This window comes from Lutibacter sp. (genome assembly GCF_013041805.1).
Lineage (GTDB): Bacteria > Bacteroidota > Bacteroidia > Flavobacteriales > Flavobacteriaceae > Lutibacter.
The window spans coordinates 1-57671 of sequence record NZ_JABDRI010000035.1; the positions used below are offsets into that span (position 1 = coordinate 1).

Consider the following 57671-nt stretch of genomic DNA (forward strand, 5'->3'; position numbering starts at 1 on the left):
AACATATGCTGCACACCATTTTAAGAAATTTAGTAACAAATGCGTTAAAATTTACACATCCAGAAGGAACCGTTAAAATAGCAATTAAAAATACTCAAAATGAAGTTCTATTTGTAGTATCTGATACTGGAATAGGAATACCAACAAAATATTTAAACAATCTTTTTTCAATTGATTGCGAACTTTCAAATAACGGTACTGCCAACGAAAAAGGAACTGGTTTAGGGTTGATTTTATGCAAAGAATTTGTTGAGCAACAAAACGGGAAAATTTGGGTTGAAAGCAAAGTTGGAGAAGGAAGTAGTTTTAAATTTTTATTGCCTAGTGCAAAAAAAGAATAAAACCTTTGAACAGTATTTCAAAAATCATTTGAATTTAAAAATATATACTTAATTTTATCAGAAATAAATTTGGAAAGAAAAACTATTTAATAAACCAAAAAATCATTTCAAATTTTCAGATTGTAAAATTAGAAACAAAAACAATTTTCTTTATTAGAATTAACGTAAACGAATGATAAAATTCTTTAGAAAAATTAGACAGCAACTTCTAACTGAAAACAAATTCAGTAAATATTTGATATATGCCATAGGTGAAATTATACTTGTAGTTATTGGAATTTTGATTGCACTTCAAATTAATAATGCGAATGAGAATCGAAAGTCTAATATACAAGAGAATTTATATTTGAAACGCTTGCTTACTGAGAACAAAGAAGATATCAATACTTTTAAAACTAATATTTTAAATTTAGAAAAAGGAATTGAAACTATTAAAAATCTTTCATTGGTTTTAAACTCTAACAACGTATCAGATAAGAAAATTGTTACAGCTACAAACCAATATTTTAAATATGGCAGCATCTACCCTATTTTTACATCTTCCACCTCAACTTTTGACGACCTTTCTAGCACAGGTAATTTAAAAGACATTAGAAATACAAAACTTCGTGATGAATTGGTAAAACATTATGCTAAACATAAACAAGCTGCAGAATGGATTAGAATTGGGACGGAATGGGCACTTCCAATTGATGCACCATTTTCATACAACAATAATATTATGAAATTTGAACCCGTATCTTCCTTTTTATTTGGAGAACAATCTTTAACAAATCAAGCCAACCATTTAAGAGCTAAAAAAGAGGAATATATAAACAATGCAGCAGTTCACTTTTGGATTAACAAAGATGCCTTAGATAAACTAGATAGTTTGCTTAACGACACTTCCAAAATAATTATTTTGATTGAAAAGGAATTAGAAAAGTAATAAAACTTCAACAATAGCTATAACATAGTAGTTGGTATTTTCCTTTCACTTTTCTTATATTGGTAATTTAAATGTGTAAGGTGGTTTTCTAGTGTTGTTGAAAATTCTTTTTCGTTTCATTTTTTGAATTACTTTACATAACAACTAATTTATATCTATGTCAACATCAATAAGTACGCTAAAAGTAGCGCTAGCCCAAATTTCTCCGGTTTGGCTGAATAAAGAAAAAACAATAGAAAAAGTAATAGCATCAATAAAAGATGCTGGGAAACAAAATTGTGAACTGATAGTTTTTGGAGAAGCATTACTCCCTGGTTACCCATTTTGGATATCTTTAACGAATGGAGCTGATTGGAATTCTAACGTACAAAAAGAATTACACGCACATTACATTAGAAACTCAATTATCATTGAAAAAGGAGAATTGGATGCTATCTGTAAACTAGCAAAAGAATACAATATTGCAATATATTTAGGGATTATTGAAAGAGCAACTAATCGCGGTGGTCATAGTCTTTATTGCTCGCTGGTATACATTTCGCAACTTGGTGAAATTAAATCGGTACATAGAAAATTACAACCAACTTACGATGAACGATTAACTTGGGCCCCAGGCGATGGAAATGGGTTACAAGTACATTCTCTGAAAAATTTTACTGTTGGAGGATTAAACTGTTGGGAAAATTGGATGCCATTAGCCAGAACCGCTTTATATGGCTTAGGGGAAGATCTTCATATAGCAGTTTGGCCTGGAAGTGAAAGAAATACCATTGATATTACACGATTTATTGCATTAGAAGCAAGATCATTTGTGATATCAGTTTCTAGTCTTATGAGAAAAGAAGATTTTCCTGATGACACTCCACACCTAGAAAAAATATTAGAAAATGCACCAAATTTTTTAACTGATGGAGGCTCTTGTATTGCTGGTCCTGATGGGAAATGGATTGTAGAACCAGTAATTAATAAGGAAGAATTAATTATTGAAACAATTGATTTTAATAGGGTGTTGGAGGAACGCCAGAATTTTGATTCAGTTGGACATTACTCTCGCCCTGATGTCACTAAATTAAGCATTAATAGAGAGAGGCAATCAATACTTAACTTGGAGAACGAATAAACTTTATAAATTTAATTATCCGTGCAATAACCCCACTAAAAAACTAAAATAGCATTTTTAAAATTTCATTAAAATAACAAATTAATGATAAAATTCTTTGTGAAAATTAGACAACAATTATTAATTAAAAATAAATTTACCCCTTTTAAAAATAGATAATTTGCTGTAGTATTCATATAAATTCCTAACAACTAAAAGGTTTAACATAAGTTTTTAGAAATATGATAACCGTAATTTTTCAATATGTTAAATGTTAATTTTTTCCCAACAAATTGTTTTTGTCTAACTTTATAGTACTTTTGTTAAACAGTTTAACTAAAATATCATTATGAAGTACATTTTTTCATCAAAATTAGTTTACACTTTTTTAAGTATATTTCTATTTTCAGTTGCTATTACAGCGCAAGATTTTCAAGGAAAGGCTTATTATTTTTCTAAATCAACTATGCAACTTGGTAGTTGGGGAGCTAGATTAAGTGAGGCTCAAAAAAAACAAATCCAAGCCAATCTAAAAAACAGGTTAGAAAAAACGTATGTATTAACGTTTAATAAGGAAGAATCTATTTTTGAAGAAGATGAAAAGCTTGATGCTATGTCTGGAGCTACAGATTCTTGGGGAAAGAACTTTTCACCAGGTAATCAATATAAAAATGTAAAAACAAATTCCTTTGTTCAAAACCAGGAATTTTATGGAAAACAATTTTTAGTTAAAGATAATTTGCAAAAAATTGATTGGAGAATGGAAAGTGAAACCAAACAGATTGGAAATTACACATGTTTTAAAGCAACTGCCTCTATTCCAACTTCTGAACTTAATTGGTATAACTTTTCTTGGAATGACATAAGACAAAGTGCTTCAACTGAAGAAAATGAAGAAAAAGAAATTGAAATGACTGAAGTTGTAGCTTGGTATTCACCACAAATTCCAGTGAGCCAAGGTCCATCCGAATTTTGGGGACTTCCAGGATTAATTTTAGAAGTAAATATTGGTAATACAACTATGCTTTGTTCAAAAATAGTTATGAATCCTGAGCAAAAAACTAAAATTGAAGCTCCTGAAAAAGGAAAACTTGTTGCTAAGATGGAGTATAAAGAAATCATCACAGGAAAGATGAAAGAAATGAGAGATAACCGAGGCAGATCAAGAGCTAGAAGGTAATATAGTTTCTAATATTTCTCATTTAATTACATAATATTCCTTCATATGAAAAATCTATTTTTTGCATTATTCTTTATTGTTGCAAATACAGCAATAGCTCAAATTAAATTTCAAGGTACTGTAAAAGATAGCATTGGTAACGCGTTAGAATTAGCAAATGTTATTGCTATAAACCAAGAAACAAAAGCCTTGGAATCCTATGCTATTACCAATGAGAAAGGATATTTTGCCCTTTCTTTAGGTAAAAATAATAGATACAAAGTTCAAATTAGCTACATTGGATTGAAAAATGTTGATGCAATTATAACTGTCAATGAAGAAAATATCTCGCGAGATTTTACATTAACATCTGACAATACTTTAGATACCATAGAATTAACCTACGAAATGCCTGTTAGGGTAAAGGGAGATACCCTTGTATACAATGCAGATTCTTTTAAAAATGGCTCGGAACGAAAATTGGAAGATGTACTTGAAAAACTTCCCGGAGTAGAAATAAATGAAGAAGGGCAAGTAGAGGTTGAAGGGAAAGTTGTAAATAAATTAATGGTAAATGGTAAAGATTTTTTTGATGGTGACACCAAAATAGCTACAAAAAATATACCTTCAAATGCTGTTGATAAGATTCAGGTTTTAAGAAACTATTCAGAAGTTGGTCAATTAAGCAGAGTAACAAATAATCAAGATAATTTTGCATTAAATATTCAACTAAAAAAAGGAAAAGAAAATTTTTGGTTTGGTAATGTTACCGTTGGAGCAGGATCTTCACCAGAAGAGGAATTATATTTAGCACAACCAAAATTGTTTTATTACAGCCCTAAATTTAGCCTTAACTTATTAGGTGATTTAAATAATACTGGAGAGGTAGGTCTTTCTCGAAGAGATTTAAGAAACTTTGGCGGTGGATTTGGAGCGAGGGCACCAAGCAGAAGTAGTGGAACAAATATTAATCTAGGAAATAACAGTCTCGGTTTTTTAACAAATCAAAATAATGCACTAAAAGTTGAGAACAAATTAGGTGCTACAAATTTTAGTTATTCACCGAATAGAGATTTAGATATTAGTGGATTTGCAATATATAATAGTAGCCGTATAGCTTCGAGACAAATAAGTTTTAGAGAATTTACAGATTCAGATTTAGGAATTCCAGATGAACAAACAGAACAAACAAGCGATGAACGATCTGATCAAGGTTTACTGAAACTAAGTGCATCGTTTAAACCGAATGTAAACAATCAATTAGACTATGATATTTTGGGTAGAATTTCAAAAGACACCCAAGATCAACTTTTTTCATCTTCAGTTTTAGGAAACACAAATCAAATTGATGAAACAACTCCATTTAGCATCAACCAAAATCTTAATTATTACTATACCTTAGATGAAAAAAATATTTTTGCTTTTGAGGCACAACATGTAATAAAAGATGAAGATCCTTTTTACAATGCTTTATTGGTTAATAATCCTGATAATAATGATGAACTTGAACCTGATGATAGAGATGCTTTTGATACAACTGCAGATGCCTTAGGATTGAATGGAAATTTAAATAATTATAATTTAGGACAAAATAGGCGCATAAAATCGAACCAACTTGATGCCAAACTTGACTATTATTACATCATAAATGCTACGAGCAATTTAAATTTAACTTTAGGAACAATTTTAAGCCGTCAAGAGTTTAACTCGAATATATTTCAATTTTTAGAGGATGGTTCAACATTTGATCCTACCCCAACTTTTAACAATGGACGAGCGGTTAATGATACTGAGTATAACTTTAGCGATTTATATTTAGGTGTTCATTATCGAGTAAAAACAGGGAAATTTACTATAACTCCAGGTTTTTCTCTTCATGAATACGGAAATAAAAACAGTCAATTTGGAGAAGAATATAACGATAATTTTGTTAGAATTTTACCTGATTTTGAAGCCAGAATTCAACTTAAGAAAAGTGAAAGTTTGACGTTTAGATATAACATGCAAAATCAGTTTACAGATGTCACTAGACTTGCACAAGGATTAGTTTTAAATAACTTTAACAGTATTCAATTTGGAGAACCTGAACTTCAAAATGCCTTGTCACACAATCTAAATTTATTATATTCAAGCTTTAATTTATTTAATTACACCAATGTATTTGCTCGTTTAGCCTATGCTAAAAACATTGACCAAATTAGAGGGTTAACAAATTTTGAAAACGTAATTACAACTAGTACCTTTTTTAATTCTAGCTTTGCAGATGAAAATTTTTCAGCCTTTGGAAGAGTTCAACGAACTTTTGGAAAAGTACGTGCTACTCTTAATGCTAATTTCAACTACAGTAAATTAAATCAGTTTATACAGAACAGACAATCTGTTAATGAACGATTTACACAAAGCTATACTCCAGGATTACGTACTAATTTTAAAATAGCTCCAAATGTTAGTGTTAATTATAGATACAGCATATCTACAAATAATCAAGGAACTAATAAAACCATATTTTATACCAATGCTCCTTCTATAGATTTTGACGCATATATCTGGAATTCAGTCACTTTTAGAACAGATTATACGTATAATAATCAAAGAATAGAAAATGGAGATAGTGATTCATTTGAAACTTGGAATGCATCATTGTCATATAGAAAAGATAGAGATGCTAAATGGGAATATGAAATTAGAGCTACAAATTTATTAAATATAGATTCTCGTCTAAATAATAATGCAAATAATCTGTTTGTTGAATCCTCTGAAACATTTATTCAGCCTCGATTTATTACATTTAGATTAAGATATGTAATCTAACCTTATGAAATAACTTGAAATTAAATTATTATCTTATTTGTCATCATCATCTAAGTCAACATCATCAATATCTTTCAAATCAACTTCTTCAGGAATTTCAGAATTGATAAGATCATCGTCATCATCATCATCGTGATTTTCCATACTATCTACTAATTCATCACTAATTTTAACTAAATACATGGTATCATCGGTAGATACTTCAACGGCTTCAACATATTTCCCTTTATGATTTGTAAATTTTACAATATCTCTAATTCCATAACCATCAGGGAATTTTTCTACTAATAGATTAAGTATTTCTGTTGTTAATTTTTTGTAATCGACAATTATTCTCTTCAAAACAATTCTATTAATTATGAATTAAAATTTTAGTTCATTCAAATTTTATATGAACTCAAATATAAAAAAATAATTCTATCATCAAATAAAATTAACAAGAACAAATATTTTTTATTTCTATCAAAATTATAAAAAAGAAAAACCAAGATATATCTTGGTTTTTCTAAAGTATTTTATAATTAAAAGAACTTATAGCATCATTAAATTACTAACCTCTAACTCTGTTAAATGCCTCCAATGTCCTCGCGGTAAATCTTTTTTTGTCAAGCCCGCAAAAATTACACGATCTAGTTTTACAACACTATAATCAAAATGCTCGAATATTCGTCTTACAATTCTATTTCTACCAGAATGAATTTTAACGCCAACCTCACTTTTTGGTTGATTTTGTATATATGAAATTTCATCAACCAACACTCTTTTTTCATCTAAGATAAAACCTTCTGCAATTTTTTGCAAATCTCTCATTGCTAATTTCTTATCTAAAGAAGCATGGTATAATTTCTGGATATTGTGCTTCGGATGTGTTAACTTTTTTGCCAATTCACCATCATTTGTAAATAACAATAGACCAGTAGTGTTCCTATCTAATCTACCAACAGGATAAATTCGTTCTTTTGAGGCAGTTGCAATTAATTCCATAACTGTCTTACGTCCTCTATCATCATCCATTGTTGTGATAAAATTCTTTGGCTTATTTAGTAATACATATCTTTTCTTCTCAGGACTAATTGTAGAGCCATCAAATTTAACAACATCTGTTGGCATTACTTTGTAGCCCATTTCAGTAATTAATTTACCATTTACTGAAGCACTTCCTGCTTTAATATAAACATCAGCCTCTCTACGAGAACAAATACCAGAATTAGAAATGTATTTATTTAAACGAATACCTTCATTACCTTCTGTTGTTTTAGTTTGTTTTGCTCCAGAAGCTTCACTAGTAGAAGTAGATTTACTTCTTTTTAAAATTGGTTTAGGTCTGTAGTTTTTCGCAAATTTCTTTTTGCTATCTAAACCTGGTTTTGAAGTATTTTGTGTATTTTTTTTACTCTGGTGTCGTCCTCTCGACGAGTTTTTATTTGAATTCATTCTTTGTATTTTTTGCAAAAGTAATTTATTCTAATGATAAATTACCTAACAATTACTTTATTTCATCAATATTTTATTTATAATTACATTATAATCAATTAAAGCTAAACTAAATACTCCTGCAATAATTAATAGCTTCAATATTAAATGTAGCCTTACATAATTGCGCTGGCTTTTACTTTTCCACAAAGCAATTACAAAACTTATAAGTACGAAAATACTTACATAAAAGAAGTATTTCATCCCTCCTATTTCGGGGTATTTAAGCAAAAAATAAATTGGGTTTAATGTTAAAATTGTTAAAAATGAAATTAATATTTTCGTGAAATGTTCTCCATACTTTACAGCTATTGTTTGATAGTTTTGAATAAAATCACCTTTAATTCTTTCCAAATCTTTAATTAATTCTCTAATTAAGAGTATAAAAAATAAAAATGCCGCGTGTGTAAAAATTATTTCCGAGAAGTTTTTAAAATATACAAAAACTGCAAAAAATGGTAAAATTGCTAAAATTGCTGCTGAGAATAAACCCGCTAAAGGATACTTTTTTAACTTATGAGAATAAAACCAAATTAAAAATATATATACTGCAAAAAATAAGGAGGCTCTCCAAGAAACTAGTAAGGCAATAGCCACCCCAATAAAATTTAATAAAAAATAAAATTGAAGTTTAATTCTTTGACTTACAATAGAATCGATTTTAGATTTTATAGGCTTATTAATTTTATCGGTTTCTGAATCATAAAAATTATTGATAATATATCCAGCTGCAATAACACAAATAGTTGATAGTACTATGAAATACAATTGTATGTCGAGCAGTACGTATTTTAAAGATTTCTCAGGGGAAAAGATAAAAATAGAAGCTAAATATTGAGCTATGACGATTAATACAATATTATATCCTCTAATCACTGAGAACAGGCTCAACAATTTAATATATAATGGAATATTTTTTTTAGTATTTTTTTTGGAAATTTCTAATAAATCCATTCGTAAGAAAAATAATTAAATGTAAACCGTATGATACAAGTTTACGGGTAAATTAAAATCTATAAACTAATTCTAACTTATAATCTTTTAAAATTCTTTTCGTTTTTGCAAAGTCTTCGGTGAAACCTAAAATATATCCTCCACCTCCTGAACCACATAATTTCAAATAGTAGTCGTTAGAATCTATTCCTTTTTGCCAAATTTTATGAAAAGGTTGTGGAATCATTGGTTTAAAATTATCAAACACTACTTTCGATAATTCTTTTACATTTCCAAATAAGGATTTTATGTTTCCATGTAAAAAATCATCAATACAAGCATCCGTATGCTTAACAAAATCTTCGTTCAGCATTTTTCTAAAGCCCTCATTCTTCATTTTATTCATAAAAATGTTCACCATTGGCTCAGTTTCACCAATTATTTCAGAGTCTAATAAGAAAACAGCTCCTTTCCCTTCTTTTTGAGATGGAATTCCGGTTGCTTCTAAATTGTCTTTTGAATTGATTAAAATAGGGATACTTAAATAAGAGTTTAAAGGATCTAATCCTGAACTTTTTCCGTGAAAAAAAGATTCCATAAGTGAAAAGATTCCTTTCAGCTTTAAAAGTTTATCTCTTGTTAAATTTTCAAGAACTGTAATTTTATCATTGGCATACTTATCATAAATTGATGCTACTAACGCACCAGAACTTCCAACACCGTAACCTTGTGGTATACTTGAATCAAAATACATGCCTTCGTCTAAATCTGCCCTAAATTCAGTAAGTCTAAAACTAACTAACTTATTACTTTCAAGAGTTAAAAGATACTCGTAAAATTTTTCTAAATTTTCATTAGATTTTTTTTCAAGGTCAGAAATTTCATCTGATTTTTTCAAAGCTCCTTGATAACTATTATAAGGAATTGCAAGGCCTTTGGAATCTTTTATAATTCCATATTCTCCAAACAATAATATTTTGGCGTAAAAAAGTGGTCCTTTCATATGTTTAATTATTGGATAACCATTTGGCCCCATTTCCAATTCTATCGCAAATATAATGATTTTCTTGACAATACTTAAGTAACTCTTTAGTTATAAAATTGTTAACAATTTCTTTTTCTTGCTCAGGAAATAATATATGAACATTTGCTCCAGCATCTAACGTAAAGCAAATATTAGAATTGGTCTTTGCCCTAAATTCCCAAATTTTATTAATAATCTTCAATGTATTGGGTTTCATTAAGATAAAATAAGGGTTACTTGTCATCATCATTGCATGTAAACTCAAAGCTTCACTCTCAACAACTGCAACAAACTCTTTTAAATTACCATTTTGAAGCACTTTTGAAATTTTTGAAATATTTTCATTTGCTTGTTCAAATCGTTGTTTCGCAAACGGGTGGTTGTACATTAACTGATGACCAACCGTACTTGAAACTTGCTTTTCACCTTCATCAACCAATAATATAGTATCATGATAGTTTTTAAAGTTAGAATGAACTTTATGAGGAAACTTTACTCCATATAAATTAGAACTCCCTTCAATGTTATCATGTTTTCCCCAAACAATTAATTCTCCTTCTATACTTCTGCAAGCACTTCCAGATCCTAAACGCGCTAAAAATGATGTTTTTTTATTGAAATATTCTTCAGAAATTGTTGGGTTTAATTCTTTCTCCAAACTCATAATACACAAAGCCAAAGCACTCATTCCACTTGCTGAAGATGCAATTCCACTGCTATGCGGAAAAGAATTTCTAGATTTAATTACAAAATCAAACTCTTTTATAAACGGAATATATTGTTCTATTCTTTCAAAGAATTTTTGAATTTTTGGTTTAAAATCTTCCTTTTTTTCTCCTTCAAAATAAATATCAAAACTAAAATTATTTGTATTGTTTTCCTTTTTTACATATTCTAATGTAGTTATCGTAAAACAAGCGTCTAATGTAAAGCTAATCGAAGTATTTTCAGGTATTTGAGGTTCTTGTTTCCCCCAATATTTTACTAATGCAATATTACTAGGAGTTTTCCAAGTTACACTTCCATTTGAAGCTTTTGTACTATCGAAATTTGATAAAATGAAATCGGATTCAGTCAAAACAAAAATTTTTGTAAATATACTAGTTTTCACTAAACATTTTCTAACCTTAACAGTACATCTTTTTTATAACTTCTACTAATTGGAATTGCCTTTGAGCCCACCTCAATAAATTCATTGGTAAACGAATCAATTTTAGTAATAGCAATAATATAAGATCTATGAACCCTCATAAAAATATTCTTTGGTAATTTAGCTTCAATGTTAGAAATAGTTTCTCTAGTAACAATTACTTTGTCAATCAAATTAATTTTTACATAATCACTTAAACTTTCCACGTAATTTATTTCTGAAAAATCTATTTTAACCATTTTCCGGTCGGCTCGTACAAAAATAAAGTCATTTTTTTCGGGTGTAATTTCTGGCGTATTACTAACTTCAACTACATTATTTTCACCTAAATATTTATTTACGGCTTGCAACAATCGTTCAAACGAAATTGGCTTCAACAAATAATCTACTACTTGCAAATTAAATCCGTCAATGGCATACTCTCTATAAGCGGTTGTGAAAATTACCTTGATATTTTTATTGATTGATTTTGCAAAAGAAAGCCCTGAAATTTCAGGCATATTAATATCTAAAAAAATTAAATCTATTTTATTTAAATTAATTTGATTAAACGCTTCAACAGCATTTTTACAAGATGCCACCACATGAACTGCATCAACTTTTTGTAAATGGCTTTCCAAAATTTCCCGCGCCATTGGCTCATCATCAACAATAATGCAGTTACAGATTTTGTTCATTATTCAATATGTTTAAATTACGAATTGTCAACTTAACTGTAAAGCTATTTTCACGTTGCTCAATTTCAATATTGTGTGCATTTGGGTAGAGCATTTCTAATCTTTTTTTAATATTTTCAAGACCAATTCCTTTTTCAAAATTAGTATCTTTTATTGACGTATTCATAATTTCAAAAAATAATTTATCACCCTTCGTTTTAAGCAACATAGTTACTCTTAATTTTCCTTTAACAATTGCACCATGTTTAAACGCATTTTCAACAAATGGAATTAATATCATAGGAGTAATCTGTGAGTTTTCATTTTCAATTTCTCTCTCAATTTTTACTTCCAGCGTATCATGAAAACGCATTTTCTCAAGAGATACATAATCTAATAAATGATTAACTTCATCTTGAAGCAAAACACTTGGTTTTTCGACTTGATATAAAATATAATCTAATAAATTAGATAATTTTAAAATCATTTCTGGTGCTTCATCGCCTTTCTTTAAAGCAAAACCATAAATAGTATTTAACGAATTAAACAAAAAATGAGGATGAATCTGCATTTTTAAAAACTTTAACTCTTGTTCTTTGAGCTCTAGTTGCGCATTTAAAATTTTATTATTTAAATTTTCATTTTTAACAATAGAATTATAGTTATGCACAATTAAACTTAAAGAAACTACAATTAACACCACAAAATAAACACCTAATATTATAAACGGTAATGTTTTAGTAAGTGGAGCTGTACCAACCTCTTTATAAGCTTCAGAATAAATCAATCCATATAAAATGGATAAAATAATCACATATACTGAAAGTATAAAAGCATAAACACTATATAAAATAAAATATTTATACTTTTTCGTAAGTAAGTAATTTGGAATTAAATAATAAATTAAAAAATAACTAATTAATATGGTAACGGGCATTAGAAAGCCCGAAAATAAATTCACATATGCGACATTTGAGCTTCCATATCCTAAAAAATATGCATAAAAATAATAAATAGCAATCCAAAATATTGAATGGCTAATTATGGTAATTATATACTTAAGTAAAGTATCTTTAGAAATCATAACGTGCAAATTGCAAATAAATTAAAAAGATAATTTAATTTAGCGATAGATACAGAAAAAGGTACGGTTTTTTACAAGTTTTTAGCTTCTTTTTGCAAAATACAGTTTAAATCTGTCAAATACGGTGACTATATTGTTGTTAATCGCAATTATATATTTCTGTTTAGATAAATAAATACATTTGAATTATTAATTTTAAAAATATTATTATGTTATTAGTTTTACAAAACTTTATTTCACTTTCTGGAAACCCTTTTATTGATAGATTAAATGAGGGCGGACCACTTTTTATGTACACAACACTTTTTATTTTAATTGTAATTATTGCATTACTAATAAGAGGTTTTATAAAACCAACAACAAGAAATAAAACTGTTACTTTGGTTAGTTCAATTAGTTTATTTGTTTTAGTTTGGGGCTTTTTAGGACAAATGATTGGGTTTATTGAAGCTTTTGATGCTATTAGTGTAGCTGGCGATATTTCTCCTGCCATGTTAGCAGGTGGAATTAAAGTTTCTATACTTTCTCCATTATTTGGAATGGTTGCTTTCTTAATTGCTAGAATAGGAATCATTATTTTGAATATATTAAATAAGTAAAATCATAAACTTATCAGCCTTTTTAGTTATTTTGCACACTAAAAAGGCTTTTTGTTATAAGTATTTATGTCTATTCCAACTATAAATTTACGACTCAAAAACAATTCGTTCTTACTAACTTTAAAAACATTAAAATGAAAAACTACTTTCTTTATAACTCAATAGTATTTCTATTTATTACAAGTTTCCAAATTATTAGTTCTCAAAACAACGAAATCAAACTAAGTATTACTGATAGTATTTATTCTGAAACTTTAAATGAATCAAAAAATATTTGGGTACAATTACCCGAAAATTACAATCCAGAAAGTAACGAAATGTATCCTGTTGTTTATTTACTAGATGGTTTTTCCTTGAGAAATAATTTGGAAACCGTCTATAACAATTATCTAGGACATTATTTACCAGATATGATTCTTATAGGAGTTTCAAACAGCAAAAATAGAATGAGAGATTTAACCACTTCACAAATTAAAATGAGGCGTGGCGCTGAAATGAATAAAGCTACTGGAGGTGCTGATAAATTTACGCAGTTTATTGAAAAAGAACTAATTCCATATGTTGACTCCAAATTTCATACAACTCCCTACAGAACACTAATTGGCCATTCCTATGGTGGATTATTTACAGTTAATATATTGATCAATCATGCTCATTTATTTAATAATTATATCGCAATTGATCCTAGTTTAGATTGGGATAATCAAAAATTATTAAAGCAAGCTAAAACTAAATTATCAACAGAAAGTTTTAAAGGAAAATCGCTTTTTGTTTCATTAGCTGCAGAACAGTTACATATGTGGAATGAAAAAGTGACTATTGATAATATAATGGAAGACACCTCAGAATTTAGTCTGTTTGGTCGCTCAATTATTGAATTTTCAAATTTTGCAGCAGCTCAAAAACAAAATGGATTGAATTTTTCTTGGAAAGTGTATCCTGAAGATTTACACGGAACGGTTCCTTTGCCTTCTATGATGGATGGAATGGTTTTTCTTTTTAATTGGTTCCAATTTAAAAACCCTCCAAAATATAACAATCCTGAAACATCAGTCGAAGAATTGGAAAAACTTCTAAATGAACAAGAGAAAATATATACTGAAAATTTTGGCTATGCATTTCCCCCAATGATTGAAGAACTATTTATAGGTTATGGTTATATGAACATGCAAATGGGTGATAACAAAAAGGCTAAACTATTTTTTGAAAAAGGTGTAAAATACTACCCGAACAGCCCAAATTCTTATGAGTCAATGGCAGATTATTATGAATCTCTAGAAGAATATGATAAAGCTTTAAAATATGCAAACAAAGCTTTTGAAATAAGTGGTAGTGATTATCACAAAGAACGAATAGAAACTTTCAAAGCTAAAAACTAAAAACACTCTATTTTTTCTAATTTAATTAAATAATGTTCTTTTTTGCTATTTTTGTGATCTATGAAAACGAAAAAGGCATTTATTTTACTGAATGGTTCAAAACCTACAAGTTTACCAGATTTATCACAATACGATATTGTTTGTGCTATTGATGGTGCATATAACTATTTTGAAGCGAATAATATCATTCCAGATCTAGTAACAGGAGATTTTGATTCTATAAATAGAATCCCAACTTCTGTTGAAGTTATAAACACTCCCAATCAAGACTTTACTGATTTTGAAAAAGCATTACAAATTTTAAAATATCGCGGATTTTATACTATTGATGTGTATGGTGGCAGCGGAAAAGAACATGACCATTTTTTAGGAAATATTAGTACCGCATTGCAATGGAAGATTGGCTTAAACATTACTTTTTTTGATGACTTTGGTAAATACTTTTTTATAGAAGAAAGCATCTATTTAACGAATATAATTGGGAAAAACGTCTCATTAATTCCACTTCCAACGGCTAGCGGAATTGTCACAGAAGGATTGCTATACCCTCTTAAAAATGAAACACTTACCTTTGGAGAACGCATTGGAACTAGAAATAAAGCCTCTAAAAATGAAGTTGAAATTTTTGTTGAAAAAGGTGATTTACTTATTTATATTAGTCACAATTAATACCTAAAAATTGAATAGAAAACTAAAACTTATATGGGATTTTAAAGGTCCCGTTTCACAAAAAACAGCCGAACATCATTGCATTCATTTAAAGGAATTTGCAACTATTGAAAAACTTCATTTTTATGAAATTAATTTCACTGTTTTATCTGAAATGCATACAATTGCATTTATCATAGTTGATGAAATTGATATGAAAACTTACAGAGATGCATTAAAACCTCATCGAGGGCAACTGGCTTAATTTTCTATAGAATTAGCCACAACCCATCCTCCGGTCCAAGCGTTCTGAAAATTAAATCCACCAGTAATAGCATCAATATTTAAAACTTCGCCCGCAAAAAATAAATTTTTATAAAGTTTACTTTCGTAGCGTTTAAAATTAATTTCCTTTAAATTAACACCTCCAGCTGTTACGAACTCTTCTTTAAATGTACTTTTTCCTGAAACTTTAAACTTATTTTTTGATAACTGAGTTGTTAAATTTTCTAAATCTTTATTACTGAGCTGTGCCCATTGAGCATTAGATGATATTTGAGCCGCAATTACAAACTGCTCCCAAAGTCGCTTTGGCATTTCAGCAAAAACTGAACGAACAATGACCTGTTTCTTTGATTGCTCTTTTTTTATAGATTTTAAAATATTCAATACAGTCTCGGGATTTGTAGACAACCAATTTACTTCAATTTCAAAACTGTACCCTTTTTGATACAACTCTAAAGCTCCCCAAGCAGACAATTTAAGAATTGAAGGCCCACTCAATCCCCAATGTGTTATCAACAACGGCCCTTGTGCTTCTAATTTAGAGTTTAGCACTTTTACCGTAGCTTTTGGTACTGAAATACCAGGTATCTCTTTAATTCTATTATCAAAAATATTAAAAGTAAATAACGAAGGTACAGGTTCAATAACTGAATGGCCCAAGCCTTCAATCATATTCCATACTTTGGAATTACTTCCCGAAGCCACCAACAAATAATCGGCTATAAATTCTTCTGAACTTGTCTTTACAACAAAGTTTTCTTCACTTTTCGCAATAGACTCAACACGAGTACTTGTTTGTACTTTTACTCCTGCATTTTTTGCACTATCTAAAAAGCAATCTACAATAGTTTGAGAAGAATTTGATTCAGGAAAAACTCTATTATCATCTTCAATTTTCAAAGAAACACCTCTATTCTCAAACCATTCCATGGTATCGCCAGTCATAAATTGATGAAAAGGCCCAAGTAATTCTTTTTTTCCTCTTGGATAAAATTCAACCAGTTCATTTGGTGTAAAACAGGCATGAGTTACATTACAACGCCCACCTCCACTAACTTTTACTTTTTGAAGAACGTTATTGCTTCCTTCTAAAATTATAACTTCTAATTCTGGATTCATTTCTGCTGCATTTATTGCTGCAAAAAAACCTGCTGCGCCACCTCCAATTATTACAAACTTTTTCTTCATTATAAAATTAAATCTTGATAAGGAATTACTGTTTCAAATCCTTTTTTGTTAAAATAATTGATGGTATCGTCATTACCAGTCGCTAAAATAAAATCACCGCCCCAAGCACCTAAACTCTTTGTTTGTCCAAAATAATCTAAAAAATGCAATTCTTGAACAGGTTGTAGTTTAATGGTTTTTGAAACTATTTGTTCATGTTCTTTTAGTAGTCTTTCAAAATTTTTCAAATTGTCACAATCTAAAAATGCATCTGTTAAATTCGAAATTTGAGCTATTTCTGATGTTAAATTCCCTTTTAACTTATTAAATCTACTAATTCCCTCTCTACTATTCTGCTTTTTGTTTAAATAAATAAAATACAATTGATTTTTAAAACCCGGATTAAAATCAACTTGCTCAATAATTGGCTCAATGCTACTTTTAGTATATAAAATAGCGGTATTATTTTGAGCGCAAGCAATATCGTAACCGCTTCCTCCAAATGTGTTTTCTAATAATTGATACGGATTTATTTCTGCCCAATTTGCTATATTATTAATTAAAGTTGAGGAAGTTCCTAAACCCCAATTTTTTGGAAAAGTTAAATTTGTATTTATCCTAAACCCTTTTTCTGAACTCAAAAAAGAAGGATTCAAACCTTGAGCTTGTATTAGAATTTCTCTTAAATTTTCAGCTAGCTTATCTGATCCGCCATCTTTTTCAGAATCAAAAGTTGCACTTACTAAACGTAGTTTAGGCAAATCAAAAATTGCTTCTAACCAACATTCACCTTCATTTGTAAAGCTATTCCAAATTAATTGGGATTCATTTATTGGTTCAATCACCAAATCTTGACCACAACTAGTTGGTACAGCCAAAGATTTTGCTCCATCTAATACAAAATATTCACCCGTTAATAATAGTTTCCCGTTGCTGTAAAATTCTTTCATTATTTATCCTGAACTAACTTATTATATGCTTCAACAACTGCATTATGTGTAACTGTTTTATTTTCAAAATAATTAATTAAAAACGACTTTTCTTCTTCACTTGCACCTAATTGCTTAATTATATTTGTTAGGTGCATTTTCATATGTCCTTTTTGAATTCCAGTAGTAGTTAATGCTCTTAGCGCTGCAAAATTTTGAGCTAATCCTGCTACTGCTATAATTTCCATAAGTTCTTTTGCTGAAGGGTTTCCTAACAATTTTAATGACAATTTTGATAGTGGATGTAACGATGTTAAGCCTCCAACGGTTCCTAATGCCAATGGAATTTCAATCCAAAATTTAAAAATTCCATTTTCTATGGTTGCATTTGTCAAACTTTTATATTTTCCACTTCTTGATGCATAGGCGTGAGCACCTGCTTCAATAGCTCTAAAATCATTTCCGGTTGCAATTACCACCGCATCAATTCCATTCATAATCCCTTTGTTATGAGTTACAGCTCTATGAGGCTCAGCATTCGCAATTTGAATTGCTTGAATAAATTTTTGCGCTAATATTTCAGAATTTTCTGCGTATAAATCATTTACATTGCAGCTTACTTCGGCGTGCACTAAACATTCTGGAACATAATTAGACAATATACACATGACTATTTGTATATCTTCTTTTTTAAACTCACCCGCTATAGCTTCTAAACAAGAATTTATAAAATTAGCACCCATACTATCAACAGTATCAAAAGTTACGTGCAGTTGATAGTAATTATCTAATTCAGCTGTTTTATTGCGCAATTCAATATTTAAAATTCCACCTCCTCGCTTCCGCATATTTTTTGTTATAGCAGTTGTAACGCGAAACAAATCTTCTTTTTTTGAGGCAAAATAATTTTTAAGTTCAACTTCATCGCCTTCATACATAAAATGTATTTGACCAATTTTTGTAGTTGAAATTACTTCTGCTTTAAAACCTCCTCTGGTACTCCAAAATTTAGCTACCAGTGATGCTGCAGCAACAACTGAGCTTTCTTCAATAGTCATAGGTATTGTATACTCCTTGCCATTTATTACAAAATTTGGAGCGACAGCAAAGGGCAAATAAAAATTGGAAATTGTATTTTCTATAAAATCGTCATGTAAATCTTGCAGTACTTCATTTTTATTCCAATATTGCTTTAAAATATCTTTCACATTTTCATCATTATAAAAAAAAGATGATACTAACCAGTTTATCTTTTCTAACTTATTAAATTTTGAAAATCCGCTTATTGTTTTTGGCATTTTTTAGGTAAAATTTAGTCAAGTCACAAAGATAAATTAATAATATTTAAATTCTACATATTAGCGTATTGTTAATTTTATGACATATTTCATCTTTCAATTGCGAAATTTTCCTTAAACTTGACACTCATTTTAAGAAATCTCAAATAATGAAGAAAATACTCATTTTTTTTATAGCTATTACATCTTTAGCCAGCGCACAAAAAAAAACAATTGCATTAGAAGAAATTTGGAATGGAACATTTAGAACAGAGCGCATGAACTCTCTGAATTCTATGAATGGTGACTTCTATACCTTACAAAACTTTAATAGAGAAACTGGAAGTACTACAGTAGATAAATTTAGTTATGCAACTTTAGAAAAAGTTGAAACCATTGTTGACAGTAAAGATTTAGAAGATTTAAAATATTTTGAGAGTTATTCATTTAATAATAATGAGACTAAATTAATTTTAGGCGTAGATACAGAACCAATTTATAGAAGATCTAGTTTAGGAATTTTCTATGTATATGATATTGCTTCAAAATCACTAAAGCTAATTGATGAAGACAAAATACAAGAACCAACTTTTTCGCCAGATAGTAAGAAGGTTGCATACGCGAAAGACAATAATTTGTTTATTAAAAATTTAGAAACAAATGAAGTGATTCAAATAACCAATGATGGCTTAAAGAATAATATTATCAATGGTATTTGCGATTGGGTTTATGAGGAAGAATTTGGTTTTGTGAAAGCTTTTGAATGGAGTAATGACAGCTCAACTATCGCTTTTTTACGTTTTGACGAATCTGAAGTTCCTACCTATTCAATGGATATTACTGGAAAAGAATTATATCCAACACAACAGGTTTTTAAATATCCAAAAGCAGGGGAAAAAAATGCTGTAGTAACACTTCATCTATTCAATGTAGATAAAAAATCAACTTCAAAAATAAATTTAGGTGATTACGAATATATACCTAGAATAAAATGGACTAATGATGCTAATATTTTATGTGCTACCACATTAAATCGTCATCAAAACAATTTAAACTTGTATTTTGTAAATGCAACAGATGCTTCAGCCAAAATAGTTTTGAATGAGACTGATAAAGCGTATGTCGATATTCAAGACAACTTAACTTTTTTAGAAGATAACAGTTTTATTTGGACAAGTGAAAATGATGGTTTTAATCATATTTATTATTATGATGAACAGGGAAATTTAAAAAATCAAATTACAAAAGGAAATTGGGAAGTCACTAAATTTTATGGAGTTAACGAAAAAACAAAAACTATTTATTATCAGTCTGTTGAAGACGGCTCAATAAATAGAACAATTTATTCGATTAAACTAAACGGAAAAAATAAAAAGCGTTTAACAAATGCTAGTGGAACAAATAGTGCATCATTTAGTAAAAACTTCGCCTATTTTATCAATACTTTTTCTGACGCAAACACGCCACCCATTTACACGCTTCATAATGGAAATGGAAAATTATTAAAAGAAGTACTAAATAACAATAAACTTTCAAAACAGTTAGAAGGATACAAACTTGCTAAAAAAGAATTTTTCACATTAAAAACAACTACAGGTGATTTTAACGCTTGGATGCTAAAACCTACAAATTTTGATGCAAATAAAGAATATCCATTATTTATGACTCAATATTCAGGACCAGGTTCGCAGTCTGTTAGTAATAGTTGGAATGGATCAAATGATTATTGGTATCAGCATTTAGCAAATGAAGGTTATATTATTGTTTGTGTTGATGGAAGAGGTACAGGTTTAAAAGGTGCAGAATTTAAAAAAGTAACCTATAAAGAATTAGGGAAATATGAAGTTATTGATCAAATTGAATCGGCAAAAGAGTTAGGAAAAAGATCATATATCAACCAAAATGAAATTGGAATTTGGGGTTGGAGCTATGGTGGTTTTATGTCTAGTAACTGCTTATTAAAAGGGAATGATGTTTTTAAAATGGCTATTGCGGTTGCTCCAGTTACAAGCTGGCGTTTTTATGACTCTATTTATACAGAGCGGTATATGCAAACACCTCAAGAAAATCCAAGCGGTTATGATGAAAACTCACCTTTAAATTACGCTGACTTATTAAAAGGAAAATATTTGTTAGTTCACGGAAGTGGTGATGACAATGTGCACGTACAAAATACCATGCGCTTTTCAAATGCCTTGATAGAAGCAAACAAACCTTTTGATCACGCAGTATACCCTGATAGAACTCACGGAATTTATAGAGGTAAAAACACTAGATTGCACCTTTACAATAAAATGACTAGTTTTATCAAAGAAAATTTAGGTGAACAAACATCAACTATTGAACTTTTAAAACAATAAATTTAATTTAACTATTAATAATAAAAACAACTAAATACTATGGCTGATAAAGTAATAAAAGAAGGACATCCAAAGGGTCTATATTCTCTATTCTACACTGAAATGTGGGAACGTTTTAGTTACTATGGAATGCGTGCTTTACTAACAATCTTTTTAACTGCTGAACTTGCAACTGGAGGTTTTGGAATGGACCGTGCTGAGTCTTTAGCAATTTATGGATTATTTACGGGTTTAGTATACTTAACACCTATTATTGGAGGGTGGTTTGCTGATAAAATAATTGGACAACGAAAATCAATTTTTATTGGTGGTATTACAATGGCAATTGGGCAATTTTTATTGGCTGCTAGTGCGGTAACTTCTTTATATAATGATCTTGATTCTAGGCTATTTATTTTTTATCTAGGTTTGGGAGTTTTAATTTTAGGTAATGGTTTTTTCAAACCAAATATTTCTACCATAGTTGGTGATTTATATGATAATGATGATCCAAGAAAAGATGGTGGATTCACTATTTTTTATATGGGTATTAATATTGGAGCCTTTTTATCTCCTTTTATCGCTGGTACTTTAGGCGAAAAAGTAGGATGGCCTTATGGTTATTTAGCTGCCGGTATTGGTATGTTAATTGGGGTGATTTGGTTTTATGCACGAAGAAATACATTAGATAATTTAGGATTACCTCCTGGAGCTGCTGAAGAAGGAAGAACCAATTTAATTGTGAAAGATTGGAAAGATATTGTTATATATTCTATTGCTAATTTCCTTGTAGTTTTAGCAGTAATGTTATTTTGGGGAGTAACTTCCGATCTTATACATACTATTGTTATTTGGGTTGTTGGTATTGGAGGAGCGTCTTTCTTAGGTTTATCTATTTTCAAAGGAACTACTGGAACAACAGAATGGACACGTGTTATAGTTATTATTGTTTTAGCAATATTTAATATTGTGTTTTGGGCAGGTTTTGAGCAAGCAGGTGGTACATTTAATTTATTTGCACAAGAAAATACAAACCGAATGGTTGGAGGGTTTGAAATTCCAACAACATGGTTTCAAAATATAAATCCTATAGCTATTGTTACACTAGCACCTATTTTCTCTATTTTATGGATAAAATTAGCAAAAGTAAAAGCAAACCCACGTACACCTATTAAGTTTGCATTAGCGATGTTTATTGGTGCTCTTGCTTTTTATATTATGACAATTGCTAATAACAATGCAGAAGGTGGTAACTTAGTTAGTCCAATGTGGTTAGTTGTTGTTTATACTTTATTAACTATTGGTGAACTTATGTTATCGCCAATTGGGTTATCTATGGTCACAAAATTATCTCCCGGTAAAATTACCTCAATTATGATGGGTGTATGGATGGCTAGTTTTGCTTTAGGTAATTATTTAGCTGCTACATTAGAAGCTATTTTGCATCAATATCAATTTGATTTGTATCCATTTATAACTTGGTTAATGGCCGGATCAGGTGTTGCCTTATTAGCACTTTCTCCAATTCTTAATAAGTTTATGAAAGGAATTCACTAAAATATGTTTACAAATTAATTATCATATTAAAAAGCTCAAGGAATTAATTCCTTGAGCTTTTTATTTTTATCAACTATTTTTAACTTAAAACTATGAGTGCAGAAAAAAGATCTTTTTTTGGAACATTGGGATCGTTTAAAAAAACATTTTGGATAGCGAGTGCTATGGAATTATTTGAACGTTGGGCCTGGTATGGAATTTTTACTTTATTAGCAATATACCTAGTTGGCTCTACTGATACAGGCGGACTTGGTTTTTCTCATACAGAAAAAGGACAATTAATGGGCTTTATTCCCGCAATTTTATACTTACTCCCTTTATTTACAGGAGTAATTGCCGATAAAATCGGGTACAAATTATCATTAATAATTGCCTATATCATGCTTATAGTTGGCTATTACTTAATGGGTGAAGTTACTTCTTACTGGAGCGTATTTTTTGTATTTCTTTTCGTAGCACTTGGCGCAGCTTTATTTAAACCTGTAGCTTCTGCAATTGTTACAAAATCTACAGATAACTCAAACTCAACTTTAGGATTTGGTATTTTTTATATGATGGTAAATATTGGTGGTTTTATAGGACCGGCAATGTCATCAGGATTGAGATCTACTTATGGATGGAAACTAATTTTTATACAAGCTGCTATTGTAATTGGTATTAATTTAATTATTGTTTTATTTTTCTTTAAAGAACCTTATCGAGAAGAATCCTCTAATGAAAATTTTGGAGAAGCTGTTTCAAATTCTATTAAGAAAATTATTGAGGCTGTAAAAGACGTTCGTCTTTCTGTTCTTTTAATTATTATGGTTGGTTTTTGGACTATGTTTAACCAATTATTTAATACACTTCCGAATTTTATTGAAGACTGGGTAGACTCTTCTATTTTAAGTACAACAATTACAGAATTTTGGCCTTGGTTAGGAAATGTGATGAGTGATGGAGGGCAAATTAAACCTGAATGGTTTACTCAAATTGATGCCTTAATGATTGTATTTTTACAAATTTTTGTTTCCTTTTTTGTGTTAAAAATGAGACATGTAACAGCGATGGTTAGAGGTTTTATAATTGCTACTATAGGAATTGGTTTAACATTTTACACACAAAATGTATGGTTTACCGTTATTGGAACTGTTGTTTTTGCCATTGGCGAAATGGCCACTAACCCTACTTTTTCATCATTTATAGCAATTATAAGTCCAAAAGGGAAAGAAGCTCTGTACCAAGGAACCTATTTTTTACCAGTGGCTGCGGGAAATTTTTTCACTGCTTTTGTATCTGGTAACTTGTACCAGTCATGGTCAGATAAATTAAGTTTATTACAAACTGAAATGGCTACAAGAGGTATTGAAATGCCAGCCGTTTCTGCTGAATTTAGTAAAAATCAATATTACGATTTAGCTGCTCAAAAATTAGGAATATCACAAAGTGACATGACAGCACTACTTTGGAATAACTATAGCCCAAATAAGATTTGGATTGTAATTGTTGGTATTGGTGTGGTTACAATTTTAGCATTAGCTATCTATGATAAACTCGTTATTAAACCAAAAGAAGCCGCTGAAAAAGCTAAATAATTAATTGATAGTTTTTAAATATGAGTACATCATCAAACGAATTTTTTAAAACCCAAGTTCTGGGGCATCCCTCAGGGCTTTTTGTGTTATTTTTTACTGAAATGTGGGAACGTTTTTCATTCTATGGAATGCGTGCCTTATTAGTATTATTTTTAGTAAGCGCCTTAGGTATAGGAGGTTGGGATTGGCCACGTGAAAATGCATTGGCACTTTATGGAACTTATTTAGCCTTACTATATTTAACACCAATTATTGGTGGAACCTTAGCTGATAAATATTTAGGAAATAGGCGCGCAATTATTATTGGAGCATTAATCATGACACTTGGTCACGCTAGTATGGCTATTGAATCCAATCCGTTTTTTTTATATCTAGGTTTAGGATTATTAGTAATTGGAACTGGTTTTTTTAAACCTAATATGAGTTCTTTTATTTCTATACTTTATCAAGATGTACCTGAAAAAAAAGATGGTGCATACACTATATTTTATATGGGTGTTAATGCAGGTGCTTTTTTAGGAATTATGCTTTGTGGATATTTAGGTGAAATTCTTGGTTGGAGTTGGGGATTTGGATTGGCAGGCATTTTTATGCTGCTTGGATTACTACAATTCTTATTTGCACAAAATATTTTTGGAGAAGTAGGTAAAAAGCCAAATAAAGAAGATAAAACCATTGAAACTGATGACCATTCTAAAATTGAAGATAAATTAAATCCGTTTACAATAGTAGATAAAATTTTAATTATTATTGTAGCAGCTGCAGGATTAACTTGGGTTATAAACGACCCGCTATCCAAAATTGGTGATTTCAATTTGTTAAGTTTTGGCGGAACTGATTATTCAAGTGAAACCATTATAGTTACCTTAATTTTATTTTTGTATCTATTAGCTTCAAGAATTTTAAGATATAGTCCTATTACAAGAGATAAAATGGTGGCTGTAGTAATTTTTGCATTCTTTATTATTTTCTTTTGGGCTTCATTTGAGCAAGCTGGCGGATCTATGAGTATTTTCGCAAAAGATTATACAAGTAGAATTTTATCTGGAAATTCAGCCTTGCTGTTTAACATAGTTGATGTAATCATAACAGTAGTACCCGTTGCAATAATAACATGGGTTTTATTTTTATTCTTTAAACAAACATTTAAAAAATATTTTATTTCAAACTTAATTTTAGGATTTAGTTTTGTTCTTATTTGGGGTTTAATTGTTTGGAAAATAAATAATAATTTCAACACATTTTCTTATGAAATTTCCTATCCAACTTATCAAGTAACAAATAGCAATGGAGCTGTTGAAAGTTTCTCAATAACGGCTGAAACTTTAGTCCCCAAAAATGCCGAATTAATTGAAAAAAGTACGGTAATTAGATCTGCTACTGAATATGTTGAAAACGATAAGTTATCAATTATTGATATTGATAAAAAGGGAGTTAATTTTAAACCTTTATCTGCAGAACAAGCTGAAGCAATTACCACAAATATTTCAGCCACTGTAAAGCGAAAGAAAGAAAATGAAATTGAAATACCTGCAACTTGGTTTTTAATTTTAAACTCTTTGTTTATAATTGCTTTTGCTCCATTATTTTCAAAATGGTGGGAAAGTAAGTACAACCCTAATCCGGCTTCAAAATATGCTATTGGATTATTTTTCTTGGCTATTGGGTTTGCCTTTTTAGCTTATGGAGCAACCGGAATTCCACAAGGAGCAAAAACTGCTTCTGTTAGTATTGTTTGGCTAATTTTAGCTTATTTATTTCATACACTAGGTGAACTTTGTGTATCGCCTGTTGGACTTTCATATGTGAGTAAATTAGTTCCTCCTAGAATGATTGCATTTATGTTTGGTGTTTGGTATTTAGCGTTGGCAATTGGGAATAAAACATCTGGGAAAATGGGTTCTATGATTGATGATATCACTAATAAATATGACATTGCAACATTTTTTTTAATATTCACATTTGTCCCAATAATTATTGGTGTAATTGCCTTATTACTAACACCTGTTCTTAAGAAATTGATGCACGGTGTAAAATAAAATCTTCATTTATCCCATGTATATTCATATAACTTTGTAATTTTGGCAGCATATTTGCATCAAAAAGTAAAAAGAAATAAATAAAAATTAAATAGAAAATATTAAAAAATGAAAAAAATAATAGTCTTTGCCCTAACTATTTTTAGTTTATCTGCTACCGCTCAAGAAATAAAATGGATGACATTTGAAGAAGCTGTTGCTGCACAAAAAGTAACACCTAAAAAAATATTTGTTGATGCCTATACCATTTGGTGTGGACCTTGTAAAATGTTAGATAAAAATACATTTAGTAATAAAGATGTAGCTGATTATGTAAATGAAAATTATTATGCCGTTAAATTTAACGCTGAAGGTAATGAAACTGTAAACTTTAAAGGTGTAACCTATACAAATCCAAATTTTAAACCGGAAAGTACTGGAAGAAATAGTTCTCACGAATTATCACAATATTTTGGTATTAGAGCATATCCTACTATAATATTTTTAGATGAAAAAGCTGGCTTAATTGCACCAATTCCAGGTTATAAAACACCTCAACAATTAGAGCTTTATTTAAAATTATTTAAAACTGATGATCATAAAAAAATAACTGAACAAAATGATTGGGAAAATTATCAAGCTAATTTTACCCCAGAATTTAAAGATTAAATTTAACTTACTTTAAAATAAAAGCCCCTTTTTGCATAGTACTGTGAAAAGGGGTTTTATTTTTTACACATGTTTTTTCCCATTGCATAACAAGGCTTACATAATTTGAACCGTCAGCGACAATTAAAGTAGGCTTGATTTTTTTTAATAACCGTTCTAAATTAATTTTGGGCGAATTCTGTAAAATTACTATTGATGGTTTTATGCTTTTAAAATTATACAGTCCTAAACTATCCACCACTAAAATAACTTCATTCTTAAATTTAAATAAATTTCTATTTATTATTTGAAAATTTTTAGATACGCCAGAACCAATCACATAAGACTTTAGAGCATAATCATTTAGTTTTAAAGAATCAGGAGAGTTTAACAATAAACTTCGCCCTACTCTAATTCCAATTAAACTAGATTTACTTTTATTAAATACAACAAACTCATTGTTAGTTTGCGCAGTAAACTTTTCGAAAACTAAAACTACTTGGATACATATAAATGCAAGAAGTACTAAAATAAAACGATAAAATATCTTTTTCTCTATCCATTTGAAGAATAAAAAGATAAATAAATATATAACCAACATGAGTTGCAATGAAAATGATATATCTTGAATTAAAAAAGCTTCTTGATTGGCAACCCAATCCACAAAACCATTCATTGTTTCAATGATAAAAATATAGGCATCTCTAAAATTTCCTGGTAAAACATCAAAAACAGCTAATACCAGTGTAAGAATACCACTAACTATAATAAATCCTAAAAACGGAATCAGTATCAAATTTGATAAAAAGAATAAACCTGGAAATTGATGAAAATAAAACAAACTTAAAGGTAAAACTCCAAGTTGAGCGGCAATTGAAACCGTAAATAATTGCCATAATTTATCTGGTAACCAATAAGCTGGTTTCCACAAATGATATAATTTTGGTTGAATCCAAACTATTGAAAATACGGCCAAATAACTTAACTGAAAACCTACTTCAAACAAATAAAATGGATTAAACATCAATAAAAAAAATAGTGAAATTACCAATGTATTGTAAATACTTGACCTTTGAACTAATTGCATACCTACAGTCAATGCCGTAAACATAGAAACTGCCCTCACTACAGAAGCCGATAAACCAGCAATTATAGCATACATCCAAAGCAAAAGTACAATAAATACTGTGGCAATTAATTTACCATTTTTAAAGTAATGAAGTGGCTTACATAGAAAAGTCAGTAGTAATAAAATAATACCAACATGTAATCCTGATACTGCTAAAATATGAATAGCTCCTGCTCCCACATAGCTCTCCAACAAATCAGTTGTAATTGAATTTCTTTGTCCTAAAATCAGTGCATTAATTACAGCCAATTCATCATTTTTAAAACCGTTATTTACCAATGCCGAATTTATGTTGCCTCTAATTTTTGAAGCAAATCCTTTTAAGCTAAGTTGGTTCTTAGGCAACTTTAAAAATTGATTGCTTTTTAAAGATATTTGATGGTGAATTTGTTGGTGTTTTAAATACGAATTGTAATTAAAGCTATATGGGTTTAAAGGTTCATTAATAGTTTTAAATTCAGTCTTAACTACTAAAACATCATCCACTTCTAATACTCTTTTAATAGTGTCTAGCTGAATATTAAGAAGTATCTTACCAATCACATCTGTATTTTCAATTTGAAAAACTTCAGCCTCATATTTTGCATTATATAGGTTTGGTTTTAAAACTTTTTCTATTCTCATACTAACTAAAAAAGGTTTCTGTTCTAGAAACAACGAAGCGCTAGTATAATGTTTCTGCTTATTAATATTATTTTTAAAAGTTATTGCGTTAACTCCAACAAAAAAAGAAAGAAGAAAAAAAACACTGGAAAATAAAAATGTAGGCTGAAACTGTTTGTTGGTAAAAATATAAACAAGTCCAAATATCAATAATAAAAACATACCCAGCTCAACTAAAAGCATTGGCTGAAAATTAAAATAATTTCCAACTAAAATTCCAATGACTAAAAAGAATGTAAGCTGAAAAGGGATGAACTTTAAAAACTTTATCATAGCACTATAAAACTAAAAAAATTAATCGAATTGAATCGATTCTATCAAGTATTTTTTAGGCTGATTTAACTCAAAATACATTAGAACTAGGTTTCATAGAGATGAAAAATCAAAAAATATAGCTTTGAAACACAATCATATTGTACAAACTTTCATGAAACAATTATTACATAGACTGATTAATGTCATTAAAAACATATTCTTTAAATAGTATTTTTGATGAATAATTAAAAATAAAATCATGAGAAAACTAATTCTTAGTAGTATAACAGTTTTAATAATTACATTCAATTCATTTGGTCAAGAAATATCACCTTATATAAAAATTGGTGAAAGCAGTGAAAGTATTCAGCAAGTTTCTGATAAGGTAATTAACACCTTAAAAGAAAATTCATTTGAAGTTTTAGGAATGTATAATCCGTCAAACAAAAGCACATTAAAAGTAATTGCTTTTACAAGAACTGATTTAAAAGAAACTGTTGTTAAAATAACTGATAGAGGTGCGCTTGCAGCAACATTTAAAGTAGGTTTAATTCAAAAAGATGGAAAAGTTGTAATATCCTATACAAATCCTGACTATATTTTAAGAGCTTATTTAGGTGACAATTACGTTACATTTAAAAGTACCTTTGAAAAATTTAGTGCAGATTTAAAAACTACATTCTCAACATTGGGAACTAGCTTTACTCCTTTTGGCGGAAGTATCAAAGCAGATAAATTAGGTAAATACCATTATAAAATAATGATGCCTTATTTTAGTGATCCTGTTGAACTCAATGAATATACATCATTTGAAGAAGGATTAAAAATAATTGAAGCTAATTTAAAAGCTAAAAAAGGACAAACTGTTGAAGTCTATAAAATTGTATATCCAAATGAAAAAATAGCAGTTTTTGGAGTTGGCTTGCAAAGTAAAGAAGATGGAGAATCTGTATTTTTACCTAAAATTGGTGAAGACCATCTTGCTGCCTTGCCTTACGAAATAATTTTACAAGGTAAAACTGCTACAATGCTACATGGAAAATATAGAATTGCGTTGCATTGGCCGGAGTTAACAATGGGAACTTTTATGAAAATTATGAGTACGCCTGGTGATATTGAAGATACACTTGAAGGACTTTGTGAATAATATAATGGTTATAAAATAATTTTTAATAAGCTGAGATATTCAAAATCTCAGCTTATTTATTTTACAATAAGTTCTGCTACTTTTTTTGAAGCTCCTTTACCACCTAGTTTTTTTTCTAATTCAAAATAATTTAAGAATAATTCATCTCTTTTTTTACCTTCCAATATATTATAAAGTTCTTTCTCTAGATTTTCCACATTAAATTCATGTTGAATCAATTCCTTCACGACTTCTTTATTCATAATTAAATTTACCAAAGAAATATATTTTAAATCAACCAATCGTTTTCCAATCTGATAAGATAACCAACTCGTTTTGTAACAAACTATTTCAGGAACTTTAAACAATGCCGTTTCTAATGTCGCCGTCCCAGAAGTTACAATTGCTGCATAAGAAACAGACAATAAATCGTAAGTTTTATTACTTATAAATTTTACATTTTCTTTATTTATAAATTGCTGATAAAACTGAAAATCCTGGCTTGGAGCTCCTGCAATTATGAATTGATATGCTTGAAATTTATCTGCCATTTGTACCATTATCGAAAGCATTTTTTTTATTTCTTGTTTTCTACTTCCAGGCAATAAGGCAATAATTGGTTTTTTAGATAAGTTGTTCTTACTTTTAAAAGTATCCACATCTACTTGTTTTCTATTAGAAATTGCATCAATTAATGGATGACCAACAAAGTGTACTGGAAAGTGATGTTTCTTTTCGTAAAAATCTTTTTCAAATGGCAAAATTACTGACATTTCATCTACGTCTCGCTTAATTTTTTTGATTCTATTTTCTTTCCACGCCCAAATTTGAGGTGAAATATAGTAGTGAACTTTAATTTTTTGTTTTTTGGCAAACTCAGCAATTCGCATATTAAAACCAGGGTAGTCAATTAAAATTAACGTATCTGGCTTAAACTCTAAAATGTCTTTTTTACAAAAGCTTATATTTTTAAAAATAGTACGAAGATTCATTAAAACTTCAGCAAAACCCATAAAAGCCAATTCACGATAATGCTTTACTAAGGTTCCTCCTACTTGCTGCATTAAATCGCCTCCCCAAAATCTAATTTCGGCATTTGCATCTTTTTCATATAAAGCTTTCATTAAATTTGAACCGTGCAAGTCTCCAGATGCTTCGCCAGAAATAATGTAATATTTCATTTATTTAGGTTGAAAAAATTGTTAAAAATAAAACTGTTAATGCTATTAAAATGGTTTCAAACAAAACACCCCTTGCCCTATAAATTTGTTTCTTTTTAAGAAAAACAAAAAACACAAAGAAATTTGCAATAGCCCCTAAAACAAGTACTTTTCCTTCAAGATTGCCTTCTTTTATCAATTCTAAACTTTTATTAAAATCGTACGAAGAAAAATATTCTATAAAAATAAAGCACCCAAAAGCGGTTGCAATTAATGCAACTACAAAACCAATTAGCATTTCTTTAAGCATACTTTTAACTATTTTATTTGAACTACTGATTTACAGATTCCAATTATTTAATTTATGTATAAAATGATGCGCCGTTAAATCGAACTGAACTGGCACCATAGAAACATAATTATTTGCCAAAGCCCATTCATCGGTATCTTCACCTTTATCCATATTTACAAACTTACCTGTTAGCCAATAGTATTCCTTACCCTGAGGGTTTACCCTTTTATCAAACTCTTCAACCCAATTAGCACGTGCCTGTCTACATACTTTAATTCCTTTAAACGTCTCACTTTTTGGAAAATTAACGTTTAAAACAACACCATCAGGCAATCCATTTTCCAATACATTCAATGCAATTTTCTTAATATAGGCTTTTAAAGGTTCGAAATTTGCATCCCAAGAATAATCTAATAACGAAAATCCGATAGCTGGTATACCTTCAACACCTGCTTCAACAGCAGCACTCATTGTACCAGAATAAATAACATTTATGGAAGAATTTGATCCATGATTAATCCCAGAAACACATAAATCTGGTTTTCTATCTAAAATTTCACTAACGGCCAATTTTACACAATCGGCTGGTGTACCTGAAGATTTATATTCTCGTTGTGGACCATCATCCACTTTAATTTCATTACAATACAATGTTTCATTAATGGTAACAGCGTGTCCCATTCCACTTTGAGGGCTATCTGGAGCTATCACAACTACATCCCCTAACTCATTCATTACTGAAATTAATGCTCTCACTCCTGGTGCAGTAATTCCATCATCATTACTAACTAAAATAAGCGGTTTTTTATTCATATTTTAATAATTAAACAACAAAGCTACTATATTTTATTTGGTTATATGAATTTAAACTTTAACATTTTGTAAAGAAACTTCATCTAATTATTTGGTATTATTGTAATCATAAATCCTGACAAATACTTGTGAGAATTTAAAAGTTAAGTCTCAAATTTATAAAAAAACGTTAAATTACTGACTTAACTAAAATATTGGCACTATTTTAGTAGTCAGTTGAGTAAAATATTTAGAAAAATGATGATTAGAAAATTCAAATTTTTATTGCCACTTATTTTTGCAGTAAGTTTATTAATAAGCTTTCAAACTAAAGCAACGACCGACCCAAAGGACAAAGCATTATTAACCATATTAAAATATGTTTTAACACAAGGTCACTACAGTCCACAAGAAATTGACGATACTTTTTCTGAAAATGTTTACAACAGATTTTTAGAAAGCTTAGACCCTGCTAAACGGTATTTTTTACAATCAGATATTGATGAATTTTCTGCCTATAAAAAGTTAATTGACGATCAAATTAATAGTGAAGATTTAACATTTTTCTATTTAGTTTATGAGCGATTAACCCAGCGAATTGAAGAGTCGAAACCATATTATAAACAAATTTTAGCCACTAAATTTAATTTTGATAATAACGACACTTATGATGTTGATTATACAAAAATAAACTATCCTAAAAATGTTGAAGAAAAAATTAAGGTGTGGCACAAGCAACTTAAATTTTCAACCTTATCGCGTTTGAACGACAAAATTACTATAGAAAATGACAAGAAAAAGGAGGATAATACGTACACTGTAAAATCATTTGATGAACTAGAAAAAGAATCTCGAGAAACAACATTATCAAATATGGATGATGCTTTTATACGAATTCAAGAACTAACTTATTCTGATTGGTTTTCTACCTATATAAATTCTATTTCCGAAGAATTTGATCCACATACAACCTATTTTGATCCAAGTGTTAAAAAGCGATTCGATATTTCAATGGCGGGTAAATTAGAGGGTATTGGAGCTCGACTTCAGAAGAAAAATGATTATACAAAAGTGAGTGAATTAATATCTGGTGGTCCCGCTTGGAAACAAGGAGATTTAGAAGTTGGAGATTTAATTTTAAAAGTGGCACAAGGAAATGGCGAACCTCTTGATATAGTTGGTATGCGTTTAGATGATGCCATAGAATATATTAAAGGAAAAAAAGGTACTGAAGTTAAATTAACAGTTAAAAAAATAGACGGAACTATTTCTGTAATTTCTATAATTAGAGACGTTGTTGAATTAGAAGAAACATTTGTTAAATCTAGTATTGTTAAAAAAGATGACAGAACGTTTGGAGTGATTAACTTACCTAAATTTTATATTGATTTTGATGAAAAAAACTTTAGAAATTCTGCAACTGATATGGCGCAAGAAATTGAGCGTCTCAAAGCTGAAGGAGCTGAAGGATTAGTATTAGATTTAAGAAATAATGGTGGTGGCTCTTTGCAAACTGCTATTGAAATTTCTGGATTATTTATAAATAAAGGTCCAATAGTACAGGTTAAATATAGAGATAGAGATGCTGATGTAAAGAGTGATGTTGACGCTAAAATTCATTGGGACAAACCATTGGTTGTTTTAGTAAATGAGTTATCTGCCTCTGCTTCAGAAATTTTTGCAGCCGCGATGCAAGATTATGGAAGGGCCGTAATTATTGGAGGAAAACAAACCTATGGAAAAGGCACAGTTCAAAGTGTATTAGATTTAAATAGATATCATAACTTAAAGGAAGATATTGGTGCCTTAAAAATGACTATTCAAAAGTTTTACAGAATAAATGGTGGTTCAACACAATTAGAAGGTGTGCATTCTGATATTATGCTTCCAGACAGATATACGTATATGAATATTGGTGAAAGAGATCTTGAAAATCCTTTAAAATTCGATAAAGTTCCACAAGCAAATTATACGATTTGGAATAATTACGAGAATTTCAATGAAGCGATTAACAATAGCAAAAAACGCATTGCTAATAATACCTATTTTAAGTTAATTGATAAAAATGCGAAATGGTTAAAAAAATCCCAGGATGATACACTTGTTTATTTAAACTATGAGGCTTATAAAAACGATTTGGAATTTCACGAAAATGAGTCGTCAAAATATGATGTTTTAAGAGATTATAAGAGTGATTTAACCTATACTTCGCCTCTTTATGAAAAAGAATTAATTGCTAATGATCCTGATTTAGCTGAAAAAAGAACGGCTTGGCATAAAAACTTAAAGAAAGATTTATACGTTGAAGAAGCCTTAAATGTTTTAAGTGAATTAAAAATTAAACCACAGTATCATTTGGTAAAAAATTAAAAGTTTCAATAAAAAAACCTATAAAGTCTCCTAGCGTTATATAATGCTAGGGGACTTATTTTTTGGTTAAATACCCAACTCCTCCCATATTACAAATAATCAAAAATTAAACACCTACAGTTTAAATTCAAAAAAATAATTGTACATTGTAACAATTGTTACATAATTTTAGACCAGTTTTTATGCTAAAATTCAATGAACTGGGTAACAAAATTGGATTGTGATTGATATATACTAAAACAATCAAAAAAAACTACTAACTAAAAACAAACAGATGAAAAAACATGTATTTCTTGTTTTTTTTGCGCTAACTTTTGTAGGTTATTCCCAAAAAAAATCAAACGATTTAAAATCAAGTGATATGAGCTTGGTTGAAGTGATAGTTGCCGCTGGTATATCAAGTGGAGTGTCAACATTTAGTGATGATTCTTATGCTGGTAACGGCAGTTATGTTGAGTTATCCTCAGCCTATTATTTTTCTAAAATTGGAATAGGAATTTCACTTGGAAGTTTTTCAAACCCAACAGAAAGTAATTTGTTGGATTTTGCAAATCAGGCTGCTTACCCAATTGCATTAAATTCAGAAGAATGGAAAACATCTTATTACGGAATTGGTCCAAATTTTAGAACAACTATAGGAAGTCTAGAAACTACTATTTTTGGTCGTGCTGGTTTAATGTCTATTCAACCAATCTCTTTAGAAGGAAATTTTATTGCTGAAAATGCAGATGTCTCAACAACAGTTCCTGTTTATAATTTCAATACAAACGAAACTTCAAGCGTAGGATTTTATACTGCTGGTGTTAGACTTGGTTATAAAGTAAATCCAAATTTAGGTCTTCACATTTCAGCAAATTACATGTCTGCCTTTTCTGATGGTATTATTGCACAAGATGGTAGAAAACAATTTACAGATATTGACAAAGATGGTCTTATAACAGAAATAGATATCATTAGACAAGATGGTGAACAAGTAGAATTTCAATACACAGAAAAAAACATAAAACCACAGGTGTTTAATTACGGTTTTGGCCTAAGTTATAGTTTTGGAAAAAGAACTATTAAAATTGGAGGAGCAGAAAAACCCTACGCTAGAGGGCAATCAAACCCATATTTTGTTAATAATGAAATGGTAGGTGAAATGATGTCTGCAAATCCTGACGGAAGCAGCGGAAATGGAAATAATGAAGGAATAAAAAACGTTTATGTAGGCAAAAATAGAATTTCTGTAGCCTTAACGAATCCATCTAAAGAAGAAGCTAAACAAAAAGACCAACAAGTAAAATTAATAAACGTACTACCAAAAAACAACAGTAACTATAAAAACACAAATGAAATAGGTTCATTCAATTGGAAAATAATTGGAAGTAAAATTCCGAAACCTAACTATATCATTGAAGTAACTAAATTAAATAACGTTAAACAACCTCAACGATCTTATGCTAGCCAAACATCAAAAAATAGTATAAAGGCAACTACTCTTTTTAAAGATGATAAACTAAGTGATGGCAATTATAGCTGGAAAGTTACCGAAACATCAACAGGAATTTCGTCAAATCCAAGTTATTTTACGATGACCCAATGCGAAATTGATTTCACCATTGCAAATGAAGAGATTGAATGTTTAGGCTATGAACAGGAAAATAGAAAGTTTAAAATTTGTTTTGATGTAACTTATGCAAGTACTTCAGGCGATTTAACATTTGTAAATCCAGGTACTGGCTTATCAGTTTATGATCAAACATATGCATCATTATCATATACTTTAGTAAGCCCAAATCCAACATTAGTTACACAAATTGGTGCAACTACATCTACAGTTAGTTATTGTTTTGAAGTAACGGTGTCAGCAAGTGTAACCGCCATAGGTTTTGGGTTACAAGGCGACGATTTAGATCCAAGCCCAATTACTTGCCAGCCAGGCGTTAGTCAATTATTTGATGACTTACCAGATTGTATTTGCGATGAATGTGAAGAAATTGAGCTTTCATTTGATGAATTCAATATCACACCAAATTTGGGAACAGGAAACCAGTTCAATTTTAATGGAAACATTAATGTAAATGTTCCTATTTACGGAATTGAGTTCCAAGTACAATCATATACATATTCCGCATCACCAAGTGCGTGCTCAGATGGTGTTAGTAGTGTTGAAGAATCTGGAATGATTTTAATGCCAGGAACAACTATAAACGGTTCAACCTCTTTACAGTTAACTAATGAAACTGCTTCTGGAAGTCCAAGCTCTAATGATAACGCAACGAAAAACATAAAATATACAAGTAATTCACCTTTAACAGGTGCAATTCCAGTGAACTTAACTATTGGCTTACCGGGACCTATATCAGGTCTCGATCCAAGTTGCTGTGTTATGGAATACACGGTCTGCATAAAAGTTAAAGTCTTTTATGAAGAAAGTAATTGTAAATCGTGTGTGTTTACACATTGCTTCACATTTAATAACCAATAAAAATTACTATCATGAAAAAAATAATATATACATTCAAAACATATATGTTGCTAGTATTTTTATTCGCAACAGCTCTAGGGTACTCACAAATAGTATTAAATACTTCACCAAATACAGATACATGTAATTTAAGTGGAGATAATGTTACAGTTTCTGTTCCATCAGAAGCTTTAACAGGTGACAATATTGCTTTAAACATTACATTACCCGGAAGTTATGATGCTGGCTGTGTAAAAACAGTAAGTATTACAAACTCTGCAAATTTAGTATTTCAAAGTTCTGGAGCCATTCCTTTTACAAATATGGGAGGTGGAACCTACCAAAATAATCCATCACCTACTTTAAATGGTAATGATGGTCATAATTTTAACGTGTTCTATAAATTTCCAGGTTATACAACGTGCAATGGAACTGTTGGTACTTTTGATGTTACAGTAACTCTCGATTGTGCTGGTGTTATAACAACGTGCACAACTTCAGTAAGTGTTATTGCCAGAGCTGATAATTATTGGTCTATCACCAAAGAATTTGTAACAGGTGATTTAACTTGCGGACTTTCAACTTGGAAAATTAAACTTCATCATAACAATCCAAATGGATCTGGTTTAGGGACTTACAAACTGTCTGGTACTATTACTGAAACCCCTTCTGTTCCTATAGTAAATGGAGCGGTGCACACCGTAAATTATTCTATGGCAAGTAATTCATTTTACACAAAATATGTAACGCTTCAAAACTGTGCTCCAGAAGGCTCTATTATTACGAATAGTGCTAATTACAATTTCACATTGGGAGACGGCACTTGTGGTACAATGACAGGGTCAGTTTCTGCTGTTTCAGACCCTTTAGTTTCTCCAAATACAGATTTATCTTTTGTTAAATATGCCTATGATAATAATGGGTATCCAAGTACGCATCCTTATTTTAACATCCCACCAGGTTGTTCTGGGAAATACCGGATTCAAGCCAAGAATAATGGAAATGTACCTTGGACAAATCTTGTAATTACTGATGATTTCAATATTCCTGGAATTACAATTACAAATATAAGCCCACCTGCAGGATGGATAACATTACCTACAATACCTCCTTACCTAAATATATTGTACACATTTACAGCTCCACTTGGTTTTGTTTTAAATCCCGGGGAAGAAATTAATATTTGGGTAGATTTTGAAGTAAATTTAACAACCTTAGTAGGAACTACAATTACGAATAGTGCAACTATCGATTATCAAGCTAGCGGAACAGGGAGTGGGAACGGTAATGGAGGTGGTCCATCACCTTGCCCTGCAATCAGTTGTCCAACAATTGATACTTCTCTTCAAAATGACTCAACTACTGTAGATTTTGATGTTGCAACAAAAGAACCAAGAGGCTCTATTAAAAAGTGTATTTTAAATCCACCTAGTGCAATTGTTCCTCCTATTTACCAAATTGGTGATATCATGGAATTTAGCGTAATGATTGGAAATTCTGGGGCAGGAAATTTAACTACAATATTAACAGATGCTTTTGGAATGCCTGGACAAAATTTAGAGATTCTTCCAGGTTCAATTACCTATGAATATTATGCAGATCAAAACCGAAGTTATCGAAACAGTTGTAGCCCGCCATTTGGAGCTCCAATACCACCGCCTTTTTCAGTTGTGGCTGATACATTGAATTTGCAAAATCCATTTTGGACTATTACCAATATGCCAGGAATTTGTGATTACAATAGGTCTAACTTCTTAATTATTAAATTTAATGCTGAAGTTCTACCTCAACTACATGGTACAAAAACAAATTCAGCAAGTATTCCAAGTACGACAGGTGCTGGAACGCATTCAAGTGCAGTAAATTATAGTATAGATCAAGTTGGTGTGTTAGGAATATTTAAAGAAGCTGATGAAGAAATTGTAGAAAACGGACAATCGTTTAATTATATAATTACAATTTCAAATGATGGAAGTGTACCTTTAGATAACATTGTAATTACCGATATGTTACCTAATTGTGTTTCTGTAAATGGAACCTTAACGATTGAAGATGACCTAGCAACTCCTATCCCTTTTACAACTTCTGGTAGCCTCATAATTAATATCAATCCGGCTATACAAATATTCCCAGGAAATGATTTTACAATCACAATTCCGGTTGTTAAATCTGGAGGAGGAAATTGTTGTAATGAAAGTGTTTCAGTAACTGCTGAAATGACAACTTCAGGTGTAGAATTAAATGCTAATTATGGAAGTCCAGAAGCTCCTGCTGCTTGTGTTACAGGAACTGAATGTTGTGATATTGAAGATTTCGATGCCTCTATTCAAGAAAACAATGGTTCATTTAACGTTAATATAAATGGTGGAAGTGTTCCTTTACAAGAGGTTGAAATCTCCATGGTAGATTATCATATTGAATATTCTGAAAGAGATTGTAAACCTGATGATTTAGGTGTATTTGGAACGTTAACAACTTCAACAACCAACCTTAGTAATTTAATTTTAAATTCTGGAGACAATGGCACAAGCAGTTTGTCTTGGTTGTTAGGAAATCCTTCAATAATAAACTCATCAGTTAATTTGGATATTTTGTATCCTGATGTTTTAAATTTAGAATGTTGTGATGTCGAGTTTTACTTTTGCTTAAAAGTGAAAGTTAAAGATGTTAACTGTAATGTTTGTGAAAAAATTATTTGTTTTACAAATGAGACACCACCACCTCCTTGTGAAATCGATATTAATGGTTTACAAGATCAAAAATATTGTGTGGGTGAAACTATTACAATAAACTGGTCTGGTTCTACACCAACTGGACTTGTAAATGTTTCTTTATTTGATGTTACAAATAGTGCAATTTATCAAGTGTTGGCTACAAATATTCCAAACACAGGAACATTTACATATACCATTCCTGCAACCATATCTTGTGATCCTCCTAGAACTTGGTCTTTAATTGTTGAAGATGCAGAAAAAGAGTGTTTTAATAGAAGTAATCCATTTATAATTGAATGCTGTGAACAACATGGTGATTGTGATTGTGGCGAATGGTTAACAAATGGTGTTACGGTAAAAGGATACATTAAAAAGATTCCTAAAGATCCGAAACAAAAAATAAATTTCCAAACAAACTTTGAAAAGCAAATAGAATGTGAAGGTCAAATAACTCTAAAACCTACCATGAATTATACCTTTACATCGCCAAACTATGTTTGTAATCCAGAAAATTGTGATGTAGCATACAAATGGGAAGTTATAGATCCAGATGGAATTATTTTATCTGGCAATGGAAAAACATTCAATTATAACTTTAATGATTATGGAACTTATAAAATAATTTTTACACCAATTTGTGGTGGAAATGAATGTGAGCCTTGTATAGTTTATGTGAATATTGAAAAACAAGGACCTGTTGTTATAGATGGGCAAATTTATAAACCTACTAAGTTTTAAATATAATTAAATATTAAAATTTAAAAGACCTCCTAAATTATGGGGGTCTTTTTTATTGAATTTCATGTAAATTAGCATTTTTAAAATAACATTCATGAATTTCGAAATTACCTTTCATACCAAATGGTCAGACTTTGACCCAAATAGACATATGCGTCATACTGCTTATAATGATTATGCTGCAGAAGTTAGAGTTCGATTTTTTCAAGAACATGGTTTATCTATCAACGAATTTGCTAAACTAAATATTGGACCTATTTTATTTAAAGAAGAGACTTCATTTTTGAAAGAAATTCATATTGGTGAGAATATTACAGTAAAAATGGAATTAGAAGGTGTTTCAAAAGGTATTGAACGGTGGCGTTTTAAACACCAGATTTTTAATGAAGCAGGAAAACTATCAGCTGAAATTAAAGTGTATGGTGCGTGGATAGATTTAATAAAAAGAAAATTAACATCACCTCCTGAAAAGTTTAAAACTATTTTTGAAACATTATCAAAATCACCTAATTTTATTGAAATTCCACTAAAAAGTGAAAAATAAAAAGTCCATATATACTATAATTACACTAGTTTTCGCAATAGGATTTTACATTTATGATAATTATTCTTTTGAAAGTAAAACAACCTCAACGAATGTTGAAAAAAGTTTAGATGCAAACTTTCTTCCTACTTCAACAACAGGTAAAATTGTACATCATAATTTTTATTCACTTTCATATAGTGAAAAGCATGAGCAAGCTGAATGGGTTGCTTATGAATTATACAAAGATCATATTACAAGCACTAATTTTAAGCGCCCTTATTTTACAAAAGATCAAAAAGTAAAAACACAAAGTGCGCACTACAGAAATTATTCAAATTCTGGCTATGATAAAGGGCATTTATGCCCAGCAGGTGATAGAAAGTTTTCAAAAGAAGCTCATGATGAAACTTTTTTAACATCAAATATTTCACCACAAAATCACGAGTTTAATAGTGGGATTTGGAATAGACTAGAACAAAAAACACGTTATTGGGCTCAGAAATACCAAAACTTATATATAGTAACTGGTGGAATTTTAACGCCCAACCTAGAAACAATTGGAAGCGAAAAAGTAGCGGTTCCAAAATATTTTTACAAAATAATACTAGACTTTCATGAACCAGAAATAAAGGCCATTGCATTTTTAATTCCTCATAATAAATCTGAAAAAGCGTTGTACAAATTCGTAACTTCCATAGATGAAATTGAAAAAATTACTGGAATTGATTTTTTTCCTGAAATAGAAGATTCTCTAGAAAATAAATTGGAGAAATCTAGCAGTTATTCCAATTGGAATTTTAGATAATTTTAAATTTAGGGTAACAAAATTTAGATGTAGTTGATATAGTTGTAAAGAAACAAATTTTTACAAACTATAAAACAACTATTATGAAAACTAAGTTATTTTTAATCGCAACATTATTTATTTCAACACTAACATTTTCTCAAACTACTAAAAAAGGATACAACTATTACAAAAATACAAGTGATATCAAAAAAATGAAGAACGGTGAAGAAATTCATGTTTTAGCGAAACAAAGAAAGTTTTCAATAAAGAAATATGGGAAAATGGGTAATCACCCAACCACTGCAAGACACAACTGGATACAAGGCCGCAGCAGAGCAAGTATTTCAACACAAGAAATTGAACAAACAAATTCTAAAAAGTTTAGATCTAGACCAATTGATGGAAAAAATGAAATTGGACAATCAGATCACTTACATTTAAGAAAAAGACCTGGAAGAACTAAATACAAAAATTAAGTAGCTAATAAAATTATAACTTTACAAATACCAACTAAAGCAACAGATTATAATAGTTTTAGAAGTAATAAAAATACATCTTATTAAAACTTATAAATGCCTTCTTTTGAAGGCTTTTTTCATGTACCAAGAGTAGCTATATTACTATAAAACAGAGGTGCTAAGAATGATTACAGCGCAAGTAGAAGCAACACAACTTCTTTTATAGCTGACTCAAATTCTAATAAAAAACTAAAAGTGGCAGCAAAGTAATACAAAATGATTAAGTAAAACTAGCAAGTAATAAGGTTAATATTTCTAGAAACAAAATTAGAGCGACAGCTAAAAAGTTCAAAATATTATCACAACCGGAGTTTTAGAAGGTTTAATTATCTTCTTACTGCTTTTACTATTTAAATGAATTATTAAACCATTTATTATCAAACAGATACTAATTATGTAATATTTTTAATAGAAAAAAGAGTATGCGACTATTTTTTTAATTATATTTAATGATTATTTCCACTTCAAATTAAAAGTGAAATAAAAAACAAATATCTAGAAATTCATACACTAGCAATATGAAAGTGAGTCCAACCTATGAAGAGTTATTGAAAAAGGTGGAATACTATGAAAAAAAGTATGAAAATAATGATTCATTTTCAGATGAAAGTTTAAGCAATAACATTCAGGAAAAAAAGTTAAACACGTATTTAAATGCTTTTAAAGATGGTGTGTATTTATGCTCCGCTAATAAAGAGATTGAATATTTAAATAGTGCCATGATTGCTAAAATAGGTAGGAATGCTCTTGGTGAGAAATGTTATAAAGCAATTTATAATTTAGATGAACCCTGCTCTTACTGCTATTATGATACATTAAAAGAAAAAGGAAAAACAAGCGTTGAATTAAAACTTAATAATAAAAATTATTTGGTATCATCTGTTTTATTAGAAAATGACTCAAAAATTACTATCTATACCGATATTTCAAAATTAAAACAAACTGAAGCAGATTTAAGAAAAAATCTTATTGAATTTGAAGAAATACAGCAAATTGCAAAAATTGGAAATTGGGAGCGCAACTATATAAATGATAAAATTACTTGGTCTAATGAAATGTATAATATTTCTGAAGTTGACCCTAAATCTTTTAAACCTTCTATTCAAAATATTAATCAATTTATACATCCAGACTATATAGAAAAACACCAAAATACTTTAAAAAAGTCACTTGAAGGAAAACAGAATTACAGCATTGAATTCAAATTATTATTACCAAACGGCAAAGAAAAATGGGTTGTTCAACACGGAACACGAGCATATAATAATGAAGGTATCGCAATTCGTTCCTATGGGAATTTACAAGATATTACACTCCAAAAAAATATTGAACTTGAACTTATTCAGCTAAAAGAAAAAGCCGAAGAAAACGAACTTTATTTCCGTTCCATTTTTGATGCTCAACCTTCTTTAATTAGTGTCACAAAAGTCTCAGATTCTACATTTACATTTGTTAATAAATCATTTGCCAAATTTACTGGATATACAAAAAAAGAACTTACTGGAAGTAATGCTCAAAATATTAATCTCATAATTAATGCTAATGATATCACAACAATAAATACCGAATTAGAGAAACGAAGAAAAGTATCTAATACTGAAATAACTATTACCTTAAAAAATGGCTCGTTAAAAACAGTAGATATTTCGATGCGATTTTTTAAATATATGAATGAACTACATATACTAACGACAGGACAAGACATTACAGAACAACAAAAAGTAAAAGAAGAAGCAAAAAAATTATCAGTCGCCGTTGAACAAAGTGCAAGTTCTATTGTAATTACTGATGTTTATGGAAATATAGAATATGTAAATCCAAAATTCACTGAGGTAACCGGATATACTTTGAAAGAAGTTTTTGGTAAAAACCCACGCATCTTAAGCTCAGGAAAACAATCAAACGCCTATTACGAAGAAATGTGGAAGAAAATAATGGCAGGTGAAATTTGGAGAGGAGAATTCAGCAATAAAATTAAAAATGGTAATATTATTTGGGAACAAGTAAGTATTACACCTATTAAAAATGAAAAAGGTGAAATCGTCAATTTCTTAGCCGACAAAGAAGATATCACAGCTCTTAAAGAAAGCGAAGAACTACTAAAATCATTTATAAATTCTGTACCTGATATTATTTGTTATAAAGATGGAAAAGGAAAATGGTTACTTGCTAATAATGCCCGACTAGAACTTTTTGGTTTAATCGATGTGGATTATTTTGGAAAAACTGATGCAGAATTAGCTCATTGCACAAATGTGATATACAAAGAATTGTTTTCTAGCTGTGAAATAAGTGATGAAATTGCTTGGAGGAATAAAAAAACTTCAAAAGGTATCAAAATTATTCCTTCAATAAATGGAGAACAAAAAGAATATGATTTTGTTAAAATACCAACTTTTTATAACAACGGAACTAGAAAAGCACTTGCCATAATTGGTAGGGATATTACCGAATTAAAGAAAAAAGAGAAAGAATTAAAACTAGCTAAAAATAAAGCCGTAGAGAGTGACCGTTTAAAAACTGAATTTTTAAACAATATGTCGCACGAAATTAGAACTCCACTAAATGGTATTATAGGGTTTTCAGAAATAATTACTGAAAATACCAATATTTCAAATGAAAAAAGAAGAAATTATGGTGCTATTATAAAAAGTAGTGGTAACCAATTAGTAAAAGTTATTGATGATATTTTAGAAATATCAAGGCTTGGCACAAAACAAGTTAAGGCAATTCAAAATAAAGTTAATTTAAATAATGTATTACTTCATTTATTTTCAATTTTTGACATAAAGGCAAAAGAAAACAAGGTGCCTCTTTACCTAAAAAAGGGTCTGTTAGATACTGAAAGTACTATTTATACAGATGAATCGAAGCTCATAAAAATTTTAAGTAATTTATTAGAAAACGCACTTAAATTTACTGAGGCAGGTAGTATTGAATTAGGATATATTTTAAATAAAACCACAAACCCACCACAACTAGAAATTTATGTAAAAGATACTGGAATAGGAATAAATAAAACTAATCACAAATCAATTTTTGATAGATTTTCACAAGAGGAAAAAGAAATATCTCAAAAAACAGGTGGCTTAGGACTAGGTCTGTCAATTGCAAAAGAAAATGCAGAAATATTAGGAGGAACAATTCAATTGAAATCTAAAAAAGGAAGTGGTACAACTTTCACCGTAATTATTCCATACAAACCAATACAATCTAATACAGAAAATATTAATAGACCCACAACATCTGAGACCTTAAAAACATCGAAACCTATTATTTTAATTGCAGAAGATGAAGAAGTTAACTATATTTTTCTTGAAACGTTACTTCACGATTCAATAAAATTAAATTGTACACTTATACACGCAAAAAATGGAATCGAAGCTGTAGAAATTTGCAAAAACAATCCAGCTATTAACTTGGTTTTAATGGATATTAAAATGCCACAATTAAATGGTTATCAGGCTACAAAACTAATTAAAAAATTTAGGCCCAATTTACCTATAGTTGCTCAAACAGCTTACTCTACCCAAAATGATATTAATACATCAAAAACTATGGGTTGTGATGATTTTATTTCAAAACCAATTCGTAAAAAAACATTAAATGCTATTTTAACTACCTACTTAAAAGTTAAAAATTAGGGTAAAGTGGTTTCTATATGCTGCGCTGCGTTAAAATTTAGTTAATCCCTTTGAAGTTTCAAAGGTTAGTTATACATATTAGTAACTTTACACAATCAAAAAATTCAAATCAATTTAATTCAACGTTTTAAAATGAAATTTCAGAAAGCCTCTTTTTTACTGCTCATGTTCGTACATCTTTCTACAGTTTTATTTTCTCAACAAAGAGGAAATAGACAAAATGTACCACAACAATCACAAAGTACTGCAACGTCTGCACAAGAAGTAAGTCCTCAAAATATGGCAGGACTCATTATGTACGATAATGAAGTTGTTATTAAAAAATTAAAAATTAAAACTGCTTCAAAAAAAACATTGGTGACCCAAGCCATTTCAAAACACAATGCTAAAATAAATGAATTAAAAACTTTTAATTTTGAAACATTTGATAAAGTAAAATTCTTTTTAGCTAAAAAAAGAAATGAAGCAATGGCAAACCGTGATTTTAGAACTATGAGAGAAGCGCAAATGCAAGCGCAAGAAATGCTAGCACCAATTAAAACAAAAGTTCGAGTTCAAAAAAACATGTTAAATGAAACATTTGAACAAGAATTATCTGAAAAACAAAATAAAACCTGGCTTAAATACCAACAAGCTGAATTAAAAAAATTAAATCCAAGAGCTCAGGAAAAACAACAAACACAAAGAAATAGTCAAGGTAGCAGGAGAGGACAAGGCAGAATGAACAACTAATCTATTTTTTTAAAAGTTAATAAAAAAAGCCTCTCAAAATTGAGAGGCTTTTTTAGTGCGGGCGGGGAGACTCGAACTCCCACACCTTGCGGCACTAGATCCTAAGTCTAGCGTGTCTACCAATTCCACCACGCCCGCTTAAGAATTGTGGGTGCAAATATACACAATACTTTAAAATTGCAAAGCAGTTTTTCATTATTTTTTATAGATACATGTATCCGAATAAAATTGTGTATTTTTGAACAAAACAAATTATAATTTTAATGGAAAATATTAAATCATACGTTAGCGAACATAAAGACCGTTTTATAAACGAACTTATTGAACTCTTAAAAATACCTTCTATTAGTGCCGATTCTGCCTATAGCCAAGATGTTTTAAATACCGCAGATGCGGTTAAAAATGCGCTTGAAAAAGCCGGTTGCGATACTGTTGAAATTTGCGAAACTCCCGGGTATCCAATTGTTTATGGAGAAAAAACAATTGATAAAAACCTTCCCACAGTTTTAGTTTATGGGCATTATGATGTACAACCAGCAGACCCTATTGATCTTTGGGATTCTCCCCCTTTTGAACCAGTTATTAAAACTACAACAATTCATCCTGATGGTGCCATTTTTGCACGTGGAGCTTGCGACGACAAAGGTCAAATGTATATGCACGTAAAAGCATTGGAATATATGACCAAAAATAACAATTTACCATGTAACGTAAAATTTATGGTTGAAGGTGAAGAAGAAATTGGATCGTCTAGCTTGTCATGGTTTGTTGAACGCAATCAAGACAAATTAGCCAATGATGTTATTTTAATTTCTGATACAGGCATGATTTCAAATACTCAACCATCTATTACAACTGGTTTGCGTGGTTTAAGTTATGTTGAAGTTCAAGTTACTGGCCCAAATAGAGATTTACATTCTGGCTTATATGGTGGTGCCGTTGCAAATCCAATTAATATTTTATCAAAAATGATTGCTTCACTTCACGATGATAACAATCATATCACTATTCCTGGTTTTTATGATAAAGTAGAAGAACTTTCCAAAGAAGAAAGAGCTGAAATGGCAAAAGCACCTTTTTCATTAGAGAACTATAAAAAAGCACTAGACATTGAAGATGTTTATGGTGAAAAAGGCTACACAACCAACGAGCGAAATTCAATACGCCCAACTTTAGATGTAAACGGAATTTGGGGAGGTTATATTGGTGAAGGCGCCAAAACCGTAATTGCAAGTAAAGCGTATGCAAAAATATCGATGCGATTAGTTCCTAACCAAGAAACTGAAGAAATCACTGAATTATTTACAAAGCATTTTGAAAGTATTGCACCTAAAGGCGTTAAAGTAAAAGTTACTCCACACCACGGTGGACAAGGTTATGTAACTCCAATAGATAATATTGGCTATAAGGCCGCAAATAAAGCGTATACCGAGACTTTTGGTAAACCTGCAATACCTCAACGTTCAGGGGGAAGTATTCCTATTGTTGCTTTATTTGAAAAAGAATTAAAAAGTAAAACCATTTTAATGGGATTTGGCTTAGATAGTGATGCCATTCACTCACCAAACGAACATTTTGGTATTTTTAATTACTTAAAGGGTATTGAAACAATTCCTCTATTCTACAAATATTTTGTTGAAATGAATAAATAATATTGATTATTTTGAAATTGTTTCGAAATATTAATATTTAAAAAAAAGCCTGTAAATTATTAAATTACAGGCTTTTTAATATCTTGTTTTATCTAATTATAATTTCTTTACATAATCAGTAATAATTACTATTTGAGTCGGTCCAACTTTACCTTCAATATATTTTTCATTTTCTGGATCTAAAGAAATTCTTCTAACAGCAGTTCCTTGTTTAGCAACCAAACTTGAACCCTTTACTTTTAGATCTTTAATTAAAACTACTGAGTCTCCCGATTCTAATACCACTCCATTCACATCTCTATGAATTACTTTATGCTCTTCTTCAATACCTTCACCTGTAGCTTTTGCCCATTTTAAATTTTCCTCATCTAAATAGAGCATGTCCAACAAATCTTGTGGCCAACCTTCTGCACGTAAACGAGTTAACATCCTCCAAGCAACAACTTGAACTGCAGCAACTTCACTCCACATACTATCATTTAAACAACGCCAATGATTTGCATCCACAGCATCAGGATTTTCTAATTGATTTTTACAAGTTGCACAAGTCAAAATACTACCATCAACCGTTTCAACAGGCATTGGCGGTAGTTTATACATACTTAAATTATCTTTTGAACCACACAATTCACATGTAGAACCACTTCTTTCTTGTAATGTATTTAATATACTCATTTGCTATCTTTATGGTGGTAAAAATACATTAAAAAAGAGTAATCACACAATTGATAGAATCATATTAACTATAAAGTTACTTTCATTTTGGCTTTTCGCAACAAGTCATCGTAATTGCTTTGTGATCTTTACTTCTATGCCTAAGGCAATAAAAAAATAGCTTTTAAGTTATTTAGAACATACTTTCTCTTTTAAGATTCCTTTAAGATACTATAAATAAATATTTTACGTTATTTGCAATACAAACTACTATGTTATGCTTAAACAATTCTTTTGGATGTGCTCTGGCGCTGATATCGATATTCTTCAAACAAGCTCAAAAGCTGAGCAAACTAAATATGCCGGCATAGGCGGAACTGTATTCTTTACTGCAGTTATGGCTTTCATAGCATCAACTTATGCCCTTTTTACCGTTTTTGACAATTATTTTATAGCCATTATATTTGGATTAGTTTGGGGCTTACTAATTTTTAACTTAGACCGTTTTATTGTTTCAACGATTAAAAAACAAGACAATAATTGGAAAGAAGTTTTACAAGCAACTCCACGAATTATTTTAGCTATCATAATTGCCGTTGTCATATCAAAACCTTTAGAAATGAAGATTTTTGAAAAAGAAATTAATCAGGTTTTGTTAACCCAGAAAAACGATTTGACTTTGGCTAATAAAAATCAAATTGCAACTAGGTTTATCCCAGAAATACAAACAATTCAAAACGAAATAACAGCGTTAAAACAGGAAATAGCAAAAAAAGAAGCTGAGACAAATGCATTATATGAAACATATATTTCAGAAGCGGAAGGAACGGCAGGAACAAAACTTCTTGGCAAAGGACCTGTTTACAAAGAAAAAAGAGAAAAACATGATGCTGCTTTAACCGAATTACAACAATTAAAAATCACTAATACAGCTAAAATTTCAGAAAAAGAAAATCAACTTACAACTTTAACTACCCAACAAAAAACTGAGGAAACAATTACTCAGCCAATTATTAATGGTTTTGATGGGTTAATGGCTCGCATAAATGCCTTGAAAGAATTGCCTTGGCTCCCTTCCTTTTTTATTTTCTTACTTTTTCTAGCCATTGAAACTTCCCCAATTTTTTCAAAATTAATAGCTCCCAAAGGTGAATATGACTATAAATTACAAGACCATGAAAATGCTGTAAAAACGTGGGTTGAACAAAAAGTACGACAAAGAGCCGCCATATTAAATACAGATACCGAATTAAATTCGGCTATTTATGAAGATATCTCTAAGGAAGAAGAACTATATAACTTTAAAAAACAAAAAGCCCGTGAAATTTTACAATTTCAAGCAGATGCTTTTTATAAAAGTCAGAAAAAAATTATTGGTTAGAAGTATTTAATATAATTATTTATTGTTTGACGCAAAGAAAATTAACTTCTGTAAAACAAAAAATTTACGAATCAGAAATTTCACGCAAACTTTCCATTTTTTTTAACTCCATAAAACCTGTAATATCTTCAAAATGTTCTCTCACACGTTTATGACCAAACTCAAAAACTTTCTCCGCCAAACCATCGAGAAAATCTCTATCATGAGAAACCAAAATTAACGTACCGTCAAAATCTTTTAGCGCATCTTTAATTATATCCTTAGTTTTCATATCTAAATGATTTGTAGGCTCATCCAAAATTAAAAGATTTACTGGCTCTAATAATAATTTTATCATAGCTAAACGTGTTTTTTCACCTCCAGACAACACTTTTACTTTTTTGGTAATATCATCACCACTAAACATAAAAGCTCCTAACATTGCTTTAATTTTGGATCGGATATCACCAACCGCAACTTGGTCTATTGTTTCAAAAACTGATAAAGTTTCATCTAATAGCGAAGCTTGATTTTGAGCAAAATATCCAATTTTTACATTTTGAGCCATTTCCAAGGAGCCTTCAAAATCTATTTCGCCCATAATTGCTTTTATCATTGTTGACTTACCTTCTCCATTTTTCCCCAGAAAAGCCACCTTTTCACCTCTTTCAATTACTAAATTAGCATTTTTAAAAACAATATGCTCATTATATTTTTTTGATAAATCATTTATTACAATAGGATATTGTCCACTTCTTGGAGATGTTGGAAATTTCAACTTTAAGGCTGAATTATCTACTTCGTCAACTTCAACCAGTTTTAATTTTTCTAACATACGAACACGTGATTGAACCTGATTTGTTTTAGAATACGTTCCTTTAAAACGCTCAATAAAATCTGTATTCTCTTGAATCATCTTTTGTTGTTCTTCATATGCTTTTAACTGATGTGAACGTCTATCCTTTCTTAGTTCTAAATAATGAGAATAGGTAGCTTTATAATCATAAATTCTACCCATAGTCACTTCAATAGTTCTATTGGTTATATTGTCCACAAATGTTCTATCATGCGAAATTACAATCACTGCTTTTGCTGAGTTTATTAAAAAATCTTCCAACCACTGAACACTTTCAATATCAATATGATTTGTCGGCTCATCTAATAAAATTAAATCGGGTTTTTGTAATAGAATTTTTGCCAACTCAATTCTCATGCGCCATCCACCTGAAAATTCAGAAGTTGAACGTGTAAAATCGTTTCGTTCAAAACCAAGACCTTTTAAAACAATTTCAACTTCAGCTTCATAATTAACTTCTTCAATAGAATAAAATAATTCGCTTAATTCTGAAACCCGTTCAATTAGTTTCATGTATGAATCGCTTTCATAATCAGTTCTTACCGTTAAAGCTTCATTAATTTCATCTATTTCAGCTTTCATTTTAAACACTTCATCAAAAGCTTTTGAAGTTTCTTCAAAAACTGTGGTATCGTCTGTAGTTAATAAATGCTGCGGTAAATAAGCAATTTTAGCATCTTTTGGAGCAGTTAAATTCCCGGAAGTTGGTTTTTTAACACCCGCAATTATTTTTAACAATGTTGATTTTCCTGCCCCATTTTTACCCATTAAAGCAATTTTATCATTTTCATTAATTGAAAATGAAACATTATCAAACAAGGTGGTTCCTCCAAATTGAACTGCAATATTGTTAACTGTAATCATCTATTGAACTACTATTAAGTTTATTTAATAAATTTTAAAATTGCGCAAATATATACTCTTTGATTGATTTCTAAACTATTAACTTAGATTTAAAACATAAAAAAGCAAGAGTGTTTAGCTCTTGCTTTTTTAAAAATTAAGAATGGGTTATTTATAATACTTCACCCAATTCTTTAAGCTTTTCAGTATTTTCGGCTAGTTTTAATTCTTCTACAATTTTATGGATATCTCCGTTTATAACATTAGATAAGTCATACAGAGTTAATCCAATTCTATGTTCAGTAACTCGACCTTGTGGATAGTTATAAGTTCTAATTTTTGCAGATCGATCCCCACTAGCAACCAACGAATTTCTTTTCGCTGAGTCAGCCGCTAACTTTTTCTCTAATTCTTGCTCATACAAACGAGAACGCAATACTTTCATTGCTTTTTCCTTGTTTTTATGTTGTGATTTTTGATCTTGACATTGCGCTACTAATCCAGTTGGAACGTGCGTTAAACGAACCGCTGAATACGTAGTATTCACAGATTGCCCTCCAGGACCCGAAGAACAAAAATAATCTACTCTAATATCACTAGGTTTTAACTCTACATCAAACTCTTCAGCCTCTGGCAATACCATAACTGTTGCTGCTGAAGTATGCACGCGTCCTTGAGTTTCTGTTTGCGGAACACGCTGTACACGATGCACGCCAGATTCAAACTTCATGTCTCCGTAAACATCGGAACCAGTTACACTAAATATAATTTCTTTAAAACCTCCTGAAGTTCCCTCACTAATATCTTCTACTTCCGTTTTCCAGCCTTTATCAGAACAATATTTTGTATACATTCTGTACAAATCACCTGCAAAAATACTTGCTTCATCTCCTCCAGTTCCCGCTCTTATTTCTACAATTACATTTTTAGCATCTTCAGGGTCTTTTGGAATTAACATAAACTTAATATCATCTTCCAATTTTGGAATACGATTTGTAGCTTCTTCCAACTCTAATTTTGCCATTTCTGTCATTTCGGCATCAGAACCATCAGCTATAATTTCTTTAGCTTCTTCAATATTATTCAATAAAGATTCATATTCCTCAGCAATTTTCATCACTGCACTTAAATCTTTATATTCTTTATTTATTTTTATATAGCGTTTTTGATCTGTAATAATATCAGGTTGAATAATTAAATCTGATACTTCATCAAAACGTTGTTTTACTATTCTTAGCTTATCTAACATCTTCTTTTTTAATTGGATTGCAAATTTACAAATTTTAAACGATATAAGTTTTAATACTTAAAAGTTCCAAACTTACTTTTAATAGTTAATTTTTTAGTTTCAGAAGCTTCAACTCTCCCTATAATTTGAGCATCAACATTAAAACTTTTAGAAATATTTATTATATCAGTTGCTATTTCAGCGGGAACATACAATTCCATTCTATGACCACAATTAAAAACCTGATACATCTCCTTCCAATCAGTTTTAGACTGTTCTTGAATTAATTTAAAAAGTGGTGGTACTTCAAACATCGTATCTTTCACAATATGTAAATTATCTATAAAATGAAGAATTTTTGTTTGCGCTCCTCCACTGCAATGTACCATTCCATGAATATCTTTTGATGTAAATTTTTCCAAGACTGCTTTAATAATTGGCGCATATGTCCGTGTTGGAGAAAGTACTAATTTTCCAGCATTTAGAGGAGAATTTTGTACCTCACCAGTTAATTTCATATTTCCAGAATATACTAATTCTTCAGGAACAGCTGCATCAAAACTTTCAGGATATTTTTCCGCTAAATACTTATGAAATACATCATGACGAGCTGATGTTAAGCCATTAGAACCCATTCCTCCGTTATATTCTTTTTCATACGTTGCTTGACCGAAAGAAGCCAAACCAACAATTACGTCACCTGCCTTTATATTGGCATTATCAATAACATCTTCTCTTTTCATACGTGCTGTTACCGTAGAATCAACAATAATAGTTCTCACTAAATCACCAACATCAGCGGTTTCACCACCAGTTGAGTAAATCTCCACACCAAACTCTTTCAAATCTTGTAATAATTCTTCGGTACCATTAATAATTTCAGAAATTACCGCTCCTGGTATTAAGTTTTTATTTCGACCGATGGTTGAAGACAATAAAATATTGTCAGTTGCACCTACACAAATTAAATCATCAATATTCATAATTAATGCATCTTGCGCAATGCCTTTCCAAACAGAAATATCTCCTGTTTCTTTCCAATACATATATGCTAAGGAAGATTTTGTACCTGCTCCATCTGCATGCATAATTAAACAGTAATTCTTATCGCCGGTTAAATAATCTGGAACAATTTTACAAAATGCTTTTGGAAATAATCCCTTGTTGACATTTTTTATAGCATTATGTACATCTTCTTTGGAAGCTGACACACCTCTTTGACTATACCTTTTACTTATCTCTGAGCTCATAATTACTATAATTTTATATGTTACAAAAGTAATTTATCTTTTTAAATGATGAAACAAAAAAGCCGAATGAAAATCATTCGGCTTTTTTTATTATAAAATTTTTTATTCCCAATCTGGCATAATTGCATTTTGAAATAGTTCTATTCTATTATTATTTGTGTTAATACTATTTATATCCATCTTATATATTGACTTCGAAGAAATACCATCATTAGAGGTATTTACAAAAATAACTTCTGCTTCATTTGGTGAAAATCGAGGATCTAAATCTAGCGTTCCTGAATCTTTCAAAATAGAAATATCTGTAGCTACAGCGGTATCAAATTCATAAACGAATATTCTGGTATCTAATTGTCTATTACTTGAACTTTCAAATTCAGAAACATCATAGGTATATAGTAACAACTTTTTATCGACTGATAAATTAAGTCCTCCAGCAGCTCCATTCACTCCTGACAAAACAGTTGTTAATATAGTTCCTTCCAAATCAATGGTAAAAATAGAAACATTATACCCATCTAAATCATTTGTTTTCAGCGCAATCATAGTTCCGTCACTACTCCAATCACATTCTGAAATATAACTTCCATCAACTGTTTGGTAAATTTGTTGTAAACCACTTCCATCTTTATTAATTATAAATAATTTATCATAATTAGGATACAATAATTGATCACCATTTGAAGACCAAGAGAAATCAAGCTCATTTAAATTAGTACCAGCAATAGGTACATCTGATGTAACTTGAAATACATTTGAGCCATTCTGATTCATTGTAAATAAATGTGTTTCATTATTTGAAGTTCTTAAAAAAGCAATTAAGTTGGCTGCTTGATTTTTTCGAGGCCTCCAACTATTTTGATCTGAGGCGGTTAACTCTATTGTATCTTCCTGCAAAGAAGTGGCATCATTATAATTTGCTGAATATATTACACTGTTGTTATTAGTGTTTTTTTGAACATAGAGATATCTATTGTCTGGATCTACTTTTGTTTTAAAAGTGCTAACCGAGCTTAAAACTTCAGGGTTAATATCATCTGAAGCAGCAATTTGCCAAAAATATTTTACACCATACTTTAGATCCGAAATTACGTAGGTAGTATCAATAATATTTTCCATTGCGATAATATCATTATTAACATCATTCTTAATTTCTAATCGATATTCAATAGTATCGCCTTCAGGATCAGAAGAAGACCAAATTAACTCAACTGAAAGCTCTTGATCTTCTATGCCATCTGTAGGAGTTATTAAAATTGGAGTTGATGGCGCTCTATTTAAAGCTGTCTCCTCATCCATTTCAAAAATTACATTTACTTCTAAATCTGTTGTTACAGTTGCTGGTTCAAATGAGGTTAAATATCCTTCTTTAGTAGCACTAACTGAATAATCACCTGCTTCAACTCCACTAATGATAAAATATCCATCAACATCAGAAAATACTGTGTTATTTGATGGGCTTAAACTAATTTTAGCATTTTCAATAGGGTCAAAACTATTTGATTCTACTACCCTACCAGTAATAGTTCCTTCACCAATAAAACCAGTGGTATCTTCACTGCAATTAACTAAAAAAATTAGTGAAAGTAATAGTATTAAATTATATTTATTTTTCATATCCTACTTTTTATTCAAACATTACAGATTTTACTTTTTCATATGGTTTTCCAAAATAAAAATTTAAGCCTAAACCAATTTTATAATAGGCATCGTTCCATTTTCCTTGCACTAAGCGATCCATATCATCTGTGAGAAGAATATTTTGCTCAGCGAAAATTTTAATTCCTAAATTCTTTTTAGGTAAATACTCAATTCCTCCCCCAAACTGGAATTTTAAAGAATCGAAATAGTTAATTACTTTATTATTAGAAACAGCACCAAAACCTGCATATACAAAAGGTGAAATATTATCATATGGCAGTATATCATATCCAACATTTATATCTATTGAAAGGAACTGATCTTTAAAATTATTTTTATTTTCCAGTTCAAAATAACTTGCTCCAAGGTTTATATTAAATCCGGGCTTCTTAAAATATAATTTTAAAGAAGCATTTACTCCTAACTTTTCAATTGCATCTCCGTAATCGTTATTAGGAACCACCATAGCTCCTTCTATATTTACAGCTGCCTTTCCTCTCCTATCTTCAAGTTTTCTATCGTATAAAGCTGTTGATTCCGCTTCCTCCTTCTCAATTAAGTATTGTTCTTTTACCAAATTAACAGTTGCATCACCACCTTTAGTTTGCCATAAACCATCAATAATACCTTCCACAATTAAAAGCTCTACAGCTTTATCAATTGCTTCTTTTACAGCTAATTGAGCAGGCTCGTTTTTAGTAACACCTGTTTCTACTTCTAATAATCTTTTAACGTTTACGTATCTAAATAAATTAGCAGAAATGCCTTGAGATAAGATTGTTTTTGAAACATACACATTTTTTAATATTCTACCACTTGATGTAGAAACAGCTCTTAAATAAATTGTTATTCTATCTTCTCTATATTCAGCTGCACCACCAACTCCAAAATACCTTGCCCCTGAGCCCCCTGTAATTATATTTGAATCATACGATACAACTCCTCCCTCTAATATTATTCCAGCAAACAATAACGGTGGCATAGATGCGGTTTGATTTTGATTGGCATCTTTGGCATATTCCTGACGCGTAGATCTAATTATTTGGCGTTCATTTAATAAATTTCCAATATTTTCTCTTTCGATAGGTTGAAACCATTTAGATTCTTCTAATGATTTTAATAAAATTGAAGTTCCTCCTTGTGTAACAGCCGTGCTGAATGTTGAACCGTTTTCTACTAATTTATATTGACCTGTTTGATCTCTAAACTTATAG

Annotated in this window: 45 protein-coding genes and 1 tRNA gene (1 of these 46 running past the window's edge); 25 read left to right on the top strand and 21 right to left on the bottom strand. The window is 30.1% G+C overall.

The window, feature by feature from the left end; all coding sequences use genetic code 11:
* The 5 genes from HKP59_RS04810 to HKP59_RS04830 form a co-directional block, all read left to right on the top strand.
* A partial coding sequence (locus HKP59_RS04810; RefSeq protein ID WP_291804027.1) for an ATP-binding protein occupies window positions 1–341 on the top strand: 341 nt, incomplete at its 5' end.
* Between the two features lie 172 nt (window positions 342–513).
* On the top strand, window positions 514–1269 hold the full coding sequence (locus HKP59_RS04815) for a DUF6090 family protein (RefSeq protein ID WP_291804029.1): 756 nt from the start codon (window positions 514–516) through the stop codon (window positions 1267–1269).
* 157 nt (window positions 1270–1426) lie between these two features.
* On the top strand, window positions 1427–2389 hold the full coding sequence (locus tag HKP59_RS04820) for a carbon-nitrogen hydrolase family protein (protein WP_291804031.1): 963 nt from the start codon (window positions 1427–1429) through the stop codon (window positions 2387–2389).
* Between the two features lie 328 nt (window positions 2390–2717).
* The gene (locus HKP59_RS04825; RefSeq protein ID WP_291804033.1) at window positions 2718–3548 is read left to right on the top strand and encodes a GLPGLI family protein; all 831 of its coding nucleotides are present in this window, start codon (window positions 2718–2720) and stop codon (window positions 3546–3548) included.
* 45 nt (window positions 3549–3593) lie between these two features.
* Entirely contained in the window at window positions 3594–6338 is a 2745-nt protein-coding gene (locus tag HKP59_RS04830; RefSeq protein WP_291804036.1) for a TonB-dependent receptor, read from the top strand.
* 33 nt (window positions 6339–6371) lie between these two features.
* On the opposite strand, the gene HKP59_RS04835 is transcribed toward HKP59_RS04830, so the two are convergent.
* The 7 genes from HKP59_RS04835 to HKP59_RS04865 form a co-directional block, all read right to left on the bottom strand.
* Entirely contained in the window at window positions 6372–6680 is a 309-nt protein-coding gene (locus HKP59_RS04835; protein WP_291804039.1) for a hypothetical protein, read from the bottom strand.
* Between the two features lie 189 nt (window positions 6681–6869).
* Window positions 6870–7772: a pseudouridine synthase gene (locus HKP59_RS04840; protein WP_291804048.1), complete on the bottom strand. Its 903-nt coding sequence runs from the start codon at window positions 7770–7772 to the stop codon at window positions 6870–6872.
* 57 nt (window positions 7773–7829) lie between these two features.
* Window positions 7830–8765, bottom strand: coding sequence for a geranylgeranylglycerol-phosphate geranylgeranyltransferase (locus tag HKP59_RS04845; RefSeq protein ID WP_291804049.1), 936 nt, complete (start codon window positions 8763–8765; stop codon window positions 7830–7832).
* Window positions 8766–8817: 52 nt separating this feature from the next.
* Window positions 8818–9747 carry a mevalonate kinase gene (locus HKP59_RS04850; protein ID WP_291804051.1) on the bottom strand — a complete coding sequence of 310 codons (930 nt, stop codon included), beginning with the start codon at window positions 9745–9747 and terminating at the stop codon, window positions 8818–8820.
* A 4-nt stretch (window positions 9748–9751) separates the two neighbouring features.
* Complete coding sequence (locus HKP59_RS04855) at window positions 9752–10846, bottom strand: diphosphomevalonate decarboxylase (protein WP_291804052.1); 1095 nt, start codon at window positions 10844–10846, stop codon at window positions 9752–9754.
* 32 nt (window positions 10847–10878) lie between these two features.
* Window positions 10879–11595, bottom strand: a complete 717-nt coding sequence (locus HKP59_RS04860; RefSeq protein WP_291804054.1) for a LytTR family DNA-binding domain-containing protein — start codon at window positions 11593–11595, stop codon at window positions 10879–10881.
* Window positions 11579–12658 carry a histidine kinase gene (locus HKP59_RS04865; protein ID WP_291804056.1) on the bottom strand — a complete coding sequence of 360 codons (1080 nt, stop codon included), beginning with the start codon at window positions 12656–12658 and terminating at the stop codon, window positions 11579–11581. Before HKP59_RS04865 ends, HKP59_RS04860 begins: the two co-directional genes overlap by 17 nt.
* Window positions 12659–12867: 209 nt before the next feature.
* Between HKP59_RS04865 and HKP59_RS04870 the strand changes: the two genes are divergently transcribed.
* From HKP59_RS04870 to HKP59_RS04885, 4 genes are all read left to right on the top strand, one after another.
* The gene (locus HKP59_RS04870; protein WP_291804058.1) at window positions 12868–13257 is read left to right on the top strand and encodes a MotA/TolQ/ExbB proton channel family protein; all 390 of its coding nucleotides are present in this window, start codon (window positions 12868–12870) and stop codon (window positions 13255–13257) included.
* 134 nt (window positions 13258–13391) lie between these two features.
* Window positions 13392–14636, top strand: coding sequence for an alpha/beta hydrolase-fold protein (locus HKP59_RS04875; RefSeq protein ID WP_291804060.1), 1245 nt, complete (start codon window positions 13392–13394; stop codon window positions 14634–14636).
* A 60-nt stretch (window positions 14637–14696) separates the two neighbouring features.
* On the top strand, window positions 14697–15305 hold the full coding sequence (locus HKP59_RS04880) for a thiamine diphosphokinase (RefSeq protein WP_291804061.1): 609 nt from the start codon (window positions 14697–14699) through the stop codon (window positions 15303–15305).
* 10 nt (window positions 15306–15315) lie between these two features.
* Complete coding sequence (locus HKP59_RS04885) at window positions 15316–15549, top strand: hypothetical protein (RefSeq protein ID WP_291804063.1); 234 nt, start codon at window positions 15316–15318, stop codon at window positions 15547–15549.
* Here HKP59_RS04885 and HKP59_RS04890 read toward each other — a convergent pair.
* The 3 genes from HKP59_RS04890 to HKP59_RS04900 are packed head-to-tail and all read right to left on the bottom strand — an operon-like array spanning window position 15546 to window position 18963.
* On the bottom strand, window positions 15546–16757 hold the full coding sequence (locus tag HKP59_RS04890) for an NAD(P)/FAD-dependent oxidoreductase (RefSeq protein ID WP_291804065.1): 1212 nt from the start codon (window positions 16755–16757) through the stop codon (window positions 15546–15548). The genes HKP59_RS04885 and HKP59_RS04890 overlap by 4 nt on opposite strands.
* A complete protein-coding gene (locus tag HKP59_RS04895) occupies window positions 16757–17686 on the bottom strand; it encodes a GYDIA family GHMP kinase (protein ID WP_291804067.1) in 930 nt (309 codons plus the stop codon). The genes HKP59_RS04890 and HKP59_RS04895 overlap by 1 nt, the downstream gene beginning before the upstream one ends.
* Entirely contained in the window at window positions 17686–18963 is a 1278-nt protein-coding gene (locus HKP59_RS04900; protein ID WP_291804069.1) for a hydroxymethylglutaryl-CoA reductase, degradative, read from the bottom strand. Before HKP59_RS04900 ends, HKP59_RS04895 begins: the two co-directional genes overlap by 1 nt.
* A 149-nt stretch (window positions 18964–19112) precedes the next feature.
* On the opposite strand from HKP59_RS04900, the gene HKP59_RS04905 reads away from it, so the two are divergent.
* From HKP59_RS04905 to HKP59_RS04925, 5 genes are all read left to right on the top strand, one after another.
* Window positions 19113–21302 (top strand): S9 family peptidase, encoded by a 2190-nt coding sequence (locus tag HKP59_RS04905; RefSeq protein WP_291804072.1) that lies wholly within the window; start codon window positions 19113–19115, stop codon window positions 21300–21302.
* Window positions 21303–21341: 39 nt separating this feature from the next.
* The gene (locus HKP59_RS04910) at window positions 21342–22838 is read left to right on the top strand and encodes a peptide MFS transporter (protein WP_291804074.1); all 1497 of its coding nucleotides are present in this window, start codon (window positions 21342–21344) and stop codon (window positions 22836–22838) included.
* Between the two features lie 92 nt (window positions 22839–22930).
* Entirely contained in the window at window positions 22931–24412 is a 1482-nt protein-coding gene (locus HKP59_RS04915) for an MFS transporter (protein WP_291804075.1), read from the top strand.
* A 20-nt stretch (window positions 24413–24432) separates the two neighbouring features.
* Entirely contained in the window at window positions 24433–26451 is a 2019-nt protein-coding gene (locus tag HKP59_RS04920; protein WP_291804077.1) for a peptide MFS transporter, read from the top strand.
* 108 nt (window positions 26452–26559) lie between these two features.
* Complete coding sequence (locus HKP59_RS04925; RefSeq protein WP_291804080.1) at window positions 26560–27099, top strand: thioredoxin family protein; 540 nt, start codon at window positions 26560–26562, stop codon at window positions 27097–27099.
* A 7-nt stretch (window positions 27100–27106) separates the two neighbouring features.
* Here the strand turns inward: HKP59_RS04925 and HKP59_RS04930 are convergent, their stop codons facing one another.
* Window positions 27107–29143, bottom strand: a complete 2037-nt coding sequence (locus HKP59_RS04930) for a ComEC/Rec2 family competence protein (RefSeq protein WP_363288828.1) — start codon at window positions 29141–29143, stop codon at window positions 27107–27109.
* A 241-nt stretch (window positions 29144–29384) separates the two neighbouring features.
* Between HKP59_RS04930 and HKP59_RS04935 the strand changes: the two genes are divergently transcribed.
* Complete coding sequence (locus tag HKP59_RS04935; protein ID WP_291804082.1) at window positions 29385–30272, top strand: hypothetical protein; 888 nt, start codon at window positions 29385–29387, stop codon at window positions 30270–30272.
* Window positions 30273–30328: 56 nt separating this feature from the next.
* On the opposite strand, the gene lpxB is transcribed toward HKP59_RS04935, so the two are convergent.
* Genes lpxB through surE form a run of 3 tightly spaced genes read right to left on the bottom strand, consistent with a single transcriptional unit; the run spans window position 30329 to window position 32516 of the window.
* Window positions 30329–31432: a lipid-A-disaccharide synthase gene (gene lpxB / locus HKP59_RS04940; RefSeq protein ID WP_291804084.1), complete on the bottom strand. Its 1104-nt coding sequence runs from the start codon at window positions 31430–31432 to the stop codon at window positions 30329–30331.
* 4 nt (window positions 31433–31436) lie between these two features.
* Entirely contained in the window at window positions 31437–31721 is a 285-nt protein-coding gene (locus tag HKP59_RS04945; protein ID WP_291804085.1) for a hypothetical protein, read from the bottom strand.
* Window positions 31722–31751: 30 nt separating this feature from the next.
* Entirely contained in the window at window positions 31752–32516 is a 765-nt protein-coding gene (gene surE, locus HKP59_RS04950; protein WP_291804086.1) for a 5'/3'-nucleotidase SurE, read from the bottom strand.
* A 237-nt stretch (window positions 32517–32753) separates the two neighbouring features.
* On the opposite strand from surE, the gene HKP59_RS04955 reads away from it, so the two are divergent.
* The 8 genes from HKP59_RS04955 to HKP59_RS04990 all read left to right on the top strand — a co-directional run bounded on the left by HKP59_RS04955 (window position 32754) and on the right by HKP59_RS04990 (window position 46973).
* The gene (locus HKP59_RS04955; protein WP_363288831.1) at window positions 32754–34865 is read left to right on the top strand and encodes a carboxy terminal-processing peptidase; all 2112 of its coding nucleotides are present in this window, start codon (window positions 32754–32756) and stop codon (window positions 34863–34865) included.
* 274 nt (window positions 34866–35139) lie between these two features.
* The gene (locus HKP59_RS04960; RefSeq protein WP_291804087.1) at window positions 35140–37335 is read left to right on the top strand and encodes a hypothetical protein; all 2196 of its coding nucleotides are present in this window, start codon (window positions 35140–35142) and stop codon (window positions 37333–37335) included.
* Between the two features lie 11 nt (window positions 37336–37346).
* A complete protein-coding gene (locus HKP59_RS04965) occupies window positions 37347–40766 on the top strand; it encodes a hypothetical protein (RefSeq protein WP_291804088.1) in 3420 nt (1139 codons plus the stop codon).
* Window positions 40767–40860: 94 nt separating this feature from the next.
* Window positions 40861–41310: an acyl-CoA thioesterase gene (locus tag HKP59_RS04970; RefSeq protein ID WP_291804090.1), complete on the top strand. Its 450-nt coding sequence runs from the start codon at window positions 40861–40863 to the stop codon at window positions 41308–41310.
* Window positions 41300–42097, top strand: coding sequence for a DNA/RNA non-specific endonuclease (locus HKP59_RS04975; protein ID WP_291804093.1), 798 nt, complete (start codon window positions 41300–41302; stop codon window positions 42095–42097). The genes HKP59_RS04970 and HKP59_RS04975 overlap by 11 nt, the downstream gene beginning before the upstream one ends.
* Window positions 42098–42180: 83 nt before the next feature.
* Entirely contained in the window at window positions 42181–42555 is a 375-nt protein-coding gene (locus tag HKP59_RS04980) for a hypothetical protein (RefSeq protein ID WP_291804095.1), read from the top strand.
* Between the two features lie 560 nt (window positions 42556–43115).
* Window positions 43116–46241 carry a PAS domain S-box protein gene (locus HKP59_RS04985; protein WP_291804098.1) on the top strand — a complete coding sequence of 1042 codons (3126 nt, stop codon included), beginning with the start codon at window positions 43116–43118 and terminating at the stop codon, window positions 46239–46241.
* A gap of 132 nt (window positions 46242–46373) precedes the next feature.
* On the top strand, window positions 46374–46973 hold the full coding sequence (locus HKP59_RS04990; RefSeq protein WP_291804101.1) for a hypothetical protein: 600 nt from the start codon (window positions 46374–46376) through the stop codon (window positions 46971–46973).
* A gap of 56 nt (window positions 46974–47029) precedes the next feature.
* Here the strand turns inward: HKP59_RS04990 and HKP59_RS04995 are convergent.
* Window positions 47030–47111: transfer RNA gene (locus tag HKP59_RS04995), tRNA-Leu, on the bottom strand.
* Window positions 47112–47236: 125 nt separating this feature from the next.
* Here HKP59_RS04995 and HKP59_RS05000 point away from each other — a divergent pair.
* Complete coding sequence (locus HKP59_RS05000) at window positions 47237–48625, top strand: dipeptidase (RefSeq protein ID WP_291804104.1); 1389 nt, start codon at window positions 47237–47239, stop codon at window positions 48623–48625.
* 96 nt (window positions 48626–48721) lie between these two features.
* On the opposite strand, the gene HKP59_RS05005 is transcribed toward HKP59_RS05000, so the two are convergent.
* Window positions 48722–49300, bottom strand: coding sequence for an alkylphosphonate utilization protein (locus tag HKP59_RS05005; RefSeq protein ID WP_291804107.1), 579 nt, complete (start codon window positions 49298–49300; stop codon window positions 48722–48724).
* A gap of 256 nt (window positions 49301–49556) precedes the next feature.
* Between HKP59_RS05005 and HKP59_RS05010 the strand changes: the two genes are divergently transcribed.
* On the top strand, window positions 49557–50660 hold the full coding sequence (locus tag HKP59_RS05010; RefSeq protein ID WP_291804110.1) for a DUF4407 domain-containing protein: 1104 nt from the start codon (window positions 49557–49559) through the stop codon (window positions 50658–50660).
* A gap of 64 nt (window positions 50661–50724) precedes the next feature.
* Here HKP59_RS05010 and HKP59_RS05015 read toward each other — a convergent pair whose 3' ends face one another.
* From HKP59_RS05015 to HKP59_RS05035, 5 genes are all read right to left on the bottom strand, one after another.
* Window positions 50725–52359, bottom strand: coding sequence for an ABC-F family ATP-binding cassette domain-containing protein (locus tag HKP59_RS05015; protein ID WP_291804112.1), 1635 nt, complete (start codon window positions 52357–52359; stop codon window positions 50725–50727).
* Between the two features lie 151 nt (window positions 52360–52510).
* Complete coding sequence (prfA, locus tag HKP59_RS05020) at window positions 52511–53587, bottom strand: peptide chain release factor 1 (protein WP_291804114.1); 1077 nt, start codon at window positions 53585–53587, stop codon at window positions 52511–52513.
* A gap of 50 nt (window positions 53588–53637) precedes the next feature.
* On the bottom strand, window positions 53638–54816 hold the full coding sequence (locus HKP59_RS05025) for an AIR synthase related protein (protein ID WP_291804116.1): 1179 nt from the start codon (window positions 54814–54816) through the stop codon (window positions 53638–53640).
* 102 nt (window positions 54817–54918) lie between these two features.
* Window positions 54919–56433, bottom strand: a complete 1515-nt coding sequence (locus tag HKP59_RS05030) for a carboxypeptidase regulatory-like domain-containing protein (RefSeq protein ID WP_291804118.1) — start codon at window positions 56431–56433, stop codon at window positions 54919–54921.
* Between the two features lie 10 nt (window positions 56434–56443).
* A protein-coding gene (locus HKP59_RS05035) for a CsgG/HfaB family protein (RefSeq protein ID WP_291804120.1) crosses the window boundary here: on the bottom strand, window positions 56444–57671 show its 3' portion. It continues 170 nt past the right edge of the window; only the last 1228 of its 1398 coding nucleotides appear in the window; its start codon lies beyond the right edge, outside the window; the stop codon is at window positions 56444–56446.

What these genes read in the sequence shown, in the direction of transcription:
- HKP59_RS04860 (WP_291804054.1), bottom strand. Translation starts at nt 11,595, where the DNA reads ATGAACAAAATCTGTAACTGCATTATTGTTGATGATGAGCCAATGGCG.
- HKP59_RS04965 (WP_291804088.1), top strand. Translation starts at nt 37,347, where the DNA reads ATGAAAAAAATAATATATACATTCAAAACATATATGTTGCTAGTATTT.
- HKP59_RS04915 (WP_291804075.1), top strand. Translation starts at nt 22,931, where the DNA reads ATGAGTGCAGAAAAAAGATCTTTTTTTGGAACATTGGGATCGTTTAAA.
- HKP59_RS04905 (WP_291804072.1), top strand. Translation starts at nt 19,113, where the DNA reads ATGAAGAAAATACTCATTTTTTTTATAGCTATTACATCTTTAGCCAGC.
- HKP59_RS04875 (WP_291804060.1), top strand. Translation starts at nt 13,392, where the DNA reads ATGAAAAACTACTTTCTTTATAACTCAATAGTATTTCTATTTATTACA.
- HKP59_RS04900 (WP_291804069.1), bottom strand. Translation starts at nt 18,963, where the DNA reads ATGCCAAAAACAATAAGCGGATTTTCAAAATTTAATAAGTTAGAAAAG.
- HKP59_RS04890 (WP_291804065.1), bottom strand. Translation starts at nt 16,757, where the DNA reads ATGAAGAAAAAGTTTGTAATAATTGGAGGTGGCGCAGCAGGTTTTTTT.
- HKP59_RS04820 (WP_291804031.1), top strand. Translation starts at nt 1,427, where the DNA reads ATGTCAACATCAATAAGTACGCTAAAAGTAGCGCTAGCCCAAATTTCT.
- HKP59_RS04865 (WP_291804056.1), bottom strand. Translation starts at nt 12,658, where the DNA reads ATGATTTCTAAAGATACTTTACTTAAGTATATAATTACCATAATTAGC.
- HKP59_RS04925 (WP_291804080.1), top strand. Translation starts at nt 26,560, where the DNA reads ATGAAAAAAATAATAGTCTTTGCCCTAACTATTTTTAGTTTATCTGCT.
- HKP59_RS04955 (WP_363288831.1), top strand. Translation starts at nt 32,754, where the DNA reads ATGATGATTAGAAAATTCAAATTTTTATTGCCACTTATTTTTGCAGTA.
- HKP59_RS04850 (WP_291804051.1), bottom strand. Translation starts at nt 9,747, where the DNA reads ATGAAAGGACCACTTTTTTACGCCAAAATATTATTGTTTGGAGAATAT.
- lpxB (WP_291804084.1), bottom strand. Translation starts at nt 31,432, where the DNA reads ATGAAATATTACATTATTTCTGGCGAAGCATCTGGAGACTTGCACGGT.
- HKP59_RS04960 (WP_291804087.1), top strand. Translation starts at nt 35,140, where the DNA reads ATGAAAAAACATGTATTTCTTGTTTTTTTTGCGCTAACTTTTGTAGGT.
- HKP59_RS04980 (WP_291804095.1), top strand. Translation starts at nt 42,181, where the DNA reads ATGAAAACTAAGTTATTTTTAATCGCAACATTATTTATTTCAACACTA.
- HKP59_RS04985 (WP_291804098.1), top strand. Translation starts at nt 43,116, where the DNA reads ATGAAAGTGAGTCCAACCTATGAAGAGTTATTGAAAAAGGTGGAATAC.
- surE (WP_291804086.1), bottom strand. Translation starts at nt 32,516, where the DNA reads ATGAATAAAAAACCGCTTATTTTAGTTAGTAATGATGATGGAATTACT.
- HKP59_RS04990 (WP_291804101.1), top strand. Translation starts at nt 46,374, where the DNA reads ATGAAATTTCAGAAAGCCTCTTTTTTACTGCTCATGTTCGTACATCTT.
- HKP59_RS04970 (WP_291804090.1), top strand. Translation starts at nt 40,861, where the DNA reads ATGAATTTCGAAATTACCTTTCATACCAAATGGTCAGACTTTGACCCA.
- HKP59_RS04920 (WP_291804077.1), top strand. Translation starts at nt 24,433, where the DNA reads ATGAGTACATCATCAAACGAATTTTTTAAAACCCAAGTTCTGGGGCAT.
- HKP59_RS04945 (WP_291804085.1), bottom strand. Translation starts at nt 31,721, where the DNA reads ATGCTTAAAGAAATGCTAATTGGTTTTGTAGTTGCATTAATTGCAACC.
- HKP59_RS05010 (WP_291804110.1), top strand. Translation starts at nt 49,557, where the DNA reads ATGCTTAAACAATTCTTTTGGATGTGCTCTGGCGCTGATATCGATATT.
- HKP59_RS05030 (WP_291804118.1), bottom strand. Translation starts at nt 56,433, where the DNA reads ATGAAAAATAAATATAATTTAATACTATTACTTTCACTAATTTTTTTA.
- HKP59_RS05000 (WP_291804104.1), top strand. Translation starts at nt 47,237, where the DNA reads ATGGAAAATATTAAATCATACGTTAGCGAACATAAAGACCGTTTTATA.
- HKP59_RS04930 (WP_363288828.1), bottom strand. Translation starts at nt 29,143, where the DNA reads ATGATAAAGTTTTTAAAGTTCATCCCTTTTCAGCTTACATTCTTTTTA.
- HKP59_RS04935 (WP_291804082.1), top strand. Translation starts at nt 29,385, where the DNA reads ATGAGAAAACTAATTCTTAGTAGTATAACAGTTTTAATAATTACATTC.
- prfA (WP_291804114.1), bottom strand. Translation starts at nt 53,587, where the DNA reads ATGTTAGATAAGCTAAGAATAGTAAAACAACGTTTTGATGAAGTATCA.
- HKP59_RS04830 (WP_291804036.1), top strand. Translation starts at nt 3,594, where the DNA reads ATGAAAAATCTATTTTTTGCATTATTCTTTATTGTTGCAAATACAGCA.
- HKP59_RS04840 (WP_291804048.1), bottom strand. Translation starts at nt 7,772, where the DNA reads ATGAATTCAAATAAAAACTCGTCGAGAGGACGACACCAGAGTAAAAAA.
- HKP59_RS04880 (WP_291804061.1), top strand. Translation starts at nt 14,697, where the DNA reads ATGAAAACGAAAAAGGCATTTATTTTACTGAATGGTTCAAAACCTACA.
- HKP59_RS04815 (WP_291804029.1), top strand. Translation starts at nt 514, where the DNA reads ATGATAAAATTCTTTAGAAAAATTAGACAGCAACTTCTAACTGAAAAC.
- HKP59_RS04825 (WP_291804033.1), top strand. Translation starts at nt 2,718, where the DNA reads ATGAAGTACATTTTTTCATCAAAATTAGTTTACACTTTTTTAAGTATA.
- HKP59_RS05015 (WP_291804112.1), bottom strand. Translation starts at nt 52,359, where the DNA reads ATGATTACAGTTAACAATATTGCAGTTCAATTTGGAGGAACCACCTTG.
- HKP59_RS04845 (WP_291804049.1), bottom strand. Translation starts at nt 8,765, where the DNA reads ATGGATTTATTAGAAATTTCCAAAAAAAATACTAAAAAAAATATTCCA.
- HKP59_RS04910 (WP_291804074.1), top strand. Translation starts at nt 21,342, where the DNA reads ATGGCTGATAAAGTAATAAAAGAAGGACATCCAAAGGGTCTATATTCT.
- HKP59_RS04870 (WP_291804058.1), top strand. Translation starts at nt 12,868, where the DNA reads ATGTTATTAGTTTTACAAAACTTTATTTCACTTTCTGGAAACCCTTTT.
- HKP59_RS05005 (WP_291804107.1), bottom strand. Translation starts at nt 49,300, where the DNA reads ATGAGTATATTAAATACATTACAAGAAAGAAGTGGTTCTACATGTGAA.
- HKP59_RS04895 (WP_291804067.1), bottom strand. Translation starts at nt 17,686, where the DNA reads ATGAAAGAATTTTACAGCAACGGGAAACTATTATTAACGGGTGAATAT.
- HKP59_RS05025 (WP_291804116.1), bottom strand. Translation starts at nt 54,816, where the DNA reads ATGAGCTCAGAGATAAGTAAAAGGTATAGTCAAAGAGGTGTGTCAGCT.